General features: G+C 70.4%; 44 protein-coding genes (1 of these 44 cut by a window edge). 26 read left to right on the forward strand and 18 right to left on the reverse strand.

The annotated features are described in order from the left end of the window. Window positions 1-705: 705 nt before the first annotated feature. From ACIA6A_RS25735 to mfd, 5 genes are all read right to left on the reverse strand, one after another. On the reverse strand, window positions 706-1,737 hold the full coding sequence (locus ACIA6A_RS25735) for an alpha/beta hydrolase (RefSeq protein ID WP_396100411.1): 1,032 nt from the start codon (window positions 1,735-1,737) through the stop codon (window positions 706-708). Window positions 1,738-1,739: 2 nt separating this feature from the next. Continuing rightward, window positions 1,740-3,356 carry a DUF885 domain-containing protein gene (locus ACIA6A_RS25740; protein WP_396100412.1) on the reverse strand — a complete coding sequence of 539 codons (1,617 nt, stop codon included), beginning with the start codon at window positions 3,354-3,356 and terminating at the stop codon, window positions 1,740-1,742. A gap of 134 nt (window positions 3,357-3,490) precedes the next feature. Then, window positions 3,491-4,456, reverse strand: a complete 966-nt coding sequence (locus tag ACIA6A_RS25745) for a MazG family protein (RefSeq protein WP_396100413.1) — start codon at window positions 4,454-4,456, stop codon at window positions 3,491-3,493. Further along, entirely contained in the window at window positions 4,456-5,244 is a 789-nt protein-coding gene (locus tag ACIA6A_RS25750; RefSeq protein WP_396100414.1) for a hypothetical protein, read from the reverse strand. Before ACIA6A_RS25750 ends, ACIA6A_RS25745 begins: the two co-directional genes overlap by 1 nt. Before the next feature lie 13 nt (window positions 5,245-5,257). Beyond that, window positions 5,258-8,887 (reverse strand): transcription-repair coupling factor, encoded by a 3,630-nt coding sequence (gene mfd, locus ACIA6A_RS25755; RefSeq protein ID WP_396100415.1) that lies wholly within the window; start codon window positions 8,885-8,887, stop codon window positions 5,258-5,260. A 522-nt stretch (window positions 8,888-9,409) separates the two neighbouring features. On the opposite strand from mfd, the gene ACIA6A_RS25760 reads away from it, so the two are divergent. Genes ACIA6A_RS25760 through ACIA6A_RS25770 form a run of 3 tightly spaced genes read left to right on the forward strand, consistent with a single transcriptional unit; the run spans window position 9,410 to window position 14,374 of the window. After that, window positions 9,410-11,263 (forward strand): glycosyltransferase family 2 protein, encoded by a 1,854-nt coding sequence (locus ACIA6A_RS25760; protein ID WP_396100416.1) that lies wholly within the window; start codon window positions 9,410-9,412, stop codon window positions 11,261-11,263. Next, window positions 11,260-13,212 carry a galactose oxidase-like domain-containing protein gene (locus ACIA6A_RS25765; RefSeq protein ID WP_396100417.1) on the forward strand — a complete coding sequence of 651 codons (1,953 nt, stop codon included), beginning with the start codon at window positions 11,260-11,262 and terminating at the stop codon, window positions 13,210-13,212. The genes ACIA6A_RS25760 and ACIA6A_RS25765 overlap by 4 nt, the downstream gene beginning before the upstream one ends. Window positions 13,213-13,234: 22 nt before the next feature. Further along, window positions 13,235-14,374 (forward strand): glycoside hydrolase family 6 protein, encoded by a 1,140-nt coding sequence (locus tag ACIA6A_RS25770; protein ID WP_396100418.1) that lies wholly within the window; start codon window positions 13,235-13,237, stop codon window positions 14,372-14,374. Between the two features lie 41 nt (window positions 14,375-14,415). Here ACIA6A_RS25770 and ACIA6A_RS25775 read toward each other — a convergent pair whose 3' ends face one another. Next, a complete protein-coding gene (locus ACIA6A_RS25775) occupies window positions 14,416-15,990 on the reverse strand; it encodes a lysyl oxidase family protein (protein ID WP_396100419.1) in 1,575 nt (524 codons plus the stop codon). A 170-nt stretch (window positions 15,991-16,160) separates the two neighbouring features. On the opposite strand from ACIA6A_RS25775, the gene ppc reads away from it, so the two are divergent. Beyond that, window positions 16,161-18,956, forward strand: coding sequence for a phosphoenolpyruvate carboxylase (gene ppc, locus ACIA6A_RS25780; protein ID WP_396100420.1), 2,796 nt, complete (start codon window positions 16,161-16,163; stop codon window positions 18,954-18,956). A 159-nt stretch (window positions 18,957-19,115) separates the two neighbouring features. On the opposite strand, the gene ACIA6A_RS25785 is transcribed toward ppc, so the two are convergent. After that, entirely contained in the window at window positions 19,116-19,625 is a 510-nt protein-coding gene (locus ACIA6A_RS25785) for a hypothetical protein (protein ID WP_396100421.1), read from the reverse strand. Between the two features lie 73 nt (window positions 19,626-19,698). On the opposite strand from ACIA6A_RS25785, the gene ACIA6A_RS25790 reads away from it, so the two are divergent. The 5 genes from ACIA6A_RS25790 to ACIA6A_RS25810 all read left to right on the forward strand — a co-directional run bounded on the left by ACIA6A_RS25790 (window position 19,699) and on the right by ACIA6A_RS25810 (window position 26,853). After that, window positions 19,699-23,367 (forward strand): hypothetical protein, encoded by a 3,669-nt coding sequence (locus ACIA6A_RS25790; protein ID WP_396100422.1) that lies wholly within the window; start codon window positions 19,699-19,701, stop codon window positions 23,365-23,367. Between the two features lie 95 nt (window positions 23,368-23,462). Further along, window positions 23,463-24,377, forward strand: coding sequence for an ABC transporter ATP-binding protein (locus tag ACIA6A_RS25795; protein ID WP_396100423.1), 915 nt, complete (start codon window positions 23,463-23,465; stop codon window positions 24,375-24,377). Next, window positions 24,370-25,233, forward strand: a complete 864-nt coding sequence (locus ACIA6A_RS25800) for an ABC transporter permease (protein ID WP_396100424.1) — start codon at window positions 24,370-24,372, stop codon at window positions 25,231-25,233. Before ACIA6A_RS25795 ends, ACIA6A_RS25800 begins: the two co-directional genes overlap by 8 nt. A 5-nt stretch (window positions 25,234-25,238) precedes the next feature. Beyond that, window positions 25,239-26,141 carry an ABC transporter ATP-binding protein gene (locus tag ACIA6A_RS25805; protein ID WP_396100752.1) on the forward strand — a complete coding sequence of 301 codons (903 nt, stop codon included), beginning with the start codon at window positions 25,239-25,241 and terminating at the stop codon, window positions 26,139-26,141. A 1-nt stretch (window position 26,142) separates the two neighbouring features. Next, window positions 26,143-26,853 carry an ABC transporter permease subunit gene (locus tag ACIA6A_RS25810; RefSeq protein WP_396100425.1) on the forward strand — a complete coding sequence of 237 codons (711 nt, stop codon included), beginning with the start codon at window positions 26,143-26,145 and terminating at the stop codon, window positions 26,851-26,853. A 67-nt stretch (window positions 26,854-26,920) separates the two neighbouring features. Here the strand turns inward: ACIA6A_RS25810 and ACIA6A_RS25815 are convergent, their stop codons facing one another. Next, the gene (locus ACIA6A_RS25815; RefSeq protein ID WP_396100426.1) at window positions 26,921-28,228 is read right to left on the reverse strand and encodes a glycoside hydrolase family 26 protein; all 1,308 of its coding nucleotides are present in this window, start codon (window positions 28,226-28,228) and stop codon (window positions 26,921-26,923) included. Between the two features lie 120 nt (window positions 28,229-28,348). Here ACIA6A_RS25815 and cysC point away from each other — a divergent pair, with 120 nt between their 5' ends. The 8 genes from cysC to ACIA6A_RS25855 all read left to right on the forward strand — a co-directional run bounded on the left by cysC (window position 28,349) and on the right by ACIA6A_RS25855 (window position 38,397). Further along, window positions 28,349-29,872, forward strand: coding sequence for an adenylyl-sulfate kinase (cysC, locus tag ACIA6A_RS25820; protein WP_396100427.1), 1,524 nt, complete (start codon window positions 28,349-28,351; stop codon window positions 29,870-29,872). A 100-nt stretch (window positions 29,873-29,972) separates the two neighbouring features. Next, window positions 29,973-31,697: a Wzz/FepE/Etk N-terminal domain-containing protein gene (locus ACIA6A_RS25825; RefSeq protein ID WP_396100428.1), complete on the forward strand. Its 1,725-nt coding sequence runs from the start codon at window positions 29,973-29,975 to the stop codon at window positions 31,695-31,697. Then, the gene (locus ACIA6A_RS25830; RefSeq protein ID WP_396100429.1) at window positions 31,694-33,067 is read left to right on the forward strand and encodes a hypothetical protein; all 1,374 of its coding nucleotides are present in this window, start codon (window positions 31,694-31,696) and stop codon (window positions 33,065-33,067) included. Before ACIA6A_RS25825 ends, ACIA6A_RS25830 begins: the two co-directional genes overlap by 4 nt. Then, window positions 33,057-34,283, forward strand: a complete 1,227-nt coding sequence (locus ACIA6A_RS25835) for a hypothetical protein (RefSeq protein ID WP_396100430.1) — start codon at window positions 33,057-33,059, stop codon at window positions 34,281-34,283. Before ACIA6A_RS25830 ends, ACIA6A_RS25835 begins: the two co-directional genes overlap by 11 nt. Continuing rightward, complete coding sequence (locus ACIA6A_RS25840; RefSeq protein WP_396100431.1) at window positions 34,283-35,161, forward strand: sulfotransferase family protein; 879 nt, start codon at window positions 34,283-34,285, stop codon at window positions 35,159-35,161. The genes ACIA6A_RS25835 and ACIA6A_RS25840 overlap by 1 nt, the downstream gene beginning before the upstream one ends. After that, a complete protein-coding gene (locus tag ACIA6A_RS25845) occupies window positions 35,158-36,684 on the forward strand; it encodes a lipopolysaccharide biosynthesis protein (RefSeq protein WP_396100432.1) in 1,527 nt (508 codons plus the stop codon). The genes ACIA6A_RS25840 and ACIA6A_RS25845 overlap by 4 nt, the downstream gene beginning before the upstream one ends. After that, window positions 36,674-37,405: a methyltransferase domain-containing protein gene (locus ACIA6A_RS25850; protein ID WP_396100434.1), complete on the forward strand. Its 732-nt coding sequence runs from the start codon at window positions 36,674-36,676 to the stop codon at window positions 37,403-37,405. The genes ACIA6A_RS25845 and ACIA6A_RS25850 overlap by 11 nt, the downstream gene beginning before the upstream one ends. Before the next feature lie 2 nt (window positions 37,406-37,407). Next, window positions 37,408-38,397: a glycosyl hydrolase gene (locus ACIA6A_RS25855; RefSeq protein ID WP_396100435.1), complete on the forward strand. Its 990-nt coding sequence runs from the start codon at window positions 37,408-37,410 to the stop codon at window positions 38,395-38,397. On the opposite strand, the gene ACIA6A_RS25860 is transcribed toward ACIA6A_RS25855, so the two are convergent. Continuing rightward, complete coding sequence (locus ACIA6A_RS25860) at window positions 38,387-39,160, reverse strand: WecB/TagA/CpsF family glycosyltransferase (protein ID WP_396100436.1); 774 nt, start codon at window positions 39,158-39,160, stop codon at window positions 38,387-38,389. The genes ACIA6A_RS25855 and ACIA6A_RS25860 overlap by 11 nt on opposite strands. Window positions 39,161-39,222: 62 nt before the next feature. Between ACIA6A_RS25860 and ACIA6A_RS25865 the strand changes: the two genes are divergently transcribed. The 4 genes from ACIA6A_RS25865 to galT all read left to right on the forward strand — a co-directional run bounded on the left by ACIA6A_RS25865 (window position 39,223) and on the right by galT (window position 43,039). After that, complete coding sequence (locus ACIA6A_RS25865) at window positions 39,223-40,149, forward strand: sulfotransferase family protein (RefSeq protein WP_396100437.1); 927 nt, start codon at window positions 39,223-39,225, stop codon at window positions 40,147-40,149. Beyond that, window positions 40,149-41,063 (forward strand): glycosyltransferase family A protein, encoded by a 915-nt coding sequence (locus ACIA6A_RS25870; protein ID WP_396100438.1) that lies wholly within the window; start codon window positions 40,149-40,151, stop codon window positions 41,061-41,063. Before ACIA6A_RS25865 ends, ACIA6A_RS25870 begins: the two co-directional genes overlap by 1 nt. A 111-nt stretch (window positions 41,064-41,174) precedes the next feature. Next, window positions 41,175-41,951, forward strand: coding sequence for a DeoR/GlpR family DNA-binding transcription regulator (locus ACIA6A_RS25875; RefSeq protein WP_396100439.1), 777 nt, complete (start codon window positions 41,175-41,177; stop codon window positions 41,949-41,951). Next, on the forward strand, window positions 41,948-43,039 hold the full coding sequence (gene galT / locus ACIA6A_RS25880; protein ID WP_396100440.1) for a galactose-1-phosphate uridylyltransferase: 1,092 nt from the start codon (window positions 41,948-41,950) through the stop codon (window positions 43,037-43,039). Before ACIA6A_RS25875 ends, galT begins: the two co-directional genes overlap by 4 nt. A gap of 324 nt (window positions 43,040-43,363) precedes the next feature. On the opposite strand, the gene ACIA6A_RS25885 is transcribed toward galT, so the two are convergent. After that, a complete protein-coding gene (locus ACIA6A_RS25885; RefSeq protein ID WP_396100442.1) occupies window positions 43,364-44,578 on the reverse strand; it encodes an NADP-dependent isocitrate dehydrogenase in 1,215 nt (404 codons plus the stop codon). Window positions 44,579-44,722: 144 nt separating this feature from the next. On the opposite strand from ACIA6A_RS25885, the gene ACIA6A_RS25890 reads away from it, so the two are divergent. The 3 genes from ACIA6A_RS25890 to ACIA6A_RS25900 all read left to right on the forward strand — a co-directional run bounded on the left by ACIA6A_RS25890 (window position 44,723) and on the right by ACIA6A_RS25900 (window position 47,748). Next, entirely contained in the window at window positions 44,723-45,142 is a 420-nt protein-coding gene (locus ACIA6A_RS25890) for a hypothetical protein (protein ID WP_396100443.1), read from the forward strand. A 77-nt stretch (window positions 45,143-45,219) separates the two neighbouring features. After that, a complete protein-coding gene (locus ACIA6A_RS25895; RefSeq protein ID WP_396100444.1) occupies window positions 45,220-46,887 on the forward strand; it encodes an alkaline phosphatase D family protein in 1,668 nt (555 codons plus the stop codon). A gap of 75 nt (window positions 46,888-46,962) precedes the next feature. Next, the gene (locus ACIA6A_RS25900; protein WP_396100445.1) at window positions 46,963-47,748 is read left to right on the forward strand and encodes an MBL fold metallo-hydrolase; all 786 of its coding nucleotides are present in this window, start codon (window positions 46,963-46,965) and stop codon (window positions 47,746-47,748) included. Between the two features lie 38 nt (window positions 47,749-47,786). Here the strand turns inward: ACIA6A_RS25900 and mdh are convergent, their stop codons facing one another. From mdh to purN, 4 genes are all read right to left on the reverse strand, one after another. Next, entirely contained in the window at window positions 47,787-48,737 is a 951-nt protein-coding gene (gene mdh, locus ACIA6A_RS25905) for a malate dehydrogenase (RefSeq protein WP_396100446.1), read from the reverse strand. A gap of 87 nt (window positions 48,738-48,824) precedes the next feature. After that, window positions 48,825-49,415 (reverse strand): pentapeptide repeat-containing protein, encoded by a 591-nt coding sequence (locus ACIA6A_RS25910; RefSeq protein WP_396100447.1) that lies wholly within the window; start codon window positions 49,413-49,415, stop codon window positions 48,825-48,827. 3 nt (window positions 49,416-49,418) lie between these two features. After that, window positions 49,419-50,972, reverse strand: a complete 1,554-nt coding sequence (gene purH, locus ACIA6A_RS25915) for a bifunctional phosphoribosylaminoimidazolecarboxamide formyltransferase/IMP cyclohydrolase (RefSeq protein ID WP_396100448.1) — start codon at window positions 50,970-50,972, stop codon at window positions 49,419-49,421. Beyond that, window positions 50,969-51,586 carry a phosphoribosylglycinamide formyltransferase gene (gene purN / locus ACIA6A_RS25920; protein ID WP_396100449.1) on the reverse strand — a complete coding sequence of 206 codons (618 nt, stop codon included), beginning with the start codon at window positions 51,584-51,586 and terminating at the stop codon, window positions 50,969-50,971. Before purN ends, purH begins: the two co-directional genes overlap by 4 nt. A gap of 173 nt (window positions 51,587-51,759) precedes the next feature. On the opposite strand from purN, the gene ACIA6A_RS25925 reads away from it, so the two are divergent. Continuing rightward, window positions 51,760-52,161 (forward strand): hypothetical protein, encoded by a 402-nt coding sequence (locus ACIA6A_RS25925; protein WP_396100450.1) that lies wholly within the window; start codon window positions 51,760-51,762, stop codon window positions 52,159-52,161. A 47-nt stretch (window positions 52,162-52,208) separates the two neighbouring features. Here the strand turns inward: ACIA6A_RS25925 and ACIA6A_RS25930 are convergent, their stop codons facing one another. The 4 genes from ACIA6A_RS25930 to ACIA6A_RS25945 form a co-directional block, all read right to left on the reverse strand. Then, window positions 52,209-53,897: a DUF6350 family protein gene (locus ACIA6A_RS25930; RefSeq protein WP_396100451.1), complete on the reverse strand. Its 1,689-nt coding sequence runs from the start codon at window positions 53,895-53,897 to the stop codon at window positions 52,209-52,211. A 164-nt stretch (window positions 53,898-54,061) separates the two neighbouring features. Beyond that, a complete protein-coding gene (gene sucD / locus ACIA6A_RS25935; protein ID WP_396100452.1) occupies window positions 54,062-54,943 on the reverse strand; it encodes a succinate--CoA ligase subunit alpha in 882 nt (293 codons plus the stop codon). A gap of 4 nt (window positions 54,944-54,947) precedes the next feature. Continuing rightward, window positions 54,948-56,126 carry an ADP-forming succinate--CoA ligase subunit beta gene (gene sucC / locus ACIA6A_RS25940; protein WP_396100453.1) on the reverse strand — a complete coding sequence of 393 codons (1,179 nt, stop codon included), beginning with the start codon at window positions 56,124-56,126 and terminating at the stop codon, window positions 54,948-54,950. A 515-nt stretch (window positions 56,127-56,641) separates the two neighbouring features. Continuing rightward, on the reverse strand, window positions 56,642-57,046 hold the full coding sequence (locus ACIA6A_RS25945; protein WP_396100454.1) for a cobalamin B12-binding domain-containing protein: 405 nt from the start codon (window positions 57,044-57,046) through the stop codon (window positions 56,642-56,644). Window positions 57,047-57,474: 428 nt separating this feature from the next. Between ACIA6A_RS25945 and ACIA6A_RS25950 the strand changes: the two genes are divergently transcribed. Beyond that, window positions 57,475-57,671 carry the 5' end (the start) of a M23 family metallopeptidase gene (locus ACIA6A_RS25950; RefSeq protein ID WP_396100455.1) on the forward strand. The gene runs 541 nt beyond the window's last position, so the window shows 197 of its 738 coding nt (coding positions 1-197); it begins with the start codon at window positions 57,475-57,477; its stop codon lies off the right edge, out of view.

Here is a 57,671-nt window from a genome sequence, read left to right on the forward strand (position 1 = left end):
CTCGCTGCCTCGCTGCCTCGCTGCCTCGCTGCCTCGCTGCCTCGCTGCCTCGCTGCCTCGCTGCCTCGCTGCCTCGCTGCCTCGCTGCCTCGCTGCCCTGCTGCCCTGCTGCCCTGCTGCCCTGCTGCCCTGCTGCCCTGCTGCCCTGCTGCCCTGCTGCCCTGCTGCCCCGCTGCCCCGCTGCCCCGCTGCCCCGCTGCCCCGCTGCCCCGCTGCCCCGCTGCCCCGACCAGCTTGCCTACCGCCCTTGGCCCGCTGCCTGGCACGGCCCGGCCCGCCTGTGAGCACGGAAGTAGCCCCGGAAGCCGCTGATCAGCACCACCGGCTTCTCGACCGGGCAACTGCTCCACCCACATTGTGTGGACGCGGCTAGCTATCCGGCCAGGCTCTGCCTGACCGGTCTACCGGCCGGCAGACCGGCCCCCGAGGGGCCAACCGGCCGCCGAGGGCCGACCGCTCAGCCGACCGGCCGCTGGGGGCTGACCGCTCAGCTGACCGGCCGCTGGGGGCTGACCAACTGCCGTGGCCCCGACCCCGCTGGCCGACCGGTCATTGAGGGCCCCGACCCCGCTGGCCGAGCGATCGCTGAAAGCCCCGGCACCGCTGGCCGAGCGGTCGCTAAAAGCCCCGGCACCGCCGGCCGAGCGGTCCTGAAAAGCCTCGAGCCCGCTGGACGACCGGTCGCTGAAAGCCCTGCCGGCTGGGCTACTCGCCGCTCGCCTCGGCCCAGACCGCGGCTGGGTCTTCCTCCGGGCTGAAGTGTCCGGCGCCCGGGATCAGGGCACCCTGGACATCCGCGACCCCGGCCCTCCGGAACCCTTCGAGGTAGGGCGTCAGCTCGCCGTCATCGTTCCCGCCTCGCAGGTAGCGCAACGGCGTGTCGATGCGCTGCCCCGACGTGGTGGCCGCGGCCGCGTCCTCGGAAAGCTTTTGATACCAGGAAAATCCGGCGGCGAGGGACTCGGGGCGCTGGTAGGCCGCCACCGCCGCGGCGCGTGCTTCCTCGGGGATCCGGGCCGGGTCGGGGCTCAGGACGTCGAAGAAATAGTCGAAATAGGGACGTTCGCGGCCCGCGACCATGGTCTCCGGGAGGCCTGGGATCGCGTGGAACGCGAAATGCCAGACGTACGGCCTGGCGACCACCTCGTCCCAGGGTTCCAGCCCCGGCACGACCGTGTCCATGATCACGACCCGCCGGAAAGGGCCGGGTTCCGCGGTTGCCGGCTCGGGGGGTGTCGTGTTGGCGGGGGCCGGGGTGTCGGCGGGTGGTTCGGTGCCGAGGAGGCCGGCTGGGGACAGGCCGGCCGGTGTGGGGTCCGCGGGTGGCTCGGTGCCGAGCAGGTCGGCCGGGGACAGGCCGGCGGTGATCGGGACCGCGCCGGCCTGGAGGCAGGCCCAGGCGATCATGCCGCCGCAGTCGTGGCCGACCAGGACCGGGCGGTCGAGGCCCAGGGCCGGGACCAGGTCGAGGATGACCGCGGCGAGGGCCGATTTCGAGCCGTCGGTGGGGTCGCCCGTCGATTCTCCGATGCCGGGCAGGTCGACGGCGATCATCCGGGCGCCGGCCTCGGCACCCGCGGCCATCACACCGCGCCAGGCGAACCATGATTGCGGCCAGCCGTGCAGCAGGAGGTAGGCCGGGCCGTCTTTCGGGCCCGCTTCCACGACGTGCAGGGAAGACCCGCGCACCGGGACCTGGCTGTGCTGGAACGTGGGGGTGGACGACGGTGTCGGCATGGTCAGACCCCGAGGAGGAAGCGAAGGTGGCGGGGCGGGGGTGAGCCGTGGGCCAGCATCGCGTCGTGCCAGGCCTTGGGGGTGGCTCCGAACGGGCGGGCCGCGGCGATCCCGGCGATCTCGGTGTAGCCGACGAAGTAGGTGGAGAGCTGGGTGGAGGTCAGCAGCGCCCGCTTCCATTTCCCGGCCGCTTCGCCCTCCTCCTGGAAGCCGAGGCCGGTCATCATGGCCATCGCCTCGTGCTCCGGAAGATCCTCGCAGTGGACCAGCTGGTCGAGGATGGCGTTGAGAGTCATCCGGAGCTGCATCTTGAGCTGCTGCAACCGGATCGGGAGGCCACCGAAGCCGAGGCCGGCCATCAGCTCCTCGGCGTAGACGGCCCAGCCCTCGACGAACGGGCCGGAGAAGCCGAGGGCGCGGACCCGGGTGCCGGCCCGGAAGCGGCGGGAGTGGGCGAGCTGGAGGAAGTGGCCCGGCATGGCTTCGTGGACGGTCAGGTTGCGCAGCATGTGGTTGTTGTATTCGCGGTAGAGCGACTCGACGCGGGCCGCGGACCAGTCGGACGGTGCCGGGGCGATGCAGTAGAACGTGGGGACGTCGGCGGTCTCCAGCGGGCCGGGCGGGTCGCAGTAGGCGACGGCGACGCCGCGGGCGAACTCCGGCATCTCCTCGATGACGCACCGGTCGTCGAGCAGGGTCATCAGGGCGTGGTCGCGGACGAAGTCGGTGGCCTCGGCCATGGTCACCTTGGCCAGGTCGACGATCGTGGCGTCGTCGGGATGCTCGGCGGCGAGGGTGGCGAGGGCCTGCCGCACGGTCTCGTCGGTGGCCGGGCCGCCGACCAGCTCGGCCGAGGCCTCTCTCAACCGGGTGGCGACCTCGTCGAGGTTGCGGCGGGCCCGGGTGAGGATCTCGGCGGCCGGCAGCTCGGTGTCGAGGGTGTGCCAGAGGCGGGCCTCCCAGAGCGGGCGGCCGAGCCGGGGGTCGCGGCCGGGCTCCGCGCTGTCGAGGCGAGCCTTGAGCCAGCCGTCGAACTCGCCCAGTGCGGCCAGGGCGGCGGCCGCGGCGGGCTCGATCGTGGGGCGCAGGCCCGGCGCCTCGGCGGTGAGCACGGGTAGCTGGTCGCGGATCAGGGCGGCGGTGCCGGCGAACTGGCCGCGGGCGACCTCGGCGTGCAGCCGGGGCATGTCGCGAAGGACCGCGCGGGCGGTGGCCAGCGCGTCCGGGATCGCCTCCAGACGGCCGCCGATGCTGGTCAGGCGCTCATCCGCCGGGGCGAAGGAGCGGGCCATGAGCATGTGCAGCAGGGGGCCCGGGTTGTGCCCGAGCGGATTCCACTCGTGCTCGCGCACGTCGGTGAGCTCGAAGATGCCGCGCTCGACGACCGCGGACAGGATCGCGTGATCGACCTGGTCCTGCTGGTCGAACGTGTCCGGGTCGATGCCGGAGAGCGCGTCGGCCGCGTCGCGCAGCATGGTCACCCGCTCGGTGACGGCGCCCGGCGACAGGTCGGGCAACCGGTCGTCATATCGGTGATCGCCCGCGGAGGACGCCAGCCCGGGATCGCTCTCGAGGATGGCGTCGACGATGTTTTCGGCGAGGGGAACGAACTCCGGCATGGGGAAAAACTTACTCGGGGGGTGCGACAAAAGCCGAAGCGGCAGAACCCGGCGCGGCGGAAGGCAGTGCACCGAAAGGCAGTGCGGCGGAAGGCAATGCACCGAAAGCAAGCACCGCGAAGGCCAGGCCCGGGTTATGAGGTGGGGGGCCGGCTTTCCGCGGCTCTGATGGTGGCTGCGTGGTGGAGGGCTGCCGCGCGCAGGAGGGCCTCGGCGTCCTGGCCGTCGGCCTGGGCCTGGGCTACCAGCCGCAGCAATGTGGCGCCGAGGTCAGGGCCCTCGGGCAGGGGGACGTCGAGGCCGGCTCGGGTGGTCCGGTGGAGGATTTTTGCGGCCAGGGCCAGGGCGGGCTGGCTGAGGGCGATGCCATCCAGGACCGATTCGCGGCCTTTTTCCGCCTTTTTAATGCGTTCCCAATTGTCGATGATGTCCTCGACGCCGTCGACAGCCTCACCGGCGAAGACGTGGGGGTTGCGGCGCACCATCTTGTCCACGAGTGTGCCGGCCACGTCGTCGATGGTCCAGCGTTCGTCCTCGGGGAGGTTCTCGGCCAGGCGGGCGTGCAGGACCACCTGCAGGAGGACGTCGCCGAGTTCTTCGCGGAGGGCGTCGAGGTCGTTGTCGGCGATCGCGTCGTACGCCTCGTAGCTTTCCTCGAGCAGATATTGCGCGAGGCTCTCGTGGGTCTGCTGCTGCTTCCACGGGTCGCCGCCGGGTGAGGCGAGGCGGTCCATGACGGCCACCGCGTCCAGGAGGCGGGCGCCGGGTGGGTCCCAGGAGCCGTAGCAGAGCTCGAGTTCGGCGAGGGCGGGTTCGCGGGCGAGCCGCAGCCCGAGGCGCCGGGCGAAGTCCTCGTCGCCGGTCGCGCCGGCCAGCCAGACCACCGTGCCGGACGTGGGCAGGGCGGTGATCAGCAGCTCGGGGTCGGCGGGGGCCACCGTGACCTGCACGCCGGACAGGCGCAGCGCCTCGGCCTGGTCGCTCTCCGCGGCGGTGAAGACCGGGCCGGCCCGCAGGGCGTCCCAGGCCGTCGCGGTGAGCAGGCCGGCCGGCAGCCGGGGCGAGGTGACCAGCAGGACGATGCGGCCGGGCGGGGTCATCAGGCCACGGTAGTCACGGCGGACACGTCGGTGACGTACGGGGCCTCGTCTGCGTCGCCGGCGAAGGTGACCGAGACCAGCGGGACGTCCTTGCCGTCGGCGGACTGGGCGGACAGCAGGGTGACCTCCTGGTCGCCGAAGCGCGGGTTCAGTTTGACCTTCTCGTCGGCCACGATCTTCTGCAGGTCGTTGCGCAGGGCCACGTACGTCTCGAGCAGCGTCTTGTTCTCGGGCGAGAGCGTGGTCGAGAAGTCCTCGAACGAGGTGGCCGGGTCGGCGCCGCCGCCGGCGATCAGTCGCCGGTGGACGTCGCGCAGGTCGTCCTCGGTCAGCGTCGCCGGGGTCACCTTGGCCTGCAGGGCGGAGCGCAGCCGGTAGGTCTCGGTGAACAGGGTGGTGTATTCCCAGGCCGGCGACAGGTTGCGGGCCTGGGCGACCTGTTCCACGGTGGGCTCCGCGGCGGGCTGGACCCCCTTCGCGGCGGCTGCCTTGCGCAGCACGTCGATGCTGAGCAGCGTGTTGAGCACGTCCTGCTGCTTGATCGGCATGGTGAGCGGGGCGGCGGCCTCGGACGAGGCGCCGTTGGCCTCGCCGGCCGCCTGAGCCTGCGCCCGCGCCGTGGTCAGCTCGTCCTTGACCTGGTCGTAGATGCCCTGGATGCGGGATTCGGTGATGGTCTCGTCGCCGATGTACGCGGCGACGTCCGGCGACTGCCGGCACGCGGAGAGCCCGGCCACGGCGAGCGCGGCAACGACGACGGTGGATGCGAGACGGCTGGCACGGCGCATGGTCACGACTCTCTCACGCCTTGGATGTGACCGACGACACCGGGGCCGGGATGTCGCCGAGCACGTCTTTGAGCAGTTGGGTGCACCACTGCAGCAGTGCCAGGTCCCGCAACGGTTCGCCACCGACCCGGCGGGTGCTCGGGCGGGGCACGCTGACCTGGTCGTTGACCGACTTGTAGACGGAGTCGGGGTGGTAGCGCTTGAGCCGCATCTGCTTGGAATCCGGCAGCGGCAGCGGGGAGAAGCGCAGGTGCTTGCCCTGCACCGAGACGTCGGACAGGCCGTACGCGCGGGCCACCAGCCGGAACCGGGCGACCGCGATGAGGTTGGCGACCTGGGTGGGCGGCTCGCCGTACCGGTCGGTCATCTCCGCGACGACCTCGTCGAGGCGGGCGCCGTCGCGGGCCTCGGCGAGCTTGCGATACATCTCGAGGCGCAACCGCTCGACGGAGATGTACTCGGTGGGCAGGTGCGCGTCGATCGGCAGGTCGACCTTGACCTCGGTCTCCTCCTCGGGCCGCTCGCCCTTGAACGCGCTCACGGCTTCACCGACCATCCGCACGTACAGGTCGAAGCCGACCCCTTCGATGTGGCCGGACTGCTCGCCGCCGAGCAGGTTGCCGGCGCCGCGGATCTCGAGGTCCTTCATCGCGACGTACATGCCGGCGCCGAGCTCGGTGTGCTGGGCGATCGTCGCCAGCCGCTCGTGCGCGGTCTCGGTCAGCGGCTTCTCGCGGGGATAGAGGAAGTACGCGTACGCGCGTTCCCGGCCCCGGCCGACCCGGCCCCGGATCTGGTGCAGCTGGGAGAGGCCGAGCAGGTCGGCCCGCTCGACGATCAGCGTGTTGGCGTTGGGGATGTCGATGCCGGACTCCACGATCGTCGTGCAGACCAGGACGTCGTACTCCTTCTCCCAGAAGCCGACCATGACCTTCTCGAGCTGTTCCTCGCTCATCTGCCCGTGCGCGACCGCGACCCGGGCCTCGGGGACCAGGTCACGCAGCTTCTTGGCGGCGCGGTCGATCGACTCCACCCGGTTGTGCAGGTAGAAGACCTGGCCGTCGCGCAGCAGCTCGCGGTGGATGGACGCGGCGACCTGCCGGTCGTCCTGGGCACCGACGAACGTGAGGACCGGGTGGCGCTCCTCCGGCGGGGTCGCGATCGTGGACATCTCCCGGATGCCGGTGATCGCCATCTCGAGGGTCCGCGGGATCGGGGTGGCCGACATGGTCAGCACGTCGACGGAGGCACGCAGCGTCTTGAGCTGCTCCTTGTGCTCCACGCCGAAGCGCTGCTCCTCGTCGACGATCACCATGCCGAGGTTCTTGAAGCGGGTCGCGGCGGCGAGCAGACGATGCGTACCGATGACGATGTCCGCGGTGCCGGCGGCGGCGTCCTCGAGCGTCTGGGCCGCTTCCTTCGGGGTCTGGAACCGCGACAGCTGCTTGATCGTCACCGGGAACTGGCCCATCCGCTCGGTGAACGTGTTGAAGTGCTGCTGGGCGAGCAGGGTGGTCGGGACGAGCACGGCGACCTGCTTGCCGTCCTGGACCGCCTTGAACGCCGCCCGGACCGCGATCTCGGTCTTGCCGTAGCCGACGTCGCCGCAGATCAGCCGGTCCATCGGGACGGCCAGCTCCATGTCGTGCTTGACCTCGATGATCGCCGACATCTGGTCCGGCGTCTCGGTGTACGGGAACGCGTCCTCCAGCTCCCGCTGCCAGGGGGTGTCCGGGCCGAACGCGTGGCCCTTCGACGCCTGCCGGGCCGCGTACAGCTGGATGAGCTGGGCGGCGATCTCGCGGACCGCCTTGCGGGCGCGGGCCTTGCTCTTCTGCCACTCGGAGCCGCCCATCTTGTGCAGGGTGGGCGCCTCCCCGCCGACGTAGCGCGACAGCTGGTCGAGCTGGTCGGTGGGGACGAAGAGCCGGTCGCCGGGCTGTCCGCGCTTGCTGGGGGCGTACTCAATGACGAGGTATTCGCGGTCCGCGCCGTTGACCTTGCGCTGGACCAGCTCGACGTAGCGGCCGATGCCGTGCTGCTCGTGCACCACGTGGTCGCCGGTCTTGAGCTCCAGCGGGTCGATCGTGTTGCGCCGCCGGCTGGGCATCTTGCGCATGTCCTTGGTGGACGTGCCCCGGCCGCCGGAGATGTCGTTGCCGGTGATGACGGCGAGTTTGGCGGTCTCGTCGACGAAGCCGTGGTTGAGCCCGCCGCGGGTGATCAGGAGTTGCCCGGGCTCGACGGCCGTGGGGATCGCGTCGACCGGGGTGATCCCCAGACCGGCGTCGCGCAGCAGCTCGGTGGCGCGCTGGGCGGTGCCGTGGCCCTCGAAGACCAGCGCGATCGCCCAGCCGTCGGTGGACCACTGCCGCAGGTCGGCGGCGAGTTTCGCGGTGTCGCCGTGATAGAGCGGCACGGCCTGGGCGTGCAGCGTGACCGCGTCCCCGGTGTCCGGCGCGACCTCGACGGCAGCGGGGTCCTCCCACGGAAGGGATTCTTCTGCGTCGGGAGACAGGCCGAACGGGGACAGCGTCCACCACGGCTGACGCAGGGTGGCGGCGTGCGAGCGGACATCGGCGAGGGTCTTGAACGCGGCGGCGCCGACGTCGATCGGGGCCTGGCCACCGACGGCGGCCGCGGCCCAGCTGGCCTCGAGGAACTCATCGGAGGTACGGGTGAGGTCGTGCGCCCGGGTCCGGATCCGCTCGGGGTCGCAGAGCAGGACGTGGGTGCCGGCCGGCATGCAGTCGAGCAGCAGTTCCATGCTGTCGGTGCCCCGCAGCAGCGCCGGGGCCAGCGACTCCATGCCCTCGACCGGGATGCCCTCGGCGAGCTTGTCCAGGATCTCGCCGATCTCCGGGTGATCGGCGGCCAGCTCGGCGGCGCGGGCGCGGACCTCCGGGGTGAGCAGCAGCTCGCGGCACGGCGGGGCCCAGAGCCGCTGGACCGGGTCGATGGTGCGCTGGTCGGCGACGGCGAAGGTACGGATCTCCTCCACCTCGTCGCCCCAGAACTCGACCCGCGACGGGTGCTCGTCGGTGGGCGGGAAGACGTCGAGGATGCCGCCGCGCACCGCGAACTCGCCGCGCTTGGTGACGAGGTCGACGCGGGCGTAGGCCATGTCGGAGAGCCGGCGCGAGACGTCGTCCAGCTCCGCGGCGCCACCGGGGCGCAGCTCGACCGGCTCGAGGTCGCCGAGGCCCTTGAGCTGTGGCTGGAGCAGGGAGCGCACCGGCGCCACGACGACCTGCAGCGGTTCCGCGCCGGTCTCGGCGGGATGGGCGAGGTGGCGCAGCACGGCGAGCCGGCGCCCGACGGTGTCGGAGCGGGGCGAGAGCCGCTCGTGCGGCAGCGTCTCCCACGAGGGGTAGACGGCCACCCGGGCGGCCGGGAGCAGGCAGCCGAGCGCGTCGGCCAGGTCGTCGGCCTCGCGGCTGGTAGCGGTCACGGCCAGCACCGGACGGCCGGCGCCACCGGCGTCGGCGGTCGCGGCGACGACTGCCACCACGAACGGCCGGAGCGCGGCGGGGGCGGTCAGGTCGAGGGCGTCGGAGTCCACGCCGCCCTTGCGGGCCAGGTCACGAGCTCGGGCGAGCCCCCGGTCACGCAGGGCGGCCGGGATGAGGCCACTGAGTTGCATGAAAAAGATTCCCTCGAAGACACATCGAAATACCCCGACGCCAGTTGGACGGGGGGTGCGTCCAGCTTAGTCCGCCGAACGGCGGCGGACCGCGGGACCGTGATCGGACACCACGTCCGACATGGGACGAAAAGGCTAAACAAGACTGCCTGATCGTCGCAGGGGATTGTCTGGGGAGGCAATGTGCGGTTTGACCTGGCGAAACCGTTTCACATCCCAAATTCTGGGAGCCGGTGGATCAACCGAACGTACCGTTCCGATCCCTGCCCACCTGACGCGACATGTCGGACATAGACGGACGACAAACACTACTCAGCGTTATGTGGAATCGCTCCCACGAGAACCTAAGCGGGCTCGTTCACCGTTCTGCAATCTACGCCTGCCACCTTCGGTAGTTCCTTGGCCACGGCATAAGCGCAGCTCAGGCGAAGCTTAAGTAGATCCACATGCACAAATAGTCACCATGATGAAGGTCTTTGATCTTCGTCACGATACGTCACGCACGTTCTCAGGAAGGAAATTATGAGCGTCGCTCAGTCCCCACCACCCGAGCAGGAGAACCTGGACGAGACCAGGGTGATCCCGGCGCCCCGCGCCCGGCTCGACATGGAGAGCATGAGCGGCGGCAACGACCGCACCGACATCCTTCCGTTCCGGTTCAGCTACAGCGCCTACAGCGTGCTGGCCGGCCCGGCCGAGCTGCCGGCGAACCGCGGCGACGAGCCGTACCGGGTGAAAATGAAACCGCTGGCCCGGCGGCGCCCGATCGCCACCGTGTTCATCACCCTGTTCGCGTTCGCGTTCGAGTCGACGTTCTTCGGCTGGCTGCTCTCCTCGATCGAACTGCCCGACCCGGACCTGCGGCCGCTCGTCTTCGGCGCCACCATCTTCATGATCGCGGCGACCTGCCTGATCGAGCTCTTCCGCCTCGTCAACGTCGTCACCCTGTGCCTGGCGACGATCTGGGCGCGGGACCCGGTGCCGGTGGTCCCGGACGCCAACCTGCGGGTGGCGTTCCTGACCACCATCGTGCCCGGCAAGGAACCGCTGGAGATGGTGGAGACCACGCTGGTCGCGGCCACGAAGATCCGCCACCCCGGACCGTACGACGTGTGGTTGCTCGACGAGGGCGACGACCCCGAGGTCAAGCAGATGTGCCGGCGCATCGGTGTGCGGCACTACACCCGCCGCGGGATGCCGCAGTACAACACCCCGGCCGGCGCGATGAAGGCGAAGACCAAGCACGGCAACTACAACTCGTGGATGCACCGGCACGGCGACTCGTACGACGTGTTCGTCTCGGTCGACCCGGACCACGTGCCGCAGCCGAACTTCTGCGAGCGGCTGCTCGGCTACTTCGACGACCCGGACGTGGCGTTCGTCGTCGGCCCGCAGGTGTACGGCAACTACGACAGCGTGGTGACCCGCTGGGCCGAGTCACAGCAGTACCTCTTCCACTCGCTGCTGCAGCGCGCCGGCAACAAGCGCGGCATCGCGATGCTGGTCGGCACGAACAACGCGGTCCGCATCTCGGCCATGCGCAGCATCGGTGGCCTGCAGGACTCGATCACCGAGGACATGGCGACCAGCCTCGTCGTGCACAGCACCAACAACCCGGAGACCGGCAAGCGCTGGCGCTCGGTCTACACCCCCGACGTGCTGGCCGTGGGCGAGGGCCCGTCGAGCTGGACCGACTACTTCTCGCAGCAGCACCGCTGGTCGCGCGGCACCGACGAGGTCGTGGTCCGCAAGTTCGGCAAGATCGGCTGGAAGCTCGGTGTCGGCCGGGCTCTGCACTACGTGCTGCTGATGTCGTACTACCCGCTGACCGCGCTCGCCTGGGTGCTCGGCGCGCTCGTCGCCGCCTGCTACCTGGTCCTCGGGGCCAAGGGTGTCCAGGTGCCGCAGGAGGTGTGGCTGATGCTGTATGTCGACGCCGCGCTGTTCCAGATCGGGCTGTACCTGTTCAACCGGCGGCACAACGTCAGCCCGCACGAGGACGAGGGCTCCTCGGGCCTGCCGGGCATGCTCGTCTCCACGCTGTCCACGCCGCTGTACGTCTCGTCGTTCTTCGGTGCCCTGCTCGGGCGCAAGGCCGGCTTCGTGGTGACACCCAAGGGCGACGCCATGAGCCCGGACCGGGTCTTGACCTTCCGGCACAGCCTGTCCTGGGCCGTTTTCTACGCCGCGCTGCTGATCGCGTCGCCGTTCCTCGGCCACGTGGACGGCGCGATGTGGCTCTGGCCCTCGCTCAACCTCGTGATCTGTCTGCTGCCGCTGATCGTCTGGCAGGTGCAGAAGGCCCACGCCCGGACCCACAAGAACCGCCGCAAGCGCATCCTGGACCCGAAGACGATGGAGAAGACGTACGCATGAAGCCTCGTACCCGCCCCTCTCTTGCCCGCAAGTTCGCGAGTGGTCTGGTCGGACTGACCGTACTGAGCATCGTCGTCGTGGTGAACCGGCCGATGGTGGCCGCCGCGTCCGAGGCCTACCACGAGTTCACCATCAACCGGCAGTCCTACAAGGAGCAGTACGGCCACTGGGCGAACCTGCCGGTCCCGCAGGACTTCAAGGTCAACGCGATCCACGCGGCGATGCTCAACACCGGCAAGCTGCTGATCATCGCGGGCAGCGGCAACAACCGCGACGCGTTCGAGGCCGGCACGTTCCGGACGATCATCTACGACCCGGCCACGGACGAGTTCAAGGACGTCGAGACGCCGACCGACGTGTTCTGCGCCGGGCACACGTTCCTGCCCAACGGCAATCTGCTGATCGCCGGTGGCACCAAGGACTACGAGGTGCTGCCCGAGGACATCGAGCACGCGTACGGCGTCATGAAGCTCAAGAACGAGTCGGCCGCCAACGGCCCGCACACGTTCGCCAAGGGCACGAAGCTCGTGTCGAAGTCCGGCAAGGTCTACAAGACCCGCGACGACGTGGTGCTGGGCAAGGCCACGACGATGAAGCACGGCGAGATCGTGATGACCCACGCCGCCGAGGTCGAGGTGTTCGTCGACGCGGTGGACAAGGGCGACGGGCCGGTCGTCGAGACGCCGCAGCAGTACACGGTCGAGGGCCTGACCGGTACGAACAAGCAGAACATCTACGGCGTCTCCGACAAGATCACCCACGAGAAGCAGGAGTACGCCGGGGACAACACGTCCTACGAGTTCGACCCGGTCACCGAGAAGTACGTCAAGGTCGGCGACATGGTGGAGAACCGGTGGTACCCGACGCTGGCCGAGCTGCCCAACGGTGACGTGCTCGCGGTCTCCGGGCTCGACGAGTTCGGCCGGATCATCCCGGGCGACAACGAGAAGTACATCGCGTCGACGAAGAAGTGGGTCGACGCGCCCGAGCTGCAGCGCACGTTCCCCACGTACCCGTCGTTCCACATGATGGCCGACGGCAACCTGTTCTACTCCGGCTCGAACGCGGGCTACGGATCGGACACGGTCGGGCGTACCCCCGGGATCTGGAATGTCCGCAACAACAAGTTCACCGAGGTGGACGGCCTGCGGGAGCCGACGCTGACCGAGACCAGCTCGTCGGTGCTGCTCGCGCCGGCCCAGGACCAGCGCGTGATGATCTTCGGTGGCGGCGGGGTCGGCGAGTCCGAGGTCTCCACCAAACGCACCGACATCATCGACCTGACCGAGAAGACGCCGAGCTACCAGCCGGGCCCCGACCTGCCGGCGCCGGCGCGGTACCTGAACGCCGTGCTGCTGCCCGACGACACCGTTTTCACCACCGGCGGCTCGTCCGGGTACCGCGGTGGCAAGCACGGCGACCAGACCCGCAGCGACCTGTTCAACTCGCAGATCTACCAGCCGGGCCAGAACGTGTTCGAGACCGCGGCCGAGTCCACTGTGGGACGCAACTACCACTCGGAGGCGATCCTGCTCCCGGACGGCCGCGTCGTGACCATGGGCAGCGACCCGCTGTACGACGAGTCGGGCAAGGGTCCGGGCACGTTCGAGAAGCGCATCGAGGTGTACTCGCCGCCGTACCTGTTCCAGGGCGCCCGGCCGACCATCAGCGGCGGCCCGGAGCAGGTCAAGCGCGGCACCACCGTCGACTTCACCAGCCCCGACGCCGGCCGGATCAGCAAGGCGCGCCTGGTGCGGCCGAGCGCGGTCACCCACGTCCTCGACGTCGACCAGCGCTCGGTGGCGCTGGACATCACCCCCAAGGGCGGGGAGACGCTGGGCCTGACCGTCCCCAAGACGCGGGGCTTGGTGCCGTCCGGCTGGTACATGCTGTTCCTGATGGACGACAAGGGCATACCGTCGGTGGCCCGCTGGGTCCAGGTGGCCTGATTTGGTACGCCACGCCCGAGAGGTGGTGCGCCACGCGCGGCCGGTCCGGATCCGTCACCGGGTGCTCCTGGCGGCGGCCGCGGTCTTCGCGGTCGCCGTGGGGGTGGGCCTCGTCGCCTTCGGCCGCGACGAGGAGCCGGCCGCCGCGCCGGTCCCCGTCGTGAGCGCCACCGGCAGCAGCGGCCCTCCCCCACCGGCGCCGTCGATCTCCTCGATCGCACCGGCCGCCTCGACGACCTCCGCCCCGCCCGCCCCGACCACGACTCCTCCCGCGCCGAGGAGCAAAGCGCTCTACGTCGACCCGACGGGCGCGGCGGCGAAGCAGGTCAAGGACTACAAGGCGGCCGGGCGGGCGGCGGACGCGGCGCTCATCGAGAAGATCGCGAACCGGCCGGTCGCGACGTGGTTCGCCGACTCGTCCCCCGGCGGGGCGAGCCGGGCCCGGACCCTGGTCACCAACGCGGGCAAGGCCGGCAAGCTGCCGATCCTCACGCTGTACAACATCCCGCACCGCGACTGCTCCGGGCAGTCCGCGGGCGGGGCGGCGAGCGGTGACGAGTACAAGTCGTGGATCTCGGCCATGGCCGGGGCGCTCAAAGGACGCGAATCGCTGGTGGTCCTCGAACCCGACGCGGTCGCCCAGGCGGTGCAGGGCTGCCTCGACGAGGACCGCAAGAGCCAACGCTACGACCTGCTCTCGTACGCGGTGAGCACGCTCAAGGCCAACGCCGGCACCCGGGTGTACCTGGACGCCGGCAACCCGACCTGGATCACCGACACCGCCCAGCTCGCGGCGGCCCTGCGGCTGGCCGGGATCGAGCAGGGCAACGGCTTCACGCTCAACGTGGCGAACTTCGAGACGACGCAGTCCAACGTCACGTACGGCACGGCGCTGTCCGGGCAGCTGAGCGGCACGAAGTTCGTGGTGGACACCAGTCGTAACGGCAACGGGCCGGCCGCCCAGGGGCCTCAGGGCAACGAGCACTGGTGCAACCCCGCCGGGCGCAAACTGGGCGACCTGCCGACGACGGGTACGGGCAACGACCTCGTCGACGCGTACCTGTGGATCAAGAGGCCGGGCGAGTCCGACGGCGCCTGCGGGAACGGTGCGCCGGCAGCCGGCCAGTGGTGGGCCGACTACGCCCTCGAACTCGCCCGGTAATAGTTCTTAAACCTCAGTTTTCCGCTGCGGGAAGACTCTGCTTAGTCGAGTCCGTTGACCGACGGGACCTCGAGGGTGCGCTCTGAGGGCGTACCCCCGAGCTTGATCTCGCGAAGCGCCGTGTTGTTGGCCGTGCTGAGCTCGGTCAGCTTGTTGGACGGGTTGGCCTTGACCTCGATGTAGTAGGTGCCGTTCGGCAGATCGGTGATCTCGAACGACTGGCCCGGGCGGGCCTGGGTGTACGTGTCACCGTTGCCGATGTCGAGCACCTCGCGGACCGCGACGGCGGTGTTCTGGCCGCAGGAGCTGGACAGGTCGGTGTTGTCCGGGCGCCACTTGGCGTTCGGGATGGTGTAGTCGACCGCGTCGGTGTTGGCCAGGCAGAACGCCTCCTTGCCGCTGCGGACGGCGAGCTTCTTGTCGGCGGCGAGCAGGTTGTACTGCGCGAAGTCGGTGAAGTGCCAGTGCCGGTGCCCCTCGCGGGCGTCCCACTCCATCGTGCCGGCCTCGACCGAGCCGACCTCCTTGCCGTTCGCATCGAAGAAGTACTGGTAGGCGTCCATCAGCTCGGTGCCGGTGCGCCGGAAGCCGTCGACCAGCAGCGGTGACGTGCCGGCGTTCCAGACCGTCGCGCCGAAGTCGACGAACGACTTCCCGTCCTCCTGCGAGAGCGAGATGCCCCACGCGGGCAGCGACTTCAGGTCGGGACGCGGGCCCTTGGCGACGGCCGTCCGCGCGACCGCCTTCGGCGCCTTGGCCGGCGGCCGGAAGCCCGGCTTGTAGGCCGAGACCTGCTGGCTCGCGTCGCCCTGGCCGCCGTGCTCACCGTGTTCGGCGACCGCGGTCTCCGGCGACGTCCTCGATCCGGCCCGGGCGGCCTTGACCTGCGCCTCGGCCACCGCCGCGCCACGCTTGTCCTCGATGACGTCGACGACCGTGAGGTTGATCGTCTGAGTGGCGTCCGCGGCCGGGACCTGGAAGAAGTCCCGGTATTTCGGGTTCAGCGTGACCGTCGCGGTGTACTGCCCGGCCGGCAGGTCGATCTCCCGGTCGTTCGGCGTGCTGGCGGTGGTGCCGTTCCAGCCGGCCTGGATGCCCCAGACCGCGCCGAGGTTGAACGGGTTCTCCCCGTTGCAGTACCGCGGGTAGGGGTTCTCGGCCGGTGCGTCCCGGCGGGTGCGCGCCGAGTCCCACGAGTTGAGGCAGAAGTCGGTGTCGAAGCTGGTGACCTCGGCGCCGGCCGCGTCCTTGAACGTGACGGTGGTGAAGTCCTTGAGCCCGAACCAGTCGGTGACCATCCCGGCCGGCAGGTTCACCGCCTTCTTCCTGCCGTTCTTGACCACCATCTGCTGGGCGACGATCGGATCCGCGTACGACTTGCGGGTGGCCCGGATCTCGAGCGGGTCCTTGCCGGCGATCACGTTCACGCCGAGATCCAGATACAGGTACGCGCTCCCGTCGTAGATGTAGCGCTCGGCGGTCACGTTCGGCGTGGCCAGAGTGAACGCGAGCGGGGGCGGATCGGTCGCCGCGTTCGCGACCCCGACCCCGACCGCCGTCAACGCCAGCGTGGCGGTGACAGCGCTCGCAGTAAGGATCTTGGTCCTTCTTGTCATATTTCCTCCCCAGGTTCTGTGTCGCCCAGGTAAACCGAAAACGCGTAAAGCTGACGTAAGGGGCTATGAGACTTACCTCAAAGCAACCTTGTGGGAGGCCTTACAGATACGATCGCGGAGGCGGGACAGCGCAGTCCTGGAGCTCACCTGAAGACAAGAGGAGTGCCCCAGTGACGGACCAGCACGGCCACCTCGACCCCGACGGTCCCGACGCAGCCCTGCGCGCGGACATCCGCCGGATCGGCACCCTGCTCGGCCAGACCCTCGCCCGGCAGGAGGGCAAGCCCCTGCTCGACCTCGTCGAGGAGGTCCGCGCCCTGGTGCGTACGGACGCCCCGGCCGCCGCCGAGCGCCTCGCGACCATGGACGTCACCACCGGCACCAAGCTGGCCCGGGCGTTCTCCACCTACTTCCACCTGGCCAACATCACCGAGCAGGTGCACCGCTCCCGCGACCTGCGCCGGCGCCGGGCCCAGAACGGCGGCTGGCTCGACCAGGCCGCCAAGCTCATCGCCGAGAAGGGCGTGCCGGCCGACGAGATCGCCGCCGCCGCCCGCCGGCTCGCCGTGCGCCCGGTGTTCACCGCGCACCCCACCGAGGCGTCGCGCCGCTCGATCCTGTCGAAGCTGCGCCAGCTCGCCGACACGCTCGACCACGAGGCCAGCGCCGCGGTCCTGTTCGGCGCGACCGACACCACCGCGTCGACCCGCCGCTTCGCCGAGCTGATCGACCTGCTCTGGCAGACCGACGAGCTGCGCCTCGACCGCCCGGACCCGACCGACGAGGCCCGCAACGCGGTCTACTACCTCAAGGACCTGTACGCCGAGGCCGCCCCGCAGGTCCTCGACGACCTGGCCGAGACGCTGCGCCAGCTCGGCGTGGAGACCGCCCCGACCGCCCGGCCGCTGACGTTCGGCACCTGGATCGGCGGTGACCGCGACGGCAACCCGTTCGTCACCCCGGCGGTCACCCGCGACGTGCTGATGATCCAGCACGAGCACGGCATCCAGGCCACCGAGAAGGCGATGAACGCGCTGATCGACGAGCTGTCGGTGTCGCGCCGACTGCGCGGGGTCTCGCTCGACCTGTCCGCCAGCCTCGCCGCCGACCTCGACGCGCTGCCCGAGGTGGCCGAGCGCTTCCGCCGGGTCAACGCCGAGGAGCCCTACCGGCTCAAGGTCCGCTGCGTGAAGGCGAAGCTCGCCAACACCCGCGAACGACTGCGCCGCGGCACCCCGCACGTATCCGGCCGCGACTACCTCGGCACCGACGAGCTGGTCGCCGACCTCGAGCTCATGCGCGCGTCGCTGGCCCGCAACTCCGGCCAGCTCACCGCGGTGGGCACGGTCGCGTCCGCCATCCGTACGGTCTCCGCGTTCGGCCTGCAGCTGGCCACCCTCGACGTGCGTGAGCACGCCGAGAAGCACCATGAGGTGCTGGCCCAGATGTACGCCCAGGTCGGCGAGGTCGGCGAATACACCTCGCTGAGCCGGGAGGACCGCACCAAGCTCCTGGCCACCGAACTGACCGGCCGGCGCCCGCTCTCCTCGGCGGACACCCCGCTCACCGACTCGGCCCGCAAGACGTTCGACGTGTTCGGCACCATCCGCGACTCGCAGGACCGCTTCGGCTCCGAGGTGATCGAGTCGTACATCATCTCGATGACCCTCGGGGTGGACGACGTGCTGGCGGCGGCGGTCCTGGCCCGCGAGGCCGGCCTGATCGACATCCACACCTCCCGGGCCCGGATCGGCATCGTCCCGCTGCTGGAGACCCCGGCCGAGCTGGACGCCGGTGGCGAGCTCCTCGACGAGATGCTGTCCCTGCCGGCCTACCGCGAGATCGTCCGCGCCCGCGGCGACCTGCAGGAGGTCATGCTCGGCTACTCCGACAGCAACAAGGAAGCCGGCATCACCACCAGCCAGTGGTCGATCCACAAGGCGCAGCGCTCGCTGCGTGACGTGGCGGCCCGGCACGGTGTGCGGCTGCGCCTGTTCCACGGCCGCGGCGGCACGGTCGGCCGCGGCGGCGGCCCCACCCACGAGGCGATCCTGGCCCAGCCCTACGGCACGCTCGACGGCGCCATCAAGGTCACCGAGCAGGGCGAGGTCATCTCCGACAAGTACACGCTGCCGGCCCTGGCCCGGGAAAACCTCGAACTGACCGTCGCGGCGGTGCTGCAGGCGACGCTGCTGCACACCGAACCGGCGGTCGACCTGAACTCCCTGGCCCAGTGGGACAAGGCCATGGACCAGGCCTCGGCGGCGGCGTTCAAGCAGTACCGCACCCTGGTCGAGAACCCCGACCTCCCGGCGTACTTCTGGGCGGCGACCCCGACCGAGCTGCTCGGCGCGCTCAACATCGGCTCCCGCCCGTCGAAGCGCCCCAACACCGACGCCGGCCTCGGCGGCCTGCGCGCGATCCCGTGGGTGTTCGGCTGGACCCAGACCCGCCAGATCGTGCCGGGCTGGTTCGGCGTCGGGACCGGCATGGCCGCGGTCCGCGAGGCCGGGCAGGGCGAGGTGCTGCGGGAGATGTACGCCAACTGGCAGTTCTTCCGCACGTTCATCTCCAACGTGGAGATGATGCTGGCCAAGACCGACCTCGGCATCGCCCGGCGCTACGTCGAGACCCTGGTCCCGGAGGGCCTGCGGCCGATCTTCACCACGATCGAGCAGGAATACGCCCGGACGGTCGAGCAGATCCTCGCCATCACCGGCCACGACCAGCTGCTGTCGTCGCAGCCGGAGCTGTCCCGCACGCTCGGTGTCCGCGACACGTACCTGGAGCCGCTGCACCACCTCCAGGTGGCCCTGCTCCGGCAGTACCGCGACCTCGGCGACGCGGACCGCCAGATGGCCACCGCCCCGGGAGCCCGCCGCACCCAGTCGGACTCCACGGCCCTCGAACGGGCGCTGCTGACCACGGTCAACGGCATCGCCGCCGGCATGCGCAACACCGGCTGATCTCCACCTGATTCACCACAAGGCCGGGCATCCCAGCGATGGGGTGCCCGGCCTTGTTCCCACTATGTGGACCCCCGGCCAAGAAGTGACAGACCCTGATGCGATCCTCTTGGGGCCTCGCGGGTGCGAGGTCTCACGGGGAGGCGTCGTGCGCCGGTTTCACGCTGCCCGGGCAGCGATCCTGACAACTCTGTGCGTGGTCATCGCCACGCCACAAGCGGCCTGGGCGGGCCCATCGCCCACACAGTCCACAACCGACTCCGCGACGGCGGCGGGACTTTCCGCGGCAGGGCTTTCCGCGGCAGGGCTTTCCGCGGCGGGGCTTTCCGCGGCGGGGCTTTCCGCGGCGGCGCGGGGTGAGGCCGCCTCCGGCGCGTCCGCCGCAGCCTCGCCCTCCGCCGGTCCGGCCGCGCCTGCTTCCACCACGTCCTCTGCTGCGCCCACCTCTGACGCGCCCACCTCCGCGCCGTCTTCTGCCGCGCCGCCTTCTGCTGCGCCGTCTTCTGCTGCGCCGTCGTCTGCTGCGGCACCGTCGGCCGCCTCGCCGTCTTCCGCGGCGTCATCACCCACCGCGCCTGCCGCCGGAGCGCCTGCCGCGGGAGTGGCCTCTTCCGCGCCTTCCCCCGGGCCCTCTTCCCCCGGGTCTTCTTCTTCCGCGGCTCCTTCCACCGGGCCTTCCTCTCCTCAGCGGGGCGGCGCGCGGGCGGCGGCTTGCGGTGGGGAGCTGGCTTTCGGGGCGGTCGTGGACTGCCCGGCGATCCAGGGCTCGGAGCGCCACGTCTTCACCGTCCGGACCACCGCGGATGGTGACCGGATCCAGACGACGTTCCGGAACCAGAGCCAGGACGACAGCATCGACATCGCGATCACCGGCCCCGACGGTCCGGTGAACTGCACCATCGGGTTCTCGCCGTACTGGTGCGACGCCCCGGTCGCCGGGGTCTACACGTTCACCGTGTCGCTGTACTACAAGTCCGGCACCGGGACCTACCAGCTCGGCGTCGACTCCTGGGCGACACCGTCCTCCTGCACCACGCTCGACGAGGACTTCTTCGCGATCGGCGCCCCGGGACGCAACGGGTCGCTGCCGGTCGGGTCGGCCGGTGACTGCTACCGCTTCGAATCGGCCCGCGACGGCGACGAGCTGGTGCTCGCGCTGGACGGCTCGGGTGCGTGGTTCAACGGTGGCATCGAGAACGCCGCGAACGAACGTCTCTGCGACTTCAACTACAGCCGTTCCTGCACGATCAGCGGGGACGGGCCGTACCGGTTCTTCCTGCACGAGGGGTACGGCAACGCGGTCGACTACCACCTGCGGATCACCCGGATCACCCGGCCGGTCGGCTGCACCGCCCTGCAGACCGCCCACTTCGGCACGCTCTCGGATGCCCAGCGGGCCACCGGTGACCTCGGGCCCAACGGGATCGCGTGCCACACGTTCACCGCTCGGGCCGGCACGCACCTCGTGCAGATGGAGAACACCAACAGCGCGAACTGGTCGATCCGTGGCGGCGACAACGCTGAGGTCTGCTCGAAGTGGTCCTCCGGCCTGTGGTGCGAGCTGCCCGCCGACGGTCCGTACACCTTGCTGGTGACCAACACGGAGAGCTGGAACGAGGTCCGCTACGAGGCGGTCGCCGTCGCGCTGAACAGTGACGAGGGATGCGCGGAGCGGGTCAGCACCGCGTGGGACCGCCCGGCGACCCGGATCGCGCTCAACAGCATGCTCGGTGTCGCCTGCCTGCCGTTCGAGGCCGCGCCGGGTGAGCGGGTCGAGTCCCGCGCGAGCCTCGGCTACGGGTGGATCACCGACCGCACCGGCACCCGGATCTGCGACACCGACGGCGGGGATTCCGGCGACGGTTGCGTGCTGCCCGGCACCGGTCCCTACCGCCTGCTCGCCTGGTACACCGCGTACGGCTCCCCGGAGATCGCCGTGGAGGTGCGCAACCTCTCGGCTCCGGTCGGCTGCCCCACGGTCACCCCGGGATCGTTCGGCACCGCGCCGGCCGGCTTCTCCTCGATCCGCTGCCGGACGCTGACCCTGCCGGCCGCCGGGTCGTACCTGGTCCGTGCCGTGACCGAGGACAACTATGTCCGGTCCCCGCGGGTCTACGCCCCGACCGGCGAGCGGATCTGCACCGGTTCGTGGTGCGCCTTCCCGGCCGCGGGGTCGTACACGCTGGCCGTGGACGCCGCCGAGGACTTCACCACGGTGCTGATCCCGGCCACCACCACGAGCTGCGTGCCGGTCTCCGACCAGGGCGTGGCGGCGGGTGCCGTCGCGGGCAGCTTCACCGGTGCCGGGCAGATCGACTGCTACCAGCTCGCCGGGCCGGCCGGCACCACCGTCACCCACGTGTTGCCCGGCAATGCCTCCGGGGCGTCCGCTCCAGAGCTCACCATCTATGACGCCGACGGCACCTACATCTGTGACGGATACGAGTCGCAGACCTATGGATGCCGCCTGGACGGCACGGCACCCTTCCGGGCCGTGGTCTCGTCGCGCGAGGATTACCCGACCGGCGTCTACCGGCTGGCGTTCCAGCGCACTGCCGGGATGACCGGCTGTGGCGCCTTCCCGCAGGGGCAGGCTTCCACCGTCTCCGTCACCGCTGACCGTTTCGCCACCTGTCTGACGATCCCGGCCAACGGGCACGCCACGCAGGAGATCGTCTCCTTCGCCCGGACCGCCGGTGCGGGCAAGGCCCGGGTCGTGGTCTACCGGGATTCCACCGGTGGCGTCGCCTGCGCCACCGGCACCGCCGCCTACCAGAACACCACCGCCGCCTACGCGTCCTGCGACCTCGTCGCGGGGCAGTCGTACTCGGCGCTGATCATCGCGGACACGGAGCCCTCCACGTTCCGGCTCTCCCGTCACGACGCGACGCCGGCCGGCGGCCACTGCACCGCCGTCACGTCGACGACCGTCGGGGGCGCGGCTTCCACCGGCACGGTCGCCTCCGCGGACGAGGTCCGGTGTCACCGGATCACCGCGGCCGCCGCCCGGGACGAGTTCATGATCGCCATCCGCAGCCGGGCCTCGTCGGCACGGCTCTGGGTCACCGATCCGGCCGGCAAGCGGCTCTCCTGCTCCGAGTGGTCACCCTGCCGGACCACCGGATCGACCGGCTACCAGGTGTTCGTCTCGGCGAACACCACCGACGGGCCGGTGCCGTACGAGGTGGACACCTGGAGGACCTCGTCCAGCGCCGGACTGCCGGCCGAGTGCCCGGTGGTGGCCTCGTCCGCGTACGGCTTCGGGCCGATTTCCGGGGTGCTCGACAGCGCGCGGACCGGAGCCTGCCTGCAGGTGCCGGCCACGTCCCGGGACCGCTTCGAGGTCACGATCGAGAACACCGCGGACGCCGACGGCCGCACCCCCGATCCGTACCTGGTCAATGGTGGCACGATCCGGAGCTGCTACTACGGTTCCGCCGGCCGGACCTGCTACGCGGAGGCGAAACCCGGCGAGACGAAGGTGCTGTTCGTCCTGCGGGCCGGGGAGCTCGGCCGTCACCCGTTCCGCGCCGAGGCGACCTGCGACTCCGGGCTCTGCGGGGGTACCGGGTTCTCCGCGGCCTCGTTCTCGCCCGCGACGGCGGTGACCGGCACCCGGACCACGATCACCGTGCGCGGCACCGCCCTGCACCTCAAGGACGTCGTCCAGCTGACCGCCACCGGCAAGCCGGCGATCACCGCGACGGTGAAAGCCGTCTCCGCGGACCGGACCACGCTCACCGCCGAGGCCGCTCTCACCGGTGCCGCCACCGGGGCCCGGACCGTGACGGTGAAGCCGTTCTACTCCGGTGCGGACCGGGTGACCGTGCCCGCCACGTTCACGGTCGCGCCGGTGCCGGCGCCCGCGGCGCTCAGGAACACCAGGGCACCGTGGATCTCCGGCACCGTCCGGGTCGGGTCGAAGGTCACCGCGAACGCCGGGTCGTGGACGCCGGCCGCCACGTCGTACACCTACCGGTGGATGGCCAACGGCGCGACGATCTCCGGGGCGACCGCTGCCACGTACCCGGTCGGCGCCTCCGTCGTCGGCAAGAAGCTCACCGTGGCGATCACCGCCAAGCGTTCCGGGCACCCCAGCGGGGCCCGGACCTCGGCGGCCGTCACGATCGCCAAGGGCGTCGCTCCCAGGGCGAGCAAGGCTCCGAGCATCACCGGGACGGCCCGGAAGAACCGTACGGTGAAAGTCTCGGTGGGCACCTGGTCACCCAAGGCCGATTCCTACGCCTACCAGTGGCGGCTCAACGGCGTGGCCATCAAGGGCGCTACGCGGTCCAGCCTCAAGCTGACCGCGACGATGGTCGGTAAGAAGGTCACCGTCGTGGTGGTCGCCAAGCGCAAGGGCCACACCGACGGCAGGGCCACCAGCGGTTCCGTCAAGGTCAAGAAGTAGGCACACCGGGGCCCAGCAGCCGGGGAGCACGAGATCAGGGTGGACTCGGGGTCTTCACCGATCCCGATGATGCGCGTGCTCCCTAGGCTGACCCTGTGAGTCTCATCGTGACCCAAGGGTTGACCAAGACATATGGCGGGCGGGTGACCGCGCTGCACGACCTCACCGTCGAGGTGGAGCCCGGGATCGTCGGCCTGGTCGGTGCGAACGGTGCCGGCAAGTCCACGTTCATCAAGATCATGCTCGGCCTGATCACGCCGACGAGCGGTTCGGTACGGGTGTTCGGGCTGGACCCGGCCGTCGACACGGACAAGGTCCGCGCCCGGGTCGGGTACATGCCCGAGCACGACGCGCTGCCACCGGACGTGTCGGCCGCCGAGTTCGTCACGCACCTGGGCCGGATCAGCGGCCTGCCCGCCACCGCGGCCCGCGAGCGCGCGTCCGAGGCGCTGCGCCACGTCGGGCTGTACGAGGAGCGCTACCGGCAGATCGGCGGCTACTCGACCGGCATGAAACAGCGGGTCAAGCTCGCGCAGGCGCTGGTGCACGACCCCGACCTGCTGCTGCTCGACGAGCCGACCAACGGCCTCGACCCGGCCGGCCGCGACGAGATGCTGGCGCTGATCCAGCGGGTCGGCACCGAGTTCGGCATCTCCGTGGTGACCTGCTCGCACCTGCTCGGCGAGGTCGAGCAGATCTGCGACTCGCTGGTGGCGATCGAGGGCGGCCGCCTGCTGCGCGCCGACCGCATCTCCGCGATGACGACCGCCAGCGACGTGCTCGCCGTCGAGGTCTCCGAGGGGATGGACGAACTGGCCGCCGCTCTGCGCGAGCTCGGCCTCCCGGTGCAGGTGGACGGGCGGGTGCTGCTCGTACCCCTGGACCAGGACGGCACGTACGACCGGATCCTGCGCGCGGTGGCCGACCTGGACCTGCCGTTGCACCGCCTCGACCAGCGCCGCCACCGGGTGGCCGAGCTCTTCACCCCGAGGGAGACGGCTGATGTCTGAAGCCAGTGTCATCCACGACATCGGATACCAGCGGTACACCGGCCCGAGGCTGGGCCGCGGCGCGGTGTTCGGCGCGCTGTACCTCCACGGGCTGCGGGCCTCGTTCGGGTTCGGCCGGTCGGCCAAGGCCAAGATCTTCCCGTGGGGCGTGGTCGCGATCCTCAACCTGGTCGCGGTGATCGTCGCGGCGGTCCGTTCCCAGGCCGGCATCGTGGTCTTCAACTACATCACGTTCGCCGACGCGATGAGCTGGCTGATCATCTTCTTCGTCGCGATCGTGGCTCCCGAGCTCGTCTCGCGGGACATGCGCTCCGGGGTGCTCCCGCTGTACTTCAGCCGTCCGCTGCGGGCCTCCGACTACGTGGCCGCCAAGGTGGCGAGCATGGTCACGGCGGTGTGGCTGCTGCTCGCCGTACCCCAGTTGGTGATGTTCCTGGGTGCGGCCTTCACCACGAAGACCGGGATGTCGGGCGTCTGGGACGAGACCCTCGATCTGCTGCCGGGATGGGGGTACAGCCTGCTGTGGGCGGTCCTGTTCACCAGCATCGGGCTGCTGATCGCGTCGCTGACCGGCAAGCGCGCGTTCGCCGCCGGCGGCATCGTCGCGGTGTTCCTGATGACCACCCCGGTGGTCGGCGTGCTGTCGATCCTGCCGTCCGACGACGCCCGGCACGCCGCCGGGCTGGCCAGCCCGATGACGCTGATCCAGGGCGTCGGCCAGTGGCTGATCCCGACCGCCAACACCGGCCTCGATCTGGGCAGCTTCGGCCCGGTCTACGCCATCGAGGCGTTCACCCTGATCGCCGCCTGCCTGTTGCTCCTGCTCGCCCGCTACCGGAAGGTGGCCTCGCTGTGACCACGATGAACCTGCAGAACGTGTCGCGGTGGTACGGCAACGTCGTGGCCGTCAACGACATCACGATGACGCTCAACCCGGGTGTCACCGGTCTGCTCGGGCCGAACGGCGCGGGCAAGACGACGGTGCTGCACATGATGGCGGGTTTCCTCGCGCCGTCGCGCGGCACGGTCACCCTCGACGACACCTCCACCTGGCGCAACCCGGAGGTCTACAAGCAGCTGGGCCTGGTCGCCGAGCGCGAGGCGGTGCACGGCTTCCTGACCGCCCGCGAGTTCGTCATGGCGTCGGCCAGGATGCAGAAGCTGCCGGACCCGAAAAAGGCGACCGACTGGGCGCTCGAGATGGTCGAGATGACCCCGGCCGCGGACCGCCGGATCGAGACGTACTCCAAGGGCATGCGGCAGCGCACCCGGGTGGCGGCCGCGCTGGTGCACAACCCCCAGGTCCTGCTGCTGGACGAGCCGTTCAACGGCATGGACCCCCGCCAGCGCATGCACATGATGGGCCTGTTGCACGAGCTGGGCGACCGGGGCCACACGATCCTGTTCAGCTCGCACATCCTGGAGGAGGTCGAGCAGGTCTCCGGCACCGTCCAGGTCATCGTCGCGGGCCGGCTGGCCGCCTCCGGTGACTACCGCCGGATCCGGCGCCTGATGACGAACCGGCCGCACGTCTTCGCGGTGCAGTCCTCCGACGACCGGCGGCTGGCGGTGGCCCTGATCGGCGAGAAGTCGGTCAGCGGCGTCGAGGTGGCGGCGACCGGCCTGACCGTACGCGCCTCGGACTACGGCAGTTTCACCCGCGCCCTGCCGCGCATCGCCCTGGACTCGGAGATCCGCCTGAAGAAGCTGATCCCGTCCGACGAATCCCTGGAGAGCGTCTTCTCCTACCTGCTGGAGGCCTGACATGTCGACCGTAGCCTGGATCACGGCTCGCGGCCTGTTCGGCCGCCGCCGGGCCCTGCTCCTGCTGCCGCTGCCGCTGCTGCTGGTGGGCCTGGCCGCGCTCTGCCGCGCGTACGACGTGGCGCCCACCGACTGGGGCACCCCGGTGATCGTCGGCCTCGGTCTCGCGGTGGTCCTGCCGGTGATCTCGCTCATCGTCGGCACCGGCGTGCTGGGTTCCGAGGTGGACGACGGCACGATCGTGCACATCCTGACCAAGCCCCTGCCCCGCCGGGACATCATCCTGGCCAAGCTCGGCGTCGCGGTCGTGGTGACGGCCCTCTCCTCGGCGATCCCGCTGTTCATCGCGGGCTGGCTCGCCGACTCCGCCCGTTTCGGTCTGGCCCTGGCGGTGGCGGCGGCGGTCGGCGCGTTCGCCTATTCCGCCTTCTTCCTGCTGCTCAGCCTGCTGACCCGCCGCCCGGTGCTGCTCGGCCTGGTCTACATCCTGGTCTGGGAGGGCCTGCTGGGCCGTTTCGTCAGCGGCACCCGGGTCCTGTCGATCGAGCAGTACGTCATCACCATCGCCGACAAGATCGCCCCGACCCCGCTGCTGGACGCCCGGGTCTCCGTCCCGGTGGCGGCGGTCATGGCGACCCTGTTCATCCTGGGGTGCGCGGTCGGGGCCGTCGACCGCCTGCGCAGTTTCTCCATGGCCGGCGAGACCAGCTGACGAGGACCACGACCGGGGCGGCATCCTCCAGCTGGAGGATGCCGCCCCTCTGTCGTCCCGATCGTGGTCAGGGCAGGGCCGGGCCGACGTCGACCTGGAAGATGGGGAGTTTGCCGAGCTTGCGGTAGGCCGCCAGAGATTCCTTCGTAGCGTCGACCGAGGATTCGCGGCCGTCCTGGTTGTGCGGGGTGTCGAAGTGGATCAGCGCCTTGATCTTGGGGAATTTCTTGATCTGTCTGCCGACCTCCCGGTAGAACTCCGCTTTGTGTCCCGGGTTCTTCTTGGAGGACCAGACGCCCCATTCCGCGACCATCAGCGGCTTGCCCGGGTGCTTGGTGGCCGCCCAGTTGTAGAAACCGGGCCAGGCCGGGCGGGCCGAGGATTGGCGGTTGAGCAGTTCCTCGAAGTCGCCGTGGCCGTAACCGGGGTCGCTGTAGGCGTAGGAATCGAAACCGATCCAGTCGACCACGTCGTCGCCGGGGTACATGCGGTCGAACCATTTCTGGCTGGTGTGCGGTACGTAGGCCATGTGGACCAGCACCGTGACAAGGTTGTCGACGCCGTGGGCGCGGAGGCGTTTCACCACGTGGCGGTACATCGCCGAGTAGTCCTCCGCGCGGTATCCGGAACCGGATTTCTCCCGCACGTTGTCCTCGGCCTCGTGGTGCACCGTGAAGAAGAACTGTTCGGGGAAGGTGTTGTTGATGTATGCCGCGAGTTTGTCGAGGTATTTGTCCGTGGCCTTGTCACCCTTGGCGATCTTGGCCCAGGACGCACCCTTCGGCTTCCAGTTGAGGAACAGGATCCGTTCGCGTCCCGGTTCGCGGGCGATGCGCCTCTCGGCCACGGTCGGGAACAGCTGCGAGTTGCCCCGGTGATAGGCGTGGTACACGTCCTGGTGCCGTTCGGTCTTCTTTTCGAACGCGGCCAGCGCCTGCTGGCCGCGCGCGTCGGTGAAGGCGCCCGGGGCCACTCCCCAGAGAACCCCGCAGCTGGGGACCAGGTCGACGCCGGTCTCGCACGTGCCTGCGCCTTGCGGGGCCGGCGCGACGTTCGCGGCCTTGCCCGGCGCCGCGGTGGGCGAGGCGGGGGCGCTGGAGGATCCCGGGGACAGGGACGACCCGGTGGCACCCGGAGCGGGATCCACCGGCACGCCGGGCTCGGCCGTCGGGTCCGGCACGAAGGTCTGACCCGGTGCGGGCGGGAAAGGTGAGTCGGTGCCGGGGACGACCACCGGGGTGGGGCCGTAGGTGAGGCTCAGCTGGTCGACACCACCGGTCCAGGCCCAGGAGAGCGTCGCACCGGCCGAGATCGTGAAGACGAGGGTGATCGCGGCGAGGTGCAGGGACCGGCTTCGACGTACAGGACGTGTCACGATTGTGCAGTTTGTTACTTAGAGTCCACTTTGTCGACAACCCACGCGGACGGACCCCACTCGACCTTGTGGACCGCTACTGAGAAACTGTCCGTCAAGTCACTGCAGGGGGAGTCTCAGGTGAACGACGGTTCGGTCCTTCCCGAGGACGTGTTGCGTGACGCGCCGTCGTACACGCCGCGCGCGCACGAGCTCGCCGACCTCGAGCTACTGCTTTCCGGCGCGTACGCGCCGCTGACCGGTTTCCTCGGTCGCGCCGACCTGCAGGCCTTGCGCCGACGGGGCCGGCTCGCCGACGGGACACCGTGGCCGGTGGCGGTCACGTGCGAGATCCCGGCCGAGTTCGGCGCCGGTCTCGACCTCGCCGACCCGGCCCGGCGCACGGTCGTGCTGACCGACCCCGAGGGCGCGCCGGTCGCCGCGGTCGAGGTGACGGACGCCTGGCCCACCACCGAGCGGATGTACGCCATCGGCGGCATCGTGCGCCGGATGGGCGACGGCGGGCACGGGCCCTTCCAGCGCCTGCGGCGTAACCCGGAAGAGGTCCGGGCGCTGCTCCCACCGGGCCGGGTGCTCGGCGTGATCGCCGACCGCCCGCTGCACCGGCCGCAGCTCGCCCAGATCGCGCACGCCGCGCGCACGCTCGCCGCGCACCTGCTGATCTTCATCCCGGTGACCGGGCCGGGGCCGGACGGGCTGCCGCCCGAGGCGCTGGTGCGCTCGATCTTCGCCGCCCGCGACCGGATGCCCCCGGCCACGATCGTGGCGGTGCCGCTGATGACCCGCGGCGACGAGATGCGCGACGCGATGCTGCGCGCCCGGGTCGTCGTGGCGTACGGCGTCACCCACGTCCTGTCGACCGGCGACATGCTCTCCGGCGGCGGTCTGCGGGTGCTGGTGCCGCGCGAGCTCGCCTACGACAACCGCGACGGCCAGTGGCGCTGGCGCGACGACATCCCGCCGCGCAACCGGCGGCTCGCGATGCCCCGCGCCGAGATCGCCGAGCTGCTCGACCGGGGCTTCCCGCTGCCCGAGTGGCACACCCCGCCGGCCGTCGCCAAGGAGCTGGCCCGGGTGCGGCCGCCCCGGCGGCACCGCGGGCTGGTGGTGTTCTTCACCGGCTTCTCCGGTTCCGGCAAGTCCACCGTCGCCCGGGGGCTGGCCGACACGCTGCGCGAGAGCGGCGAGCGGACCATCACGTTCCTGGACGGTGACGTGGTGCGCCGGGAGCTCTCCGCCGGCCTGGGCTTCAGCCGCGCCGACCGGGACGCCAACGTGCGCCGGATCGGCTGGGTCGCGGCCGAGGTCGGCCGGCACCGCGGGATGGCCATCGCCTGCCCCATCGCGCCCTACGCGGACGCCCGCGCCGCGGTGCGCCGGATGGCCACCGACGCCGGGGCCGGGTTCGTGCTGGTGCACGTCAACACCCCGATCGAGGTGTGTGAGCAACGCGACCGCAAGGGCCTGTACGCCCGGGCCCGGGCCGGTCAGCTGCGCGGCATGACCGGGATCGACGACCCGTACGACGTGCCCCTGGACGCCGAGCTCAGCATCGACACCACGCACATGTCGGTGCCCGAGGCGATCGACCAGGTGCTCGCCTATCTGGTGGAGAGCGGCTGGGTGGAGCCCAGCATGAAGTAAGCAGGTCGCGGCGGAGTAGTTACGCATCGGCGTACGGGCCGTTTACCCCCTCGGGGGCAAAAAGCCCGACTACTTCACCCGCGAAAGGGCCGCCGTACCCATGGAAGCGCCTCGCCCGTCCGCCGACCTCTCGCACTACCTGGGCGTCTTCCGCCGCCACTGGTGGGTGGTGCTGGCGATGACCCTGGCGGGGCTCGCGGTCGGGGCCGGGGTGACCCGCATCATGCCGAAGGTCTACGAATCCTCGACCTCGGTGCTGGTCACGCCGGTCGAGCTGGACACCAACGCGGCCGGCGGGCGCACCAAGGGCACCATCAACCTCGACACCGAGGCCCAGCTCGTCCCGTCCGGCGCGGTCGCCGCCAAGGCCGCGGCGCTGCTGCGCTCCCCGGTCCCGCCGACCGAGCTGGCCCGCGACGTGTCGGTCGAGGTGCCGCCGAACACCACGGTGCTGGTGATCCGGTTCGAGGCGGACAACCCGAAGGACGCCCAATCCGGGTCGCACGCGTTCGCCGAGGCGTACCTGCGCAACCGTGAGGAGAGCGCGCGCGCCGACCTGGACAACCGGATCAAGACGCTCAATCTCAAGATCCGGCCGCTGACGACGTCGCTGGTCTCGATCAACACCCGGTTGTCCCGGGCACAGCCGGGCAGTGCCGAGCGCGGCAACCTGGAGAGCCAGCGCAGCAGCACGCAGAACCAGCTCAACAACCTGAACAGCACGCTCAACGGGCTGACCACGACGACCATCAGCGCCGGCAGCATCATCAGTGACGCCCGCGAGCCGGACGAGCCGACCAGCCCGAACGCGATGCTCAACTTCGCCGCCGGCGCCATGATCGGTCTGCTGCTCGGGCTGGTGCTGGCGTTCCTGCGGGAGCGGTTCGACCGGCGCCTGCGCACCGCCGCCGACGTCCGCGACCGGGGGCGCATCCCGGTGCTGGCCGCGCTCGACGAGCGCACCACCCCGCACTTCGACGACGTGCTGCAGCCGTACGGCCCGGGTGGCCGGGTCTTCAACCGCCTGCGCAACGAGATCCTCGCCAGTCTCAACGCGGGCGATCAGATCATCGTCGTCACGGGCGCCAGCCGGGGCTCCGCGACCACGCTCGTCGCCGCGAACCTGGCCGCCGCGCTGGCCCGTACCGGAAGTGATGTCGTCCTGATCGGAGCGCACCTGCCGGACAGCGTTGTGGACGCCGCGCCGCTGGCCCGGATGCTCGGGGTCTCCGCCATGCCGGGCCTGTCCGACCTGCTGGCCGGCCGGGTCAGCCTGAACGACGTGGTGCAGCGCACGGCGCGGATCCCGTCGCTACGGGTCGTCACCACCGGCGGCGCGGCCACCGCCGCCGGGCTGATGCAGTCCCAGCGGCTGCGCGACACGCTGGACTCGCTGCGCCGGCAGGCCGGTTACATCGTCATCGAGGCGCCGTCGACCAGCAGCAGCGCCGACGCGCAGAGCCTGGCCAGCCTCGCCGACGCGGCGATCCTCGCGGTCGAGCTGCGCCGCTCGAAGCGCCCGGCCCTGCTGGACGCCGCCGAGCAGTTGAGCCGGGTCGGCACCAAGCTGCTGGGCGCGGTGGTGCTGCCGCAGCTCACCGGCCCGACCCGGACCTCACCCGCGGAGAGCCTGCCGGCGGTGGCGCTCGGCGCGCAGAAACACGAGGATCCCGCGGTCGCCGACGGCGACCGGACCCAGCAGATGCGGACGGTCCCCTCGTTCGTGGCCCGGCCGCCCCGGCAGGGTGACGGCACCGAGGAGGTCACCGCGATCATCAATCTGTCCGGCAAGACGACGAAGCAGTCCCGGGACGACGACCGGTGACGCTGGTCGTCCCCGGGGGGACGCGCGCGGCGCACAGTGCGGCGCCGGCGCGCCCCGTCTGGCTGCCGGCCTGGCCGGTGGCCTCGATCCTCGCCCTGTACCCGCTGTGGTGGGCGCTCGGCCTGGGGGTGCTGATCTTCCCGATCATGGCCGCGCCGATGCTGGTGCTGCTGGTCCGGCGCCGGGCGGCCGGCCGGCCGCTGCGACTGCCGCCGGGCGCGGGCTGGTGGGCACTGTTCCTGGCGGCGGTGCTGATCAGCATCCTGGCGCTGGGCGCCGACCCGGCCGGGACGGTGGTCGAGCATGCCGAGGGCCGCCTGGTCGCGGTCCTCTACCGGTTGATCATGTACGTGTCCCTGACCATCCTGCTCGTCTACACCGGCAACCTCACGGAGTCGGAACTCCCCCGCCGCCGGCTGGTGCGACTGCTCGGCTGGTTGTTCGTGCTGACCGTGGCCGGCGGCCTGCTCGGCCTGGTCGCGGGCTCGTTCGCGTTCACGTCGCCGGTGGAGTGGCTGCTGCCGGGTTCGTTGCGGAGCAAGGGGTTCGTGCAGTCGCTGGTGCACCCGTACGCGGCGCAGATCATGGACCTGGTCGGCGCGGAACAGCCACGCCCGGCCGCGCCCTGGGGTTACACCAACACCTGGGGCAACAACTTCTGCCTGCTCATGTGCTGGGTCGTGGCAGCCGCCTGGGCGACCCGGCGGTTGAGCGTCAAGGTGCTCGCGCTGGCCTGCCTGGCGATCGCGATCGTGCCGGCGGTGGTCTCCCTCAACCGCGGGCTGTGGGTCGGGGTCGGGGTCGTCATGGTGTACGTCGCGATCCGTTACGTGCTGATGGGCCGGCTGTGGGTCCTCGCGGCGGTCGGCCTGGCCGGTGCCGGTCTGGCGGTCGCCCTGGCCGCCACCCCGATGGGCGACGTGGTCAGTGCCCGGCTCGACAACGGCAAGTCCAACGGCGTGCGCTCGTTCCTGATCGAGCGCGCGGTCGACGGTTTCCAGGACTCACCGATCATCGGGTACGGCTCCACGCGCAACACCATCGGTGGCCGCAACTCCATCACCGTGGGCGAGAGCTCGGAGTGCGAGCGCTGCGGCAACTTCACGGTCGGCGGCAACGGCCAGCTGTGGCAGCTGATGTACGCCCACGGCACCGTCGGCACCGTCGCCTACCTGGGCTTCTTCGGCTACGGGCTGTGGCGGTTCCGGCGGGACCGAACGCCGGTCGGGATCGCCGCCGGGGCCGCGATCGTGAGCTCGTTCTCCGCGATGCTCTGGTACAACGCGATCCCCACCCCCCTGGCGTTCATGTTCCTGGCCTACGCGCTGCTCTGGCGCAACGAACTCGAGGGGGACGCCCATGCCCGTTAAGACCGCGCCGGCGGAGCTGACCGCCGGTGACTCGGCTCTGCGCACCCGGTACCTCAACGAGGTGCTGGCGCTGCTGTATCCGCTGCCGTGTGCCACCGGTGACCGGCGGGGCGAGCCGATCGCCGAATATCTGGTCGTGCCGGACGCGCGCCGCCCCCGGCTGCTGGTGCCGACGACGTCGCGGCGGGTCGCGGCCGCCGCGGTGCGCCGGTACGCCGAACCGCAGTCCCGGGCGGCCCGGCTCAAACGCGACGCGGTGGTGGCGGCGTTGCGGACCGGTGCGTCCAGCGTCCTGCTGCGCGACCGGGTGCGGATCACCGGTCCGGTCTCGGCGAGCATCGACGGCTACCTGCACGAGGCGCTGGGCCGGGACCTGTCGGTGAGCATCCACATCGGACCGGCGCGGGCCAACCGTAAGCCGGTGCTGCAGCTGATCAGCCCCGAGGGCGAGACGTTCGGCTTCGGCAAACTCGGCACCGGCCCGCTGACCCAGCGCCTGGTGAAGGCCGAGACGACCGCACTGACCGCGCTGGGCACGGTCGGTCTGACGAAGCTGACCGTGCCGTCCGTGCTGCACGCCGGGCAGTGGCGTGGCCTGCAGGTGCTCGTCCAGTCGGCGCTGCCGGTGTGGCTACCACGAGCGCCGCTGACCCCGCGCCGGCTCACCGCCGCGATGATCGACATCGCCGGGTGCTGCGGGTTCAGCAACGGCACGCTGAACGGCAGCGCCTACTGGGCGGAGCTGCGCGGGCGCCTGCACGCGGTGGGCGACCGGCCCGAGGGGGTCGCGCTGGCGGCGGCCGCCGAACAGCTCGCCGCCCGGTCCGGGGACCACACGCTGCGGTACGGCGCGTGGCACGGCGACTGGGCGCCCTGGAACATGGCCAACCTCGCCGACGCGCTGCTGGTCTGGGACTGGGAACGGTTCGCCAAGCACGTACCCGTGGGCTTCGACGCCGTGCACCACGAGCTGCAGCGGCGCATCCAGTCCAGCGGTGACGCGGGGGCCGCCGTGGAGGCCACCGTGCGGCGGGCCGACGAGCTGCTCGCCCCGTTCACGGTCGCCCCGGAGGTCCGGGAGCTGACCGCGCTGCTGTACCTCGTCGACCTCGCCACCCGTTACCTGGCCGACCGCCAGGCCGAGGCGGGCGCCCGCCTGGGAGTGCTCGGGACGTGGCTGCTGCCCGTACTCATCAGAAGGGTTGAAGAACTGTAATGGATGTCCGGAAGGTTCCCGCGCCGGTCAAGCGGGTGGTGCACCTCGGCACCCGGTCCTACGGCCGACTCACCGCGCCCCGCCGGATGACGCCCTCGTTCCTCATCTGCGGCGGGCAGCGGTGCGGCACCACGTCGTTGTACCGTGCGCTCTCCGCGCATCCGGTGGTGCTCAAGGCCGTGCTGCACAAGGGCGTGCACTACTTCGACGTCTCCTACGAGCGCGGCATGTCGTGGTACAAGGGGCATTTCCCGACCCACCGGCAGGCCGACAAGGTCCGCGAGAAGCACGGGGTCGCGGCGCAGACGTTCGAGTCGAGCCCGTACTACATGTATCACCCGCAGGCGGCCGCCCGGATCGCCGCCGACCTGCCCGGGGCGAAGCTGCTCGTGCTGGTCCGGGATCCGGTCGAGCGCGCCTACTCGCAGCACCATCACGAGGTGGCCCGCGGCTTCGAGACGGAGCTCGACTTCGGCAACGCGCTCGCCCTGGAACCGGCCCGGTTGCACCGGCAGGAGGACAAACTCGCAGCCGACCCGGGCTACTACTCGTTCGGGCATCAGCACCACGCCTACCGGGCCCGCGGCGAATACGCCCGCTACCTGAGCGTCATGGCGCAGCACGTCGGCCGGGAACGCATCCATGTGGTGGAGAGCGAAAAATTCTTCACCGACCCCGAGCAGACGTACGACGAGGTGTGCGCGTTCCTGGGCCTGCCGACCGATCTGCCCCGTCCCGAGTTCGAGCGGCACAACGCCCGCCCCCGCGAGTCCGACATGGACCCGGGCATCCGGCGTGAACTGCGGAACCACTACGCCACCCACGACGACGCACTGATCACGTGGCTGGGTCGCGTACCCGTCTGGCGTCAAGCGTGACCGCTGCCGTCGCCGAGCGGAAGAACCGGGGGCTGGCCCGCGGCGGGCTCGCCGGGATGGTGGGGTCGGCGCTGGCCGGGGGCACCGGGGTGGTCGTCACCTGGGTCGTCGCCCGCGCCCTCGGCACCGAGCAGGCCGGCGCGTTCTTCGCGGCGACGGCGGCGTTCGTCCTCGGCGGCGGTCTGGCCAAACTGGGCACCCAGACCGGGCTCGTCTACTGGCCGGCCCGGTTGCGGGCCACCGGCCGCGACCACCTGCTCGGCGCGTGCCTGCGCACCGGCCTCGCGCCGGTACTCGTCCTGTCGGTGCTGCTCGGCGCCGCGATGTGGTGGTGGGCCCCCGCCATCGCTGCGATCACCGCCGCCGACTCGCCGCGGGTGCACGCCGAGCACGCCACGGGGCTGCGGATGCTGGCGGTCTTCCTGCCGTTGCAGGCCATGACCGACGCGCTGCTCACCGCCACCCGCGGCTACCGGTCCATGCGGCCGACCGTCGTCCTCGACCGCGTCCTGCGCAGCGCGCTGCAGTTGCTGTGCGTCGGCGCGGCCGGTGTCGCGACCATGTGGATCGGTGCGTCGCTGCCGCTGTTCGCGTTCGCCTGGGCGGTGCCGTACCTGCCGGTGGCGTTCCTCGCGGCCTTCGCCCTGCGCAAGACCTATCGCACCGGCCGGCCCACGGACTCCCGCAGCCGGCGGGCCGAACGGCACGGCCTGCGGCGCGACTTCTGGCGCTTCACCGGGCCGCGCGCGCTGGCCAGCGTGGCCCAGCTCGCCCTGCAACGGGTGGACGTGCTGCTCGTGGCAGCGCTCGGCGGTCTCGCCCCGGCAGCGGTGTACGCGGTCGCCGGCCGGTTCGTGGTGCTGATCCAGTTCGCCAACCAGGGCATCTCGCAGTCGGTGCAGCCCCGCCTCGCCGAGGCGCTCGCGACCGGCGACCGGGACACGGCGAACCACCTGTACCAGACCGCGACCGGCTGGCTCGTGCTGGTGACCTGGCCGATCAACCTGCTGGTGATCCTGTACGCCCCGGTGTACCTGCGCGTCTTCGGCGACGGCTACACCGCGGGCGTACCCGTGGTCGTGGTGCTGGCCTGCGCGATGCTCGTCGCCACCGGCTGCGGCATGGTCGACATGGTGCTGGCCATGGCCGGGCGCACGTCGTGGAACCTCGTCAACGTGCTGATCGCGCTCGGTGTGACGATCGGCCTGGACGTGCTGCTCATCCCCCGGTACGGCGCGCTCGGCGCCGCGATCGGGCTGGCCTGCGCGATCCTCGCCAACAACCTGCTGCCGCTGATCCAGGTCGGCCGGGCCGCGCGGCTGCACCCGTTCGGGCCCGGGACGCTGACCGCCGGCGCGCTGTCGGTCGCGTGCTTCGGCGTACTCCCCCGGATCGTCACCGGGGTGACCGGCACCGGCCTGGCTGTGCTCGCCTTCGCCGCCGGGGTCTGGCTGCTCCGTGACCGGCTGGCGCTCGCCTTTGCATTCCCGACCAAAAACAGGAGGACGACCGTTGACCACTGAATACACCAAGGTGTTCCAGGACGCGGACGCCGTCGCGAAGTACGAGCACGTCACCTACGCGCCGGACAGCTACGCCTCGCAGATCAACGAACGCCAGCAGGCGTACCTGCGCAAACTGGTGCAACGCGAGTTCGGCGCGAAGCTCCCGGTGCAGCACGACTTCGCCTGCGGCACCGGGCGGGCGATCCGCACCCTGGACGGCCTGGTCCAGGCCGCCCACGGGTACGACACGTCGGCCGAGATGATGGCGAAGGCCGAGGAGGTCGGCTCGAAGGCGAGCTGGCACCGGATCGCCGCCGACGGCCCCGTCCCCGAGCCGGTCCCGGCCGGGCACCCGGCGATCGTCACCATGTTCCGGCTGCTGCTCAACGTGGATGACACCGTCCGCGACCGGGCTGTCGCGTTCGCCGCGAAGGTGCTGCCCACGCCGGACGCCGGCCTGCTCGTCGTGGAGAACCACGGCAACGCGGGTTCGCTGCGGCACCTGCGCGCCCGGCGGCACTCGGGTCAGCGCTGGTTCGCCGAACTGTCCCACGAGGAGATCGTCCAGCTGCTCGACCGGCACGGCTTCGAGGTCGTGGAGCGCACCGGCTTCTCGATGCTGACCGAGTCGCTGAACAAGAACCCGCTGGCCCGGGTCGCGGACGCGGCGGCCCGCGCGCTGCCCGGCACGGACGGCTTCGCGGTCAACGTGCTGTACACGGCGCGCCGGAAGAAGTAGCGATGCGTCGCCTGGCTGTTTTTGCGGCGCTGCTGGTGCTCGCCGGTTGCACCACCGACCGGCGGGACGAGCCCGAGCCGGTGCCGTCCCCCGACCTGAGCAGCCCACCGGCTGCCGTCGCGGTCAACCCCGGCCCGTTCGAGGCGGGCCCGGTCGAGGCACCGTCGACCGGCGCGTACCTCGGCGCGTGGATCAAGCCGGAGGAGCTGACCCATGACGGCCGGGTCGAGGCGGTGGACACCCTCGAGGAGGATCTCGGCCGGCCGCTGGACATCGTCAACACGTACCGGCGTTTCGAGCAGCTCGTCGGCACCGACTCCGACAAGGAGTTCCTGGACCAGGGCGCCACGTTGATGGTCAGCTGGGCCACCGGCGACAACCGGTCGATCACCGGCGGCGAGCACGACCGGCTGATCCGCAAACAGGCCAGGGCCATCCGCAAGCTCCATGATCCGGTGCTGCTGCGGATCCGCTGGGAGATGGACCGGCCCAATCTGCGCGCGACGATGTGGTCCGGGGCGGACTACATCGCCGCGTACAAGAGGATCCGTTCGATCTTCGCGCAGGAGCGGGTCGAGAACGTCTCCTGGGTCTGGTGCCCGACCGCCGAGGGCTTCGTGCGTGGCGACGCCCCGGCCTTCTACCCGGGCGACGACCTGGTCGACTGGACCTGCGTCGACGTGTACGCCGGCAACGAGTTCCAGCCGATCGGCCGGCTCATGGGTCCGTACCTGCAATGGGCCGCGCAGCGCCCGAAGCCGATCATCATCGGCGAGTTCGGGGTCGCCCGGGCCTGGGGCTCGGACGGCCGGGCCGCCTGGCTGCGCGACGCCCAGCGCACGTTCAAGGCGAACCCGCAGATCAAGGCGGTCGTCTACTTCGAGTCCGACCCCGAGGGCAACGGGCCGAAACAGCAGTTCCAGCTGGCCGGCGACCGGCCCGCGTTCACGGCGTTCACCAAGCTGACGAAGGACCCCTACTTCAACCCTTGACCTGCATCAGGAGCCGGAGGGCGTACGGCAGGTCGTGCTTGAGGTACCGGCCGGCCAGGCGACGGGGTTCCGTGCCGAGGCGGTGCGCCCACTCGAGACCGGTGCGCTGCATCCACCGCGGCGCCCGGTCCACGTCGCCGGCCACGAAGTTGACCGCCGCGCCACAGCCGATGAACCAGGTGTGCGGCATCCGCTCCCGCAGCCGATCGATGACGATCTCCTGCTTGGGGAACCCCAGACCCACGAAGACCAGGTCCGGTTCGGCGTCGGCGACCTTCGCGCACACGTCCGCGTACGTTTCCTCGTCGCGCTCGAAGCCGTGCTCCGGGCAGATCGTCCCGGCGATCCGGAGCCCCGGGCAGTGCGCCGCGAGACGGTCGGCGGCGCGGCTCGCCCCGTCGCGGTGCGGGCCGGGGTTCCCGCCCATGACGAAGATCGAGCGGCCGTCGAGTCCCAGCCCCCGTGACAGTGACCAGATCAGGCTGCTGCCGGCCACCCGTTCGGGCAGCGGGACGCCGGCGCCGAGGCGGCTGGCCCAGACCAGCGGCATGCCGTCGGCCACGATCAGGTCCGCGTCGGCCAGGTATGCCCGTACCCGCCGATCGGTTCTGGCCTGTCGCATGATGTCGATGTTCGGGGTGACGATCCGGCCCCCGCGGCCGGTCGCGACGGCCTCCCGGACCACCGCGACCACCTCGTCCTCGGTGATCGGATCGAAACCCGTGCCGTCGAGCCGTACACGATCGAAAGCCTCGATGGGCACTTCACGCCTCCTTCAGCCTGGTTCGCTCGTTATAGGAGCGAAACGAGCGAAGGTGGGCCAAAGTGGCACGGGTTCTTTATTTGGGCGGATTGGGACGAAGCGGAACCACGCTCGTCGAACGTCTGCTCGGCGAACTCCCCTCCGTGTGCGCGCTCGGTGAGATCGTGCACCTCTGGCAGCGCGACATCCGCGACAACGAACGCTGCGGGTGCGGCGCCCGGTTCGCGGCCTGCACGTTCTGGCGCCGGGTGGGCGACCGCGCGTTCGGCGGCTGGGGCAACGTCGACGTCGACCGCGTCCACGAGCTGCGCGACGCCGTCGAGCGCACCCGCTTCATCCCGCGCCTCGCGGGCGCCAGGATCCCCGATCCGGCGGTACGCGAATACGCGAGCTTCTACGCCCGGATCTACGCGGCGGCGGCCGAGGTGTCCGGGGCCGAGGTGGTCGTCGACTCCTCCAAGCACAGCGCACTCGCCCACGTGCTGCGCTGGGCCGACGGTGTCGACCTGCGGGTGGTGCACGTGGTCCGGGACCCGCGCGGGGTCGCGTACTCGTGGACCAAGACCGTGTCCCGGCCCGAGGCCGACGGCGCCGACGAGATGACGCGGTACTCCCCCGGTCGCTCGGCCATGCTCTGGAACGCGCACAACGCGGCGTTCGGGCTGCTCGCCCGGCGCGGCGTCGCGGTCCGCCGGATCCGTTACGAACAGTTCCTCGCCGACCCGCGCGCCGCCCTGACCGACCTGGCCGACTTCGCCGGCATCCCGCTCACCGACCGCGACCTGGGCTTTCTCGGAGACGGGTACGCGGACCTGGGCGTCGGCCACAGCGCGGCCGGGAACCCGATGCGCTTCACCGTCGGGCGACTGCCGCTGCGCCGCGACGACGCCTGGGTGCGCTCGCTCCCCGGCGGTCAGCGGCGACTCGTCGGAGCCGTGTGCGGCCCGATGCTGCGCGCGTACGGATATCCCGTTTTCAAGGAGGCGTGATGAACTGGCCGTCCGTCGGTGTCGTGATCCCCACCCGATCCCGTCCCGAACTCGTGCGCCGCTCGATCGCCGCGGTCCGGGAACAGCGCTACCCCGGCGAGATCAAGATCGTCGTCGTGTACGACCAGACCGAACCCGACTACCTGCTGGCCGGCACCGACGGGGTCCAGGTGCTGGTGCTGACCAACTGGCGCACGTCCGGGCTGGCCGGCGCCCGCAACACCGGCATCCTGGCCCTGGACACCGAGTACGTGGCGTTCTGCGACGACGACGACGTGTGGGCGCCGGACAAGCTGCGCCGGCAGGTCGCGGCCCTGGTCGCGGAGCCGGACGCCGAGTTCGCCACCTGTGCCATCGAGGTCGAGTTCGAGGGGAGGACCACCCCTCGGCTGGCCGGCACCGGCCGGGTCACGGTCGACGAGCTGGCCCGCTCCCGGATGGCGATGCTGCACTCGTCGTCGTTCCTGGTGCGCCGCGAGGCCCTGAGCGAGGAGAACATCGGCCTGGTCGCCGAGGACGCCCCGGGCAGCCAGAACGAGGACTGGGACCTGCTGCTCCGGGCGGCCCGCCGGGCCCCGATCGTGCACCTCGACGAGCCGCTGGTCCGGGTGCTGTGGGGGCGGACCTCGCACTACGCGTACGAGTACGCCACCAAGATCTCGTCGCTGCGCTGGATGATGCAACGCCACCCGGAGATCAGCGGCTGCCGCCCCGGCGCGGCCCGGGTCTACGGTCAGCTCGCCTGCTGGTCGGCTGCGTCCGGGAACAGGTCACAGGCCTGGCACTTCAGCAAGGAAGCGGTACGCGCCAACTGGAAGGAACCGCGGACCGCGATCGCGCTGGCCGCGATGACCGGTGCGGTCAAGGTGGAGAACGTGCTTTCCGCCCTGCACAAGCGCGGACGAGGGATCTGACACACCCTTTTGCCCACACCCACTCACCGGGTAGTGTTCGCACGTGTTCGAAATAGTGCGGTTGACCGTTCACATGCCGTGCGGCCAGTTTGTTTGCGGCCGGTCTCTCTGATGTTGGCCCAGCAGAGACAGGCCGCGATCCTGGACCGCGTCCGCGCCGCCGGCGGCGTGCGCGTCAGCGAACTCGCCACCGAATACGGCGTGTCCGACATGACGATCCGGCGCGACCTGGAAACCCTCGCCGAACGGGGTCTTCTCGCGAAGGTACACGGCGGGGCGACCACCGTCAGCCCAGGATCCGCCCACGAACCCGGCTTCGCCGCCAAATCCGTCCGCCAGCGGGTCGAGAAAGCCGCCATGGCCATGCGCGCCGCGGCCCTGGTCTCCCCCGGCGACGCGATCGCCCTCTCCGCCGGCACCACCACCGCCGGTCTGGCCCAGCGCCTCGTCGACGTCCCCTCGCTGACCGTGGTCACCAACTCGATCCCGGTCGCCGACGTCTTCTACCGCGCCGGGCGCCCCGACCAGACCGTGGTGCTCACCGGCGGCACCCGTACCCCGTCCGACGCGCTCGTCGGCCCGGTCGCCGTCGCCGCCATCGGCACCCTGCACCTCGACATGCTTTTTCTGGGCGTCCACGGCATGAGCGAACGCGCGGGCTACACCACGCCTAACCTCATGGAAGCGGACGTCAACCGGGCCCTGGTCGAAGCGGCGGAACGACTCGTCGTTCTCGCCGACCACACCAAATGGGGCACGGTCGGCATCTCCTCGATCGTCCCGCTGGACCGCGCCGACGTGGTCATCACGGACGATCAGCTCGACGAAACAGCCCGCACGATCCTCTCCGAACAGGTGAACGAACTCATGGTGGTGAGCGCCCAGTGATCGAAAAGCGCACAGCGATCCGGCTTTCCGACGGGCGAGAGCTCATCTACTTCGACGAGAGCCCGTCGCACGACCGCGACAAATGGCCGGACACCCGCGAGCTCCCGCCGCCGCCGCCGACCTCCCAGCTGCGCTACGACCCGCTCGTGGACGAGTGGGTGGCGGTCGCGGCCCACCGGCAGACCCGCACCTTCCTGCCGCCGTCGGACAAGTGCCCGCTCTGCCCGTCGACCCCGGAGTTCGCCAGCGAGATCCCGGCCCCCGACTACGACGTCGTCACGTTCGAGAACCAGTTCCCCTCGTTCAGCGACCGGGTCAAGGCCGACGAGATCACGTCCCTGACCGACCTCGTCCCGGTCCGCCCGGGCGTCGGCCGCTGCGAGGTCGTCTGCTTCACCAGCGACCACAACAGCTACTTCGGCGCCCTCACCCCCGAACGCGTCCGCACCGTCATGGACGTCTGGGCCGACCGCACCGCCGAGATGTCGGCCATGCCCGGCGTCGCGCAGGTCTTCCCGTTCGAGAACCGCGGCATCGAGATCGGCGTCACGCTCAGCCACCCGCACGGCCAGATCTACGCCTACCCCACCGTCACCCCCAAGACCAAGGCGATGCTGGCCGCATCCCAGGCCCACGCCGACCGCACCGGGGGCCGCAACCTCTACGCGGACGTCCTGGCCGCGGAGATCGCCTCCCAGGTACGCGTGGTCGCGGCGAACGAACACTGGACGGCGTACGTGCCGGCGGCCTCCCGCTGGCCCTTCGAGATCCACCTCGCCCCGAACCGGCACGTCCTCGACCACACCGGCCTCACCGACGAGGAGCGGGACGCGTTCGGGCCGCTCTACCTCGACATGCTCAAACGCTTCGACTCGCTGTTCGACAAGCCGATGCCGTACATCGCCGCCTGGCACCAGGCCGTGACCGGCGAGGGCCGCGACCTCGGCTACCTACACATGCAGCTGTTCAGCATCCGCCGCGCGGCGGACAAACTGAAGTTCCTGGCCGGCTCGGAATCCGCCATGGGCGCGTTCATCAACGACGTCGTCCCGGAGAAGGCCGCGGAGATCCTCCGCGACATCATCTGACCTTCCCCGCTCAGCTCGTCGAGGCGCGGGTCTTTCAGAACAAAAGGGGGCGGGGGGCCCGGGACAAGGCCCCCCGCGGGGGGAAGGGACGGCAGGCCTCGCGCCCACGGACCGGTCGGCGCCCCGGGACAGGGCGGGCCGGACCGGCGGGCGACCCGCGGGCGTCGCGGCCGTCATCCGTTCTGTACTGAGAAACGACCGGCCATTCCCGAAGTTACGCACCCTAAACATGCTATTCAATGCATTTGTCATACTTTCGAGGTCCGGAAATGCCGCTGCCGGCCCCCTCATGGCGAGAGGGCCGGCAGCGGTCTGTCCAGAACGTCAGGCGAGCTTGCGTGCCAGGTTCTCGTCCAGAGCGTTCATGAACTCGTCGGTGGTCAGCCACGGGGCGTCCCTGCCGATGAGCGACGCCAGGTCCTTGGTCATCTGACCGGCCTCGACGGTCTCGATGCAGACCCGCTCCAGCGTCTCCGCGAACTCGGTGACCGCCGGGGTCCCGTCGAGCAGGCCGCGGTGCTTGAGCCCACCGGTCCAGGCGAAGATCGACGCGATCGGGTTCGTCGACGTCTTCTCGCCCTTCTGCCACTGGCGGTAGTGCCGGGTGACGGTGCCGTGCGCCGCCTCGGCCTCGACCGTCCTGCCGTCCGGCGTCATCAGCACCGAGGTCATGAGACCCAGCGAGCCGAAGCCCTGCGCGACGGTGTCGGACTGCACGTCACCGTCGTAGTTCTTGCAGGCCCAGACGTAGCCGCCCTCCCACTTGAGCGCGGCGGCGACCATGTCGTCGATCAGGCGGTGCTCGTAAGTGAGCCCGGCCTTCTTGAAGTCCTCGGCGAACTCGGCCTCGAAGATTTCCGCGAACAGGTCCTTGAACCGGCCGTCGTAGGCCTTGAGAATCGTGTTCTTCGTCGACAGGTAGACCGGGTAGTTACGGGCGAGGCCGTACCGGAACGAGGCCCGCGCGAAGTCACGGATCGACTCGTCGTAGTTGTACATGCCCATGGCCACGCCGCCCGCGGGGAAGTCCGAGATCAGGAATTCCATCGGCGCGGAGCCGTCGGTGGGCGTGAACGTCATGGTCAGCTTGCCGGCACCGGGCGCCACGAAGTCGGTTGCCTTGTACTGGTCGCCGTGCGCGTGCCGGCCGATGATGATCGGCTTGGTCCAGCCGGGCACGAGCCGGGGCACGTTCGACATGATGATCGGCTCGCGGAAGACGACCCCGCCGAGGATGTTGCGGATCGTGCCGTTCGGCGACCGCCACATCTTCTTCAGGCCGAATTCCTCGACCCGGGCCTCGTCAGGCGTGATCGTCGCGCACTTCACGCCGACACCGTGGCGCTTGATGGCGTTGGCCGCGTCGATCGTGACCTGGTCGTCGGTCTCGTCACGGTACTGGATCGAGAGGTCGTAATACTCGAGGTCGACGTCGAGGTAAGGCAGGATCAACTGCTCACGGATCTGCTTCCAGATGATCCGGGTCATCTCGTCGCCGTCGAGCTCCACGACCGGGTTGTTGACCTTGATTTTCGCCATCGACCGGCGCTCCTCTCCCGGGAAAATTGCTTACAGTACGAGCGTACTGCATGTAACCCGAAGATCGGCGCCGGGCCGCGATCTGCTCGTGACCGTGACCGCCACAACAGCCCCGGGTGGCACGCCGGTTCTATGATGTCCCTGATGTCCGAGACAGCGCAGCGCGGCGAACGGCCAGGCCAAGCACCAACGCCCGGCCCCGCCACCGCGCCCAGCTCCATCACATCCAGCTCCACCGCTGCGCCCGCCCTCACCCCGGCCGTGCCCGCCCTCACTCCGGCCGCGCCCCGCCTCACCCCGGCCGTGGCGCCGCCCGTTCTGATCGAGGCGCGACCCCGTCCCGACCGGCGCCGGACCGGAGCGATCCTGGTCCTGACCGCCCTGGTCGCGCTGCTGCTCGCAGTCTCCACCAACAGCCTCTGGCTTGTCGGCGCGGCCATCGTCCCGGTTGCGGCCTACGTCCTGCGCGAGCAGTCGCCCGAGCTGGCGGCCAAGTCCACCGCCGCCACCCTCGCCGCGGCGATCAGCCTGATCCTGCTCGGCCTCGGCATAGCCCACGCCTGAGCAACCCCCGCGAAGAAACCTTCCGACGGCAAGCACCCGTTCGGACCGCCGTAACCCGCGGCCGATCGCATAGACACATGCCATTGCCAGAGAAGCTGCACCTCCCGATCAGCCGGCGCATGTTCGTCTCCGGCGCCGCCACCGTCGCCGCCAGCCCGCTGCTCGTCACTCCCGAGGGCGGCCACATCCGCATCCCCTCCCACATGGGCGAGAAACTCCCCGCAGGCCTGTTCACGCTGGGCGTGGCCTCCGGCGACCCGCTCCCGGACGGGGTGGTCCTGTGGACAAGGCTCGCCCCGGCACCGCTCACCGGCGGTGGCATGCCGGACAAGCCGGTGGCGGTGGAGTGGGAGATCGCCGAGGACGACCGCTTCCGCCGGGGCCGTCGCCGCGGGGTGACCACCGCCGACCCGCGCCTGGGTCACTCGGTGCACGTGGACGTCCGTGGACTGCGCCCCGACGCCGAGTATCACTACCGGTTCCGCGCCGGCAAGCAGATCTCGCCCGCCGGACGGACCCGCACCGCGCCCGCCGCCCGCTCCCGGCCGCATCACCTGCGGTTCGCATTCGCGAGTTGCCAGGACTACCAGGCCGGCTTCTACACCGCCTACCAGCACCTGGCGAATGAGGACCTCGCCTTCGTGGCTTTCCTGGGCGATTACATCTATGAGGGCGCGCGCAATCCGAACGCCGCCCGCCACCACGAGGGCACCGGCGAGCCGTACTCGCTGGAGCAATATCGCAACCGGCACGCGCAGTACAAGACCGACGCGGATCTGCAGGCGGCGCACGCGGCCTTCCCGTGGATCGTCACCTTCGACGATCATGAGCTGGACAACAACTGGGCCGACGAGGTGCCGCAGGACCCCGCCCTGCAGACCCCGGAGGCATTCCGTGCCCGGCGGATCGCGGCGTTCCAGGCCTACTACGAGCACATGCCGCTGCGCCGCACCTCGCTGCCGTCCGGATTGGACATCCAGGTGTACCGGCGGCTGCGCTTCGGCTCGCTGGCAAGCCTGCACGTCGTGGACACCCGGCAATATCGCAGCGACCAGCCCGCGACCCTGGAGGCCGCCCAGGACCCGTCGCTCACCATGACCGGCGCGGAGCAGGAACGCTGGCTGGTCGACGGGCTCGAGTCGGCGGGCAGCCGCTGGAATCTGCTGGCCAACCAGGTCATGTGGGCGTCCAACGACCGCAAGGCCGGCCCCGAGCAGGTCTTCGACTTCGACAACTGGGACGGGTATCGCGTCCAGCGCCGCCGCCTGCTGGAACGTTTCGGCGCGGGCCGGGTCAGCAACCCGGTCGTGCTCACCGGGGACCGCCACTGCACGTGGGCCTGCGACCTGCGACCGGATTTCGACGACCCGTCCTCGCCGATCGTCGGCGCGGAGATCACCGGGACATCGATCACCTCCGGCGGGAACCCCGACACCGCGGCCTTCCACGCCACCTACGACCCGATCATGGCGGACAGCCCGCACTGGCGATACATCGACAACCAACGCGGGTACGTGGTCTGCGACGTGACCGCCACCCGGATGGTGAGCAGCCTGCGTCTGGTCGACACCGTGTGGGCGCCGTCCGCGAGCGTGCGGACAGCAGCTGAGTTCGTCGTCGAGGCGGGCCGGCCCGGGATCACGGCCGTCACGCAGGAGCAGGCCACGGCACGAGCCGCGAGTCGATGGGCGGGACCGGTCTACGACGTTCATGACGACGAGGATGCCTTCCCGCTGCGTCGCTGACCGGGTGCCCTGTGGACAGAGACGCACTGTGGATAACTTTCCGGGGCCGGCCCGGACCTCGATACAGTCCGGGCCATGACCGATGCCGTCCGTGAGATCGGACCCGTGACCATCCTCGCTCTGGACGACGCCGAGGGCCCCCACTTCGACCGGCGGGAAGACGCGTTCCCGGCGGCGACCCCGCAGGACTGGGCCGCCGCCGACGCGCTCGACCCCGGCGCGCTGACCCTCGACGGCCGGTGGTGGCTGAAGTTCCGCAGCTTCGCCATCCGCTACGGGGACGGGCCGGTGACGCTCGTCGACGCGGGCATCGGGCCCGCCGGTTCCCTCGCCGCGGACTGGGCGCCGGTGCCAGGCCGGTTGCCGGAGGCGCTCGCCGCGGCGGGGATGAAGGCCGCCGACGTCGAGACGATCGTGCTCACCCACCTGCACACCGACCACATCGGATGGGCGGTCCCGGCCGATTCGCCGTTCGTCAACGCACGCGTGGTGGTGCAGCAGGCCGAGGTGGCCGCTTTCACCGGTGCTCAGCAGGAGGTGCTCCTGGCCCCGCTCCGCGCGCAGGGCCGGCTGCAACTGATCGAGGGCGACGTCCGGCTGACTCCCGAGGTGCGGGTCATCGCAACGCCCGGCCACACCCCGGGTCACCAGTCCGTGCTGGTGGAGTCGGGTGACGAAACATTGCTGGTGACCGGGGATCTGCTGGTGCACGCGGTGCAGCTGGTGCGGCCCGAGCTGGACTACAGCTTCGACATGAATCCCGAAGCGGCCCGCAAGTCACGGGCAGCCATGTTGAACACCGGCACAGTGCTGGCGGTGTCCCATCTGTCGACGGTCTGGGGCCGTACATGGAAAGCATGAAGGCCGGACCGAACGGCCCGGCCTTCAGCAACGATCTGTCAGAGCTCGGCGATGTCCGCCTGCTTGGCGCGGACGGCCTCGGCGGCCTCCTTGAGACCGGCGAGCTCGGTCTCGGTGAGGTCGGTCTCGACGACCTTGCGCACGCCGGTGGCACCGATCTCGGCCTCGACACCCAGGTAGACCCCGGAGATGCCGTATTCGCCGTCGACCCACGCGCAGACCGGCATGACCGCGCCGGAGTCCTCCGCGACGGCCTTCGCCATCCGGGCGGCCGCAGCCGACGGGGCGTAGTAGGCCGAGCCGGTCTTCAGCAGGGCCACGACCTCGGCGCCACCGTTACGGGTGCGGGTGACCAGCTCCTCGACCTTGTCCGCCGGGAGCAGCTCGGCGAGCGGCTTGCCGTTGACCGTGGACTTCGACGGGACCGGCACCATCGTGTCGCCGTGCGAGCCCAGCGTCAGCGTCGTGACGGAGCCGACCGGCACCTTCAGCTCTTCGGCGACGAAATTGGTGAAGCGGGCCGAGTCGAGCATGCCGGCCTGGCCGAGCACCCGGTTCTTCGGGAACTGCGAGGCGATCTGCGCGAGCGCGGTCATCTCGTCGAGCGGGTTCGAGACGACGATGACCACCGCGTTCGGGGCGTGCTTCGCGACGTTCTCGGCGACCTGACGGACGATCTTGGCGTTGACGCCGAGGAGGTCCATCCGGCTCATGCCCGGCTTGCGGGGCAGGCCCGCGGTGATGACGACGACGTCGGAGCCCGCGATAGCCTCGTAACCCTCGCCGTTCGGCCCGGTGGTGGCGCCGACGACCTTGGTCTCGAAGCCCTCGACCGGCCGCGACTGGTTGAGGTCGAGCGCGAGCCCTTCCGGCTTGCCCTCGACGATGTCGGTGAGCACCACGGTCTCGAAGATGTCGTACTCGGCGAGCCGCTGTGCGGTCGTGGACCCGTAGAAACCGGCGCCTACGACGGTGACCTTCTTACCCATGATGATCTCACTCCCAGACGGTGGGACGATTTTTCGCGACCGTATCAGTTGGTTAACGGCGCATTACCGACCAGGGCCGCTCAGGGACTATCCGATCACAGCTCCATGGGCCCGGGCGAACAAACCGGCCTGCTGAATGTCGATCTTCGCGCCGGTGAGGTCGAGGCCGCGCAGGACGACTCCGTCCAGGTCAGCGCCGCGCAGGTCGGCACCTTTGAGGATCACGTCCTTGAGGCGGGCGTTCGAGAGGTCGGCCCCGCGCAGGTCGGCCTTGGTGAGGTTGGCGCCCTCGAGGTCGGCCTCGCGCAGCCGCAGGCCACCGAGCTTGACCGAGGTCAGGTTCTGACCGCGCAACGACACGAACCCCCAGTCGCCGCCGTCGATCGTCAGGGGTCGCAGGCCGCAGTCGACGAACTGGGTCCCGGTGAGCTTGCAGCCGGCCAGCGTCGCGCCGAAGAACGAGCAGCGCTGCAGCAGCGACTGGGTGATCGCGCACCGGGTCAGTTCGGACGAGTTGAACCGGACATTCCCGAACTGACAGTTCGTGAACACGCAGCCGGTCAGGTTCGCCTCGGACCAGTCGATGTCGTGGAACGCGCAGTCCTCGTAGACCGCGCGTTCCACCTCGGCGAGGGACCAGTCCTCGGCCGAGAACGTCTGATTCCGGATCGGTTCCACGTCTCAGTGGTAGAAGTGCCGCGTCCCGGTGAGGTAAACCGTGAGTCCGGCCTTCTCGGCCGCCTCGATGACGAGGTTGTCACGGATCGAGCCGCCCGGCTGCACCACAGCCTTGATCCCGGCGGCGATCAGCACCTCGAGGCCGTCCGGGAACGGGAAGAACGCGTCGGAGGCCGCCACGCTGCCCTTGGCCCGGTCCGCCCCGGCCCGGTTCACCGCGAGGTGCGCCGAGTCGACCCGGTTGACCTGGCCCATGCCGACACCGACGGTCGCGCCGTCGTGGGCCAGCAGGATCGCGTTGCTCTTCACCGAGCGGATGGCCCGCCAGGCGAAGGCGAGGTCGCGCAGCTCATCGGCGGAGGCCGCCTCGCCGGTCGCGAGCGTCCAGTTGGCCGGGTCGTCGCCCTCGGCGTCGATCCGGTCGGACAGCTGCACCAGGACGCCGCCACCGACCTGCTTGATCTCCGCCGACGGCGGGTTCCAGGCCGGGGCGACCAGGACCCGCAGGTTCTTCTTCTCCTGGAAGACGGCGAGTGCGTCCGGAGCGAAGGACGGCGCGACGATGACCTCGGTGAAGATGCCGTCGAGCTGCTTCGCGAGCTCGGCGGTGACCTCACGGTTGACGGCGATGACGCCGCCGAAGGCCGACACCGGGTCGCAGGCGTGTGCCTTGCGGTGCGCCTCGGCCACGTCCGCGCCGATCGCGATGCCGCACGGGTTGGCGTGCTTGATGATCGCCACACACGGGTCGGTGAAGTCGTTGGCACTGCGCCACGCGGCGTCCGCGTCGACGTAGTTGTTGTAGGACATCTCCTTGCCGTGCAGCTGCTTCGCCTGGGCCAGCCCCGCCGGAGCGTTCGGGTCGAGGTAAAGGGCTGCCTGCTGGTGCGGGTTCTCGCCGTAACGCAGGGCGTTCTCGCGCTTGAGGGCCAGGCCGGTGAACTCCGGCCATTCGGCCGGCGCGAGCACGGTCGCGCACCAGTTGGCGACCGCGACGTCGTATTCCGCGATGTCGGCGAAGGCGCGGGCCGCGAGCAGCTTGCGCTGCGTCAGCGTGAAGCCGCCGTCCTTGAGCGCGTCGAGAAGCAGGGGGTACGCGGCCACGGACGTCACCACGGCCACCGAGGGGTGGTTCTTCGCCGCGGCACGGACCATGGCCGGTCCGCCGATGTCGATCTGCTCGACGCACTCGTCCACGCTCGCACCGGACGCGACCGTCTCGGTGAACGGGTAGAGGTTGCTGACCAGCAGGTCGAACGGCTCGATGGACAGCTCGGCGAGCTGCTGCTCGTGCGCCGGCAGCCGCAGGTCGGCGAGCAGGCCGGCGTGCACCTTCGGGTGCAGGGTCTTGACCCGGCCGTCCAGGGTCTCCGGAAAACCGGTGAGCTCCTCGACCCGGGTCACCGGCACGCCGGACTTCTCGACCGTCGACGCGGTGGAACCGGTGGAGATGATCTGCACCCCGGCGGCGTGCAGTGCCTGTGCGAGCTCGACCAGACCCGTCTTGTCGTAGACGCTCAGCAGGGCCCGCTTGATCGGGCGGCGGCCGTCGCTCATGGAATGGTGACCTTCCTGTCCGTGATGGTCCAGCCTTCGCGGACCATCCGGCCCACGTACTCGACGAGTTGCCGGCGTTCGGCGTCCTTGATGCGCTCGGTCAGCGTCTCTTCCGTGTCGTCGTCGAGCACGGGCACGCTGACCTGGGCGATGATGGGTCCTGTGTCGACGCCCGCGTCGACGAGGAAGAGCGTGGCACCCGCGATCTTCACCCCGTACTCGAGGGCGTCGCGGGGGCCGTGGATGCCCGGGAACGACGGCAGCAACGCGTTGTGGGTGTTGAGATACCGGTCGCCGAACGCGTCCAGGAACTGCTTGCCGACGAGCTTCAGGAAACCGGCCGAGATGACCAGGTCCGGCTGGTGCTCGGCGACGTGCGCGGTCAGGGCGGCGTCCCAGTCGTCGCGGCTCGGGTATGCCTTCACGGAGTCCACGAACGTCGGCACTCCGGCGGCTGCGGCTCTGTCGAGCCCGGCGATGCCGTCCCGGTCCGCACCGACGGCGACGACCTGCGCGCCGTACGCGGGATCCGCGGCGGCGTCGAGTAAGGCTTGCAGGTTGCTACCGGAGCCGGAGACGAGGACGACCAGGCGGGAAGGCGCTGGGTCAGTCACCCGAGCACCCTACCTGAGATGCCTCTCGAGCCGGTCCGGCGGGCAGTCCGTCTGCACCCCTGACCAGGCATTCGGGGCTTCGATCGAGCGGGTGATCACGGTAAGCTGCCGGTTCCTCACGAAACCCCCCTCGGTTTCCGCACGTCATGAGTTCACCGCGAAAGGTCCACTTCATGCAGCCAGGTCAGGACGACCCGAACCAGCAGCCTCCCGGCTCCTACCCCCCGCCGCCTCCCGGCTCGTACCCGCCGCCCCCGCCGCCGTACGGTGCGCAGCCGCCCTACGGTCCCGGGGGTGCCGCCCCGCAGAACACCCAGGGCCTCGTCGGCATGATCCTCGGCATCGCGTCGATCCCCCTGCTGTGCTGCTTCAACCTGGGCATCCCGCTGGGCATCGGTGCCGTTGTGGTCAGCTACCTGGGCCTCAACAAGGCCAAGGCCGGTCTCGCCACCAACCGTGGACAGGCCCTCACCGGCCTGATCTGCGGTGGGGTCGCCGTCGTGCTCGGCCTCATCGCGGTGATCGTCTCGCTGACCGTGGATCTCTCGGACATCCCCGGTTACAACGGCATCTGACAGCGGACGGAGGGGCAGCTCCGGCTGCCCCTCCGCCGCAACACGGGTTACTTGCGGACAGGTGCCCGGAAGGCTCGGCCGGCCGCCGCGCCGATGCACGCGCACACGGTGACCACCGATGCCGTGACCAGGGCCACCTGCCACGGCACCGGGCCGATGTCCGCCATCCGGCCGTTGCCGAGCGGGCCGCCCGACAGCCACGAGACCGTGCCGAGCACCAGACCCGCGACCGGGCCGGCGATCACCGACGAGGTCAGCACCAGGGACCACGCCGGTTCCGCCGCGGGGACGTCGGCGGTGCGGGCCGGATGGCGGCCGTCGACGAGATGGCCCTCGACGACGTGGTGGATGGTCATCAGGCGCCGGGTCAGCAGCCAGCCGGCTGCCATCGCGGCCAGCACCGGCACCGCGAGCAGCAGGGCGCCGCTGGCACCCATCGGACCGTTCGGCAGACCGGCCAGCAGGGGCAGGGTCGGCAGCGGACCCACCGACAGCTCGGTCAGGCGGACCGCGGAGTCGGTGCCCAGGGCGAAACCCGGGCCCAGCAGATACGCCGCCGACCACACCACCGCGTTCGCGCCGTAACCGAGGCTCACCAGGGTGATGCCCGCCTGACCGGCCACCCCGGTCTGGTAGGCCGAGATCATGTCCGCGGCCTGTTTGGCTCCGACGGCCACCGACAGACCCGCGAAGACAGCACCCGCGGCGAGGATCAGCAGCGCCGCCACGACGCCGGTGCGCAGGCCGTGCCGCAGTGGTTGCGGCAGCCGGCGGGCGACCACGACGAGCGCTTCCGAGCTGCGCAGCGAACCGATCAGCGAGAACACGAGGCCGGCGAGGAAGAAGTGTCCCGCGGCCCGGGCCGGGGCGACATCGGTGCCGCGGCCGTCGACCGTGAACGCCGCGAGCAGGCCGATGAGCGCGTACGCGAGCCCGACGGTCACCGCGACCAGCATAGCCGCCCTGGGGGAACCGCTGCGGCGGGCACCGATCGCGCGGGTGACGTGCAGACCGGCCCGGTTGAGCCGCCATCCGGCGAGCAGGGTCAGCAGCAGGGGTGCCACGCCGAGCGGGCCGATGGACGTCCCGATCGGGACCCCGTGGCCGAGCAGCCAGCCGGCCAGTCCGGCGTGCAGCGCCCCGCCGAGGCCGCCCTGTCCCTCGAGGGTGCGGGCCAGGCCGATGACCGCGGCGACCGGGATGTAGGAGAGCGCCGCCGCCCACAGCGTCGCGAACGCGGCGGCGACGAGGAGCGGCGCCCGCCGGGTGGCGGGCCGGCCACGCCCCTGGAGCCGGACGGTCTCGCGGTTGCCGGGGTCGACCCGCACGGTCTCGCGGTTGCGCCCGGACCCGGAACCGTCCGAGGGGCCGAGGCCGCCAGGATCCCGGCCGGCGTCATCCCGGCCGTCAGGGTCCCGGCCGGACTCATCCCGGGCAGCACGGTCCCGTGCCGGGCCGGAGCGGCCCTGTGGAGGCACAGAACCGTTCCCGCCGCCGGAGTCACGGGTGTGCCGGTCGAGGCCCACAGTCGCGTGCTGGGGGCGGGTGGTGACCGGCACGGTGTCACGGACGAGGTCGAAGTCCTCGTCCAGGAGATCGGGGTCGCGGGGCGGTCTCCGGGCGGCCGGGGTGGGGCGGGGAGAGGTACTGGCGGCGTCGTCCATGGCCTCGGCGGCCTCCAGCGGGTCCCCCGAGCCGGCGGATCGACCGTCGGGGCGGTCGGGTGTTGTCGGCATCGCCGCCTACTTTTCCACGCCGGACCGGCTGCGGCGACGCAGAAACCGCGACGCGCCGGGGCTGGGTCGTCGCGCCGGGTGCTGAAAACGGCGCGAATACGACGGCGCGCCGCCGAGCGGACCGAGCTGGTCCGTGCGGCGGCGCACCGGTGGCCGTACCAAAATCAGCTCATGACCTCGCGCATCAGCCGCGCGGTCTCGCTCGGGGTCTTGCCGACCTTGACGCCGGCGGCCTCGAGGGCCTCCTTCTTGGCGTCGGCGGTGCCGGCCGAACCGGAGATGATCGCGCCCGCGTGGCCCATGGTCTTTCCGGGCGGGGCGGTGAAGCCGGCGATGTAGCCGACGACGGGCTTGGTCACGTATTCCTTGATGAAGTCGGCGGCGCGCTCCTCGGCGTCGCCACCGATCTCGCCGATCATCACGATCGCGTCGGTCTCCGGGTCGTCCTGGAACGCCCGGAGCGCGTCGATGTGGGTGGTGCCGATGATCGGGTCGCCGCCGATGCCCACCGCCGTCGAGAAGCCGATGTCCCGCAGCTCGTACATGAGCTGGTAGGTCAGGGTGCCGCTCTTGGAAACCAGGCCGATGCGGCCGGCCGGGGTGATGTCGGCCGGGATGATGCCGGCGTTGGACGCGCCGGGCGACGCGATGCCCGGGCAGTTGGGGCCGACGATGCGGGTCTTCTCACCCTGGGCGATGTTGTGGGCCCAGAACGCGGCCGAGTCCTGCACCGGCACGCCCTCCGTGATGACCACGGCGAGCGGGATCTCGGCGTCGATGGCCTCGAGCACGGCGGCCTTGGTGAACGCCGGCGGCACGAAGATGACCGACACGTCGGCGCCGGTCTCCTTGATGGCTTCCGCCACCGAGGCGAAGACCGGGAGCGCCGTACCGTCGAAGTCGACCGTGGTGCCGGCCTTGCGCGGGTTGACACCGCCGACCACGTTCGTGCCCGCGGCGAGCATCCGGCGGGTGTGCTTGGAGCCCTCGGAGCCGGTCATGCCCTGGACGATGACCTTGGAGTCCTTGGTGAGCCAGATAGCCATGTCGTCACTTCCCCGCAGCTGCGAGCTCGGCGGCGCGCTCGGCCGCACCATCCATAGTGTCCACCCGCTCGACGAGCGGGTTGTTCGCCTCGTTGAGGATCGCGCGCCCGGCCTCGGCGTTGTTGCCGTCGAGGCGGACCACGAGCGGCTTGGTGACCGTCTCGCCACGCTCGGCCAGCAGGGCCAGCGCCTGGATGATGCCGTTGGCGACCTCGTCACAGGCGGTGATGCCACCGAAGACGTTCACGAAGACCGACTTGACGGCCGGGTCGGAGAGCACGACCTCGAGGCCGTTGGCCATCACGGCCGCGCTGGCGCCGCCGCCGATGTCGAGGAAGTTGGCCGGCTTGACGCCGCCGTGCCGCTCACCGGCGTACGCGACCACGTCGAGCGTCGACATGACCAGGCCCGCGCCGTTGCCGATGATGCCGACCTCGCCGTCGAGCTTGACGTAGTTGAGGTTCTTGGCCTTGGCGGCCTGCTCCAGCGGGTCGACCGCGGACTGGTCGACCAGCGCCTCGTGGTCGGGGTGCCGGAAACCGGCGTTCTCGTCCAGCGTGATCTTCGCGTCCAGCAGCAGCACCCGGCCGTCGCCGACCTTGGCGAGCGGGTTGACCTCGACCAGGGTGGCGTCCTCGGCCACGAAGGCCTGCCACAGCTTGACCGCGATGTCGACGATCTCCTCGGCCACCTCGGCCGGGAACTTGGCGGCGGCGACGATCTCCCGCGCCGTGGCCTCGTCGACACCCTTGCTCGCGTCGATGGCGATCTTGGCGACCCGGTCCGGGTCGGTCTCGGCCACCGTCTCGATCTCCATACCGCCGGCGACGCTGGCGATGCAGAGGAAGGTGCGGTTGGAGCGGTCCAGCAGGTAGGAGAAGTAGTACTCCTCCTTGATGTCCGCTGTCTCGGCCAGCATCACCTTGTGCACGGTGTGGCCCTTGATGTCCATCCCGAGGATGTCGGTCGCCCGGGCCTCGGCCTCGTCGGCGCCGTCGGCGAGCTTGACGCCGCCGGCCTTGCCGCGGCCGCCGACCTTCACCTGGGCTTTGACGACAACCTTGCCCCCGAGGCGCTCGGCGATCGCACGGGCCTCCTGCGGGGTGTCGGCGACGCCGCCGCCCAGCACGGGCAAGCCGTGCCGTTCGAACAGGTCGCGCCCCTGATACTCGAACAGGTCCACGTGTCTCCTTTCGCTCGCGACGCTTGCCTCGGCAAGCCGCTACCCGCGTCCCGACCTGTGTGCGCGGCGCGTCGTTGCGTCGCCGCCAGCGTGAGAGATTTGTCGGCCCCAACGGTGGTTTAAGAGGCCTCAATCGCAGCCTAGCCACACCGCCGGTGACGGCGCCCTCGCGGGGCCGCGCTGTGCAAGACCACACAAGTACGCATACCGCCTAGACAGACGCAGCGTGGCAGGAACCCCGCCTCCGGCGGCTGTCGCGCCCCGGGCCGTAGCCACTCCGGCCCGTGCGTCCCCGCCGGGCTGAGCGTCGTGGTCCAGCCGGGAGGAAGGCCGTAACCGGCTTTCGGAGGCGTCGTTGAGTGTGATGTCGGCGCGCTGAGCGCGGTGACGGAAGCGGCCGATGCCCTGTCGGTCGAGGGGTGGCGGCGGGGCATCGTGCATAGAGAGGCCGGACGTGTGAGGGGTGCGTCCGGCCTCTCCCTATAACTCTTCGCAGTTATAGGGTCACCAATTGGTCAGGAAACCGGTGTCGCGACATTGGCGCGCACCCATTCGACGATGGAAGCGGTTGTCGCACCCGGCGTGAATACCCGGGCGACTCCGAGTTTCGCCAGCTCCGCGATGTCATCGGCGGGAATGATGCCGCCGCCGAATACGACGATGTCGGTGGCATCACGTGCGGCGAGCAGTTCCATGACCCGGCGGAAGAGCGTCATGTGCGCGCCCGAGAGCACGGACAGCCCGATCGCGTCGGCGTCCTCCTGCAGAGCGGTCTCGACGATCTGCTCCGGCGTCTGGTGCAGACCGGTGTAGACGACCTCCATACCGGCGTCCCGTAGCGCCCGGGCGACCACTTTCGCGCCCCGGTCGTGCCCATCGAGCCCGGGCTTCGCCACGACAACCCTGATCCGTGCTTGCATCTGCGACCCCTTCGGCGCGCGTCGGCCCAGACCCTCTACGACCGACCTTAACGAACGGTAACCCGATCGCGTTGAACCTTGGAACCCGTTGATCCGTACTGTCCCGCGGCAGAACACCACCTGGCGATCTTGCGCAAGCACCGATTAGCGTATTCCACATCACATGACTTTGCGTTTCGTACGCAGTTACGGAGAGCCAACACTGTCGCTCCCCCTAAAAGATGACCAACTCGGACAATGTCCCGCGAATGCTCAAAGGGAACTGTCAGAGAATTGGCGCTGCGACTTGTGACCGGCGTTGCGTTTGGTTACCGTGGCTCCCGGCTGCCAACTGGTTAATTCCGGTCCGGCCGCCTGGCAAACCACCGTTCAGCAGGTGTTCACGACGGTGGGGCCGCCGCTTCTTTGCCACCGACGGAGGGTTGTTCGTGCGTCAGCGCTTGTCGTCTGAGCCCGACCGCTATCGCGGCCGTCGTCGCGTTCCTACCCCGCCGCGCAGCAGGTACGCGGCGGTGATCACCTCGGCTTTCGTCGGCGCGGGTGTGGTGGCTCTCGGAGCCGCGACCCAGCTGCCCGACGCCAAGAGCGTCAACCCCGAGGTCCTGCAGAACCTCAAGGAAGCCGC

Source organism: Actinoplanes sp. NPDC051494 (genome assembly GCF_044454705.1).
In the GTDB taxonomy this organism is placed as follows: Bacteria; Actinomycetota; Actinomycetes; order Mycobacteriales; family Micromonosporaceae; genus Actinoplanes.

Excerpts from the sequence above, each read along its gene's own strand:
- ACIA6A_RS25835 (WP_396100430.1), top strand. The coding sequence starts at position 33,057 with ATGCCCGTTAAGACCGCGCCGGCGGAGCTGACCGCCGGTGACTCGGCT.
- ACIA6A_RS25870 (WP_396100438.1), top strand. The coding sequence starts at position 40,149 with ATGAACTGGCCGTCCGTCGGTGTCGTGATCCCCACCCGATCCCGTCCC.
- ACIA6A_RS25925 (WP_396100450.1), top strand. The coding sequence starts at position 51,760 with ATGCAGCCAGGTCAGGACGACCCGAACCAGCAGCCTCCCGGCTCCTAC.
- ACIA6A_RS25740 (WP_396100412.1), bottom strand. The coding sequence starts at position 3,356 with ATGCCGGAGTTCGTTCCCCTCGCCGAAAACATCGTCGACGCCATCCTC.
- ACIA6A_RS25750 (WP_396100414.1), bottom strand. The coding sequence starts at position 5,244 with ATGCGCCGTGCCAGCCGTCTCGCATCCACCGTCGTCGTTGCCGCGCTC.
- ACIA6A_RS25875 (WP_396100439.1), top strand. The coding sequence starts at position 41,175 with ATGTTGGCCCAGCAGAGACAGGCCGCGATCCTGGACCGCGTCCGCGCC.
- ACIA6A_RS25825 (WP_396100428.1), top strand. The coding sequence starts at position 29,973 with ATGGAAGCGCCTCGCCCGTCCGCCGACCTCTCGCACTACCTGGGCGTC.
- ACIA6A_RS25930 (WP_396100451.1), bottom strand. The coding sequence starts at position 53,897 with ATGCCGACAACACCCGACCGCCCCGACGGTCGATCCGCCGGCTCGGGG.
- ACIA6A_RS25945 (WP_396100454.1), bottom strand. The coding sequence starts at position 57,046 with ATGCAAGCACGGATCAGGGTTGTCGTGGCGAAGCCCGGGCTCGATGGG.
- ACIA6A_RS25760 (WP_396100416.1), top strand. The coding sequence starts at position 9,410 with ATGAGCGTCGCTCAGTCCCCACCACCCGAGCAGGAGAACCTGGACGAG.
- ACIA6A_RS25810 (WP_396100425.1), top strand. The coding sequence starts at position 26,143 with ATGTCGACCGTAGCCTGGATCACGGCTCGCGGCCTGTTCGGCCGCCGC.
- ACIA6A_RS25775 (WP_396100419.1), bottom strand. The coding sequence starts at position 15,990 with ATGACAAGAAGGACCAAGATCCTTACTGCGAGCGCTGTCACCGCCACG.
- ACIA6A_RS25765 (WP_396100417.1), top strand. The coding sequence starts at position 11,260 with ATGAAGCCTCGTACCCGCCCCTCTCTTGCCCGCAAGTTCGCGAGTGGT.
- purH (WP_396100448.1), bottom strand. The coding sequence starts at position 50,972 with ATGAGCGACGGCCGCCGCCCGATCAAGCGGGCCCTGCTGAGCGTCTAC.
- mfd (WP_396100415.1), bottom strand. The coding sequence starts at position 8,887 with ATGCAACTCAGTGGCCTCATCCCGGCCGCCCTGCGTGACCGGGGGCTC.
- ACIA6A_RS25885 (WP_396100442.1), bottom strand. The coding sequence starts at position 44,578 with ATGGCGAAAATCAAGGTCAACAACCCGGTCGTGGAGCTCGACGGCGAC.
- ACIA6A_RS25895 (WP_396100444.1), top strand. The coding sequence starts at position 45,220 with ATGCCATTGCCAGAGAAGCTGCACCTCCCGATCAGCCGGCGCATGTTC.
- ACIA6A_RS25900 (WP_396100445.1), top strand. The coding sequence starts at position 46,963 with ATGACCGATGCCGTCCGTGAGATCGGACCCGTGACCATCCTCGCTCTG.
- ACIA6A_RS25890 (WP_396100443.1), top strand. The coding sequence starts at position 44,723 with ATGTCCGAGACAGCGCAGCGCGGCGAACGGCCAGGCCAAGCACCAACG.
- ACIA6A_RS25805 (WP_396100752.1), top strand. The coding sequence starts at position 25,239 with ATGAACCTGCAGAACGTGTCGCGGTGGTACGGCAACGTCGTGGCCGTC.
- ACIA6A_RS25840 (WP_396100431.1), top strand. The coding sequence starts at position 34,283 with ATGGATGTCCGGAAGGTTCCCGCGCCGGTCAAGCGGGTGGTGCACCTC.
- ACIA6A_RS25855 (WP_396100435.1), top strand. The coding sequence starts at position 37,408 with ATGCGTCGCCTGGCTGTTTTTGCGGCGCTGCTGGTGCTCGCCGGTTGC.
- sucD (WP_396100452.1), bottom strand. The coding sequence starts at position 54,943 with ATGGCTATCTGGCTCACCAAGGACTCCAAGGTCATCGTCCAGGGCATG.
- mdh (WP_396100446.1), bottom strand. The coding sequence starts at position 48,737 with ATGGGTAAGAAGGTCACCGTCGTAGGCGCCGGTTTCTACGGGTCCACG.
- ACIA6A_RS25735 (WP_396100411.1), bottom strand. The coding sequence starts at position 1,737 with ATGCCGACACCGTCGTCCACCCCCACGTTCCAGCACAGCCAGGTCCCG.
- ACIA6A_RS25745 (WP_396100413.1), bottom strand. The coding sequence starts at position 4,456 with ATGACCCCGCCCGGCCGCATCGTCCTGCTGGTCACCTCGCCCCGGCTG.
- ACIA6A_RS25800 (WP_396100424.1), top strand. The coding sequence starts at position 24,370 with ATGTCTGAAGCCAGTGTCATCCACGACATCGGATACCAGCGGTACACC.